Below are 57,671 nucleotides of genomic sequence, written 5' to 3'. Positions count from 1 at the left end.
CCTTTTGCGAGATTGAGCTCTTTTTTCGCGAAGTTGGACTTTTCTTGCGCGGGCCTGGCCCCTTCCCTCGCGAGGTTCAGTTCTCTCTCCGCGGGATTGAACTTCTCTTTCGCGAGATTGGGTTCTCCTTTTACAATATCGGACTCTCTTTTCGCAGGGTCTAGTTCCCTTTTCGCCGGAGCGATTCCCTCAAGTTTCTTTCGGACAAGTCGGATATAATCGGGTGTGGTGCCACAGCACCCGCCGATTATGTTTACACCGAGCCTGGCTAAGCGTAATGCATTTTCTGCGAAATATTCGGGAGCTGACCTGTAGATGCGTCGTCCTCCCACAATTTCAGGGAAACAAGCATTCGGAAAAGCGGAAAGATATCTTCCGCCGGTAGCTGCGAGTTTTTCAGCGATCTTAACTATCCCCAGGGGCCCATGTCCGCAATTTGCGCCAACCACATCCGCCCCGGCGGCGCGGAGCTCATCGACAATATGCTGGACATCCCGGAGCGCCGCAGTCTCATGAAAAACCATCTGGCATATGGTGGCGACATCACTGAGAGACTTAGCGATGCCGAGTGCAAGAACAAGCTCGTCCAATTTCTCAAAGGTTTCGAAGATGAGGATATCTACTCCACCTTCAAGAAGAGCTGATATTTGTTCCCTGAAAGCATCAATCACTATAAGGGCATCTTCATCCCCGGTGTCATCGGGGGCATCGACTGCGCCAGGATCATTTCTAACTGGCCCTACTGAACCTGCCACGATTATCCGAGACGCCGCAGAGCATGAATCAGCGGCAGAGCGAGCCAGCCTGACCCCTTCAATGCATATATCTCTAACCTTGTTCTGTAAGCCGTATTTTCCGAGATTTTGCCGGTTTGCGGCGAAAGTGTTGGTTTCGATGATATCTGCCCCTGATTGGATATATTCCATATGCGCGCGCATCACGATATCTGGGTTTGAGATGTTGGCGTATTCGAATGGCGAGTCTGGCAAGACTCCCTTTGAATAGATATAGGTGCCCATTGCGCCATCGCCGATGAGAAGCCGTTCGTCGAGAATCGCTTTTAGTGTTTGCCCCGTCAAGGTTACCAGCTCCTTCGGGAAGATGAGCCATCGTTTATTCTGAAAATGCGCCCTACGGTTTTTATCCTTTTGACGGTGCCGCCGTAGCATGGGGGTCTACTTTCGCATTTCTGCAGGCCGATATATATTTCATGCAGAATTCGTCCCTGCCAAGCAAGGCCTCAGCCGCGGATGCTGCAGCCATTATCTCCCTATCAAGAGGATCGAGGATGACGCTATCTAGACCAGCTCCCATTAGAATGCAAAGGAAGGTCCGATTCAACAATCTCCGGTTTGGGAGGCCAAATGACACATTGCTGAGTCCGCAAATCGTGTGCGCTCCCGGAACTCTTTGCCGGATTCCTCTTACGGTCTCAAGGGCTGCTATCCCATCGCCAGTTGATACACTTATGGGGCGGATTATGATATCGAGGTAGATGTCATCTCTCGGGATACCATCCCGGGTAAGGAGAGAGACCATGCGCTCGGCAATGGCGACTCTATCCTCAGCATTATCAGGGACACCACTTTCATCCATGCAAAGCGCTATGACAGATGCGCCGTAGGCCTTGATAAGGGGGATCATATTCTCATACCGTTCCTTTTCAGCGGTTATGGAGTTGATCATCGCCTTTTTGCGGCAGGCCTTCAGCGCGACCTCTATGGCCAAAGGATTTGGGCTATCGATGCAAAGAGGGATATCCACAACCTCTTGAATAGTGTTCGCCAGCCAGGCCAGGGCCTGCGGTTCTTCTTCTCCAAGGGTGCCCGCGTTTATGTCGATTAGATCAGCCCCCGCCAGGATCTGTCTTTTGGCTATGTCTTGAATAAAGGCCGCGTTCCGCTCTCTGATTGCAGCTTCTATCCCGGGTCTGCTTGCATTTATAAGCTCTCCAATAATTAGCACGATCTCTCATCGCTCCCCCTTGCCAGGTCATCCTATGGCTTCTTTATCTATCTTATATAATAGTTCCACCAACTCATCTGTCAACGTAGCGACACCGACCTCCGAGCCTTCTTTCTCCGCCCGTTCGATAGCGGCGATGAGCCCCAGGATAGGCTCGGCATCCTCCCGATCGAGGCGTTTGGCCAGCTTTCGTGCCTTTCGCAATACCGCGCGGCGTTTATGAGCCGCTTTATCTCCCAATTTTTCGAGGGCCTCCCTCGCCCGCTCTTTCTCGAAGTCGGTCATTCGTTCCTTCGGGTTAGTTATGGTGATCATCCGTTCCTTTCCTGTAGACCTCTCGGTGGCAGAGACCTTAACGATCCCATTAATATCATAGTCGAAGTTGACCACTATTTGCGGCTTCCCTGCGGGCATAGGAGGTATCCCGCTCAGTGTGAACTCGCCCAGTAGAAGGTTTTTCGAGGCGATGGAACTCTCTCCCTGGTAAACCTGGATCCTGACAGTATCCTGGTTATCCACAATGGTGCTGTAAACCTCCGATTTTGAGGTTGGGATCGCGGTATTCCGTGGAATCACTACGCTCATTACGTCAGGATGCACCAGGCCAAATTGCTCGCCGAATACCCTGACTCCAAGCGAATACGGGGCCACGTCCACCAGCACCATATCCACATCTTTGCCAGCTACAAGTCCCGCCTCTATCGCGGCCCCGAGCGCCACACATTCGTCGGGGTTAACTTCCCCATGGGGCACCTGGCCAAGGTGAGAGCGGAGGAGCTCCACTACAGCGGGAATGCGCGTGGAACCGCCTACGAGGAGGACCCTGTCGATGTCGGCCGCCTTGAGATTGGCATCGCTTAAGGCACGGTCGACCAGATCTATGGTGGACTTCAAAAGATCCTCTATGAGATCTTCAAATTCGTGCCTGGAAAGTTCCTCCTCCAGATTATACGTCCTGCCATTTTTCTCTATGATGAAAGGCTCTGAAATCCGGGCGAAGGGTCGATCTGAGAGGGCGATCTTCGCCTCTTCGGCTGCCCGGGTTAGCCTCGCCAGGGCGCGCCGGTCCTCCCGCAGGTCTACGCCATTTTCCTGCTGAAACTTCTTAGCCACGAAGTCTACGATTCTCGCGTCGAAATCATCTCCACCCAGGTGGTTATTGCCCGCTGTGGCTATGACTTCGATAACCCCCTCATTCACCTCGACTATGGAGACGTCGAAGGTCCCTCCGCCCAAATCATAGACGAGGACCTTTTCAGATCCGCTCCTTCCCAGGCCGTAGGTGAGGGATGCGGCCGTTGGTTCATTGATGATGCGGATCACCTCCAGGCCGGCGATCTCGCCCGCATCTTTCGTCGCCTGCCGCTGAGCATCGGAAAAGTAAGCGGGAACGGTAATCACTGCCCGGTTGATTGGAGCGCCCACATCTTTCTCAGCGACTTCCTTTGCCTTCCTCAGGATCATCGCCGAGATCTCCTGGGGAGAATACTCCTTGCCCGCCATCTGGAGCTTTATATCCTGGCCCATCACCCTCTTCACCGATTTTATGGTATTCTCCGGGTAAAGGATATATTGGTTCTTCGCCGGAGTCCCTATGAGGAGCTCCCCCTCCGGGGATATCCCCACTACTGAGGGAATCAGCCGATCCTTGCCCTCCGAAATCACCCTCGGCCTCCCCTTCTCCAGGGTGGCCACCACTGTATTGGTCGTTCCAAGGTCTATCCCGATAATCCTGTCCACTGGTCACGGATCTCCTTTCTTCAAACTTCCCCACGCCAACCTCGGCGTATCTTATAACGCGCCCGAGGTAAGTGTACCCGGCAACGAATTCACGGATTACCACGTTTTCAAGGCCGGGATCGCCCACGGGCACTACCTCTATTGCATGGTGGTAATATGGGTCGAAAGGTTGTCCAATAGCCCGGATACGTTTGATCCTTAGTCCCTCAAGGGCTCGCTGGCCCTTGGAATATAGACTCTCAAGCCCCTGGATAAAGGAATCCCTAAAGCCTTCCAGAGACTCCGCAGGAGGCACGGCTGCCGCGAGGCGTATGGCCTCTTCGAGACCGTCGAGAATGGGGAGGAACTCTTTCAAGAGCGCCCCCATGGCCGCATCTTCGGCCTGCGATTTCGCCATCTCTTGTGAACGCAACTCCAGGTCCTCATACTGGAGTCGCAGGCGCTTCATCTCATCAATGGCCTCTTGTATAGTCTCGTTTTGGTCTTCGATGAGCGCCGCAAGCTCAAAATGCGACTTCGCCAGGCGAGCCACTTCGGCCTCCTGGCGACTCACGTTCTCTTCCAGCCCGATGTGGAATTCTCTGATCTGGTCACGAAGACCTTCGAGGTCAGCGTGTATTGCCTGTAATTCGCCAGAAAGACATTGATCGCCTTCGCGCGACTGCCTGAACCGGTTTCGGAAATTCCTCCATATCATGGGTAAGAAGCCTGCGAAGCGTCTCTTCAATTAGTCGACCCCCTCTGCCATTCTTTATGAAACCTGGCGCGAAACTTGGCACCAAACCTGGCGCGGGAAGCCCTCAATCGGCGCGCTTTTCCCATGGCATTCGGGTGAAATCCCGTTCAAAGTCGATTCGGTCGAGGTCGCTAACCCAGGCAATCACGTGCCCTGCTTCCTCAAGTGGGTCCAGCTTGGGGACCGTTCTAGAATAGTCGAAAAATCTGATAAGAGCCTTCTCATCCAGGTTTAGACGGAATACATCTACCTCAGCGCGGGCTCGTTGATCCTTCAGTTGTTCATAGGCTGCGCGGATTCGCTTGAATTCATCCGGGTGGCGCTCTGGGGCAAATTTCCGTATAAGCTTGAGATAAGCCCGTTTAATCTCCTCTATTGAGGCGTCCCCCTCTATCCCAAGCACTTCATATGGATTTTCCATAAGACCTTCTTTTAATTTCGATTCCGACCTCACTGGTACACACTTCCTTCGATCTCTCGCTCAACCTCTCTCGCCAGGCTTCGCCATCGCCTTATATCTTCCTTATTATTTGATTTCTCTACCACCTCTCGCCCCTCAGCGACTACATCTGCTGCTTCAGAAAATCTATCCTGTTCCACAAGGCAGGAAAGGCAAGATAGTCGAGGGCCGGGCATATCAGGGAAGGCCTCAATTGTCTTTTTCAGGTACTCAATGGCCAGGTCACAAGCACGATGTTCACAGCATATTTCGAAAATTTCCCTATGAACCCATAGTTCGTGGCCTGCCTTTGCGAGAGCCTCGTTGAACAATCCTGTGGCTTTAGCTTCCATCCTCATCTTCAGATACATCTTTCCCGCATCCAGCAGGACCTCCGGATTATAGGGAGCCACATCCAGAGCCTGACGGATATAACGTTCCGTCAGAGACATCCGGCCAATCATGAGATAGGCTTCGGCAATGGCGAGGAATTCATGGGGATTATCTCCTGCCGATTTCACAGCTCGAGCGAACCATCGTCTACTCTCAGCTTTTTCGCCCAGGCGATAAAAGGTAATTCCTACTGCTACCAGTTCATGGACATACTCAGGCCCGAGACTGATAGCCGACTTCAGCCATTCCTCTGCCTTGGGAAAATCACCGTTATCTATACACTCTGCAGCCTGGACGAGGGATTTTGACACAAGAAGGCGGCGAATGGCGGGATTTTCAGGCTCTATGTCGAGAGCGCGCATCCATGTCTTCACCGCCTCTTCCCTTCGCTCAAGCTCTTCATAGATTCTCCCGAGCAAGAGGAGGGCCTTGACATTCGTGGCATCTTGCCTCAAAAGCGCCTCCAACTCTGACATCGCTTTGTATTGCGAATCCGCCGCAAAAAGCGCGCCAGCCAATTCTAACCGCAAATTCGGGTCGTGGGGGTTGTATTTCACCGCCAGTTCGAGCCCCATCAGGGATTCCTCTACCCTGCCTTCATCGGAAAGCAGGTTTGCCAGGTGCCTGTATGCCACTGAAAGGCATTCCCTGATCTCCTCGCTTCGGCTGGCTACTTTCCCAGACTCTCCTTGAAGCAAGCTCGTCCATAAATCAATGGTCCTGCGCCAATAACGAATGGCATCTTCAGTATCTTCGATCTCCTCATGCGCCAGGGCGAGATTATGAAAAACATCGGGCTCGTCGGGGGTGAGCTTCGCCGCGCGTTCCCAGTCACGGATGGCCCGTTCCCACTCCTTGGACCTGGCATTGCGATTGCCGCGTACGAAATATGCTAGGGCGAGTCCTCGCTTTCTGTCTGGGCTTTCCGGAAAGGTATTGACTCCCGGTTCTTTTTCAAGGAGATCGATGAGAGCGTCAACATTCCCCTCTTCTGCCAACTTCGCTAATTTCCCCTGGAACGCCGCCGCAAGTCCCTGCCCCATGTCCGGATGCCGAAGGTTGAGTCTCTTTGCTTTCTCGCACTCAGCCTCTGCTGCCGTAAAGTCACCCTGGTTTAGATGAACAAATCCAGCGTAAAAGTGCGCATAAGGATTAAAGGGGTCAATCTTTCCGGCCTGTAAAAAGGAAAAGAGGGCACCATCTAGATCACCCTCTCCATAGGCCTTCAGACCTTTTAGAAGGCAGATCGCCGCTTCGTATGGGTAGTTCGCGGCGACTTTGTCTCCCCCTGCGCCGTCTCCCTCTTCCATCGGGGCGAGAGTAACCGTCGAGGAGGGGGCCGTAACCGTGGATGAGGCGGCCGTAACATTCGATGGAGGAGCCGTAACCACTGGCGGAGGAGCGGCAAGGCGCGCTACCTCCCGGGGCAACCCGCGCGCCGACTCCGGAGAGGCGCCGGAGATCTCCTGTGTCTTGCGTAGCCCAGTTGCTACTTCAAGCAAGTATCTTTGAGCGCAAGACAGTATGCCACCCTCGGGGCCTTTCATCCATTGACGGAGGCGACGTGCATCTTCCCTGGCGTATATCAGTCCTTTTTGAAAGAGAAATCTCACGTTGTCGGGTTCGAGAGCGAGCGCCCGCTCGAAACACTCTTCAGCGCGTTTCATGTTAGCCATTCTGTGGAAGGCGAGCCCCAGGTGATAATGATAGACGGCCTTCTCGGGAACGGCTGCAGCCGCCTGGTGTAGGTATGTTAGGGCAGCGTCTGTGTTGCCAAGGGAGTGTTCCTGTAAACCGAGACGGAAACAGGCCTCAGCAAGTGCAAGGCGAATCTCGGCCTTTGTATCCTCATCGGCCACTTCCATGACCCGCCGCCATTCAGCGATCGCCTGCTTATATCGACCCGCGCAGAATAGTTCCTGGCCCGCCCGGATATGGTGAGAAATCTGCTCCAAATCGATTCGCTCGTCCCTTCTATCCGGGGGGATCATCTCCTGTGTTTGTGACCCTTGCGATTTCCTTTCTGCCTTTCGCAGCTTCTCAAGGAGTCTCTTTCTTTTCACCATAAGATTATGAAGGCTTTCCTCCTGCCCCTCTTGACTACCTGCCTTTTCCACCCATATATAGTATGGCCCCGGCATTATTTTCCTGATTCAGCCAGGGGAACGTAGCGTCCGGCCGAAGCCGCATAACCACACAATCTGTGGGATCACGGGTGGAACCCGCCTCAAGCCTATTTAACCGTTATTATAGCAGAATCCGGAAGCATTAGACAAGTAAGGGCGCCGGAACGCTGGAATGCTGGACCACCGGCAAGGATATTTGCAGTGCCGTCATTTATATGATTTATATGAAGGTAAAGGCAGGGGCTGAGCAGAATATATTTGTTGGATTTCAATGATAAAAGGAGAGAGTGGCGTCACATCCTTCCGTCTAAGGGCCAGGGGGCTTCCGCCCGAGGGCCGGGGTCTTCGACGCTGCGAAATTCGATGATAGATTATCATATACATCTGGAAAGAGGACCTTTGACACGCGAATGGCTGGGCAAATTCATTGAGGCCGCCCGTCAAAAAGGGATCGCTGAGGTGGGGATAAGCGAACATTGCACTCGATTCATTGAGTTCGCCCCTGTGATGGATCGGCTTGGCCTTGCGAGGAGCCCATTCCCTCATGTTCGCAGAGCGTTCCTGGGTGAGGTTAAAAGCTCAATGAATGATTACGTGAAGCTGATAGATGACGCTAAAGCCGAAGGTCTGCCGGTAAAATTGGCCCTTGAGGTCGATTATGTTCCAGGCGCAGAGGAAGAGACGAGAAAGATTCTATCCCAGTTTCCCTTTGATTATATCATTGGCTCGGTTCACTTTCTTGGGGAATGGCCCATTGATTTTCGTCCCGAAGACTGGCAGGGCCAGGATCCGGAAGAAATATACATTCGATATTTTGAAATCCTTGCTCGAGCGGCGAAGAGCCATCTTTTCGACGTCATGGCACATCCCGACCTGGTGAAACTCTTTGGCATTAGGCCGGTTGGGGATCCTTCCAATGTTGAGAAGACGATTTCGTTATGCATTCAGCAACTAGCGGAATCAGACGTTGCCGTTGAGGTTAGCTCAGCAGGGTTGAGGAGGCCAATTGGAGAAATATATCCAGGTGAGAGATTTTTAAGGAGGTGCGCCGAACTGGATATTCCAATAACCCTGGCATCTGACGCCCATAGGCCTGAGGAAGTAGGGTTTCGGATCGATGAGGCGGCTCAATATGCTAGAGAATGCGGATGCAGCAAATTGGCGATATTCCGGCGAAGACAAAGATATTTCATAGATCTGGCCTGATTCCGGGGGCTATCCCTTCATGTATCATGCAGAAATGTGGGGGCTTGATATGAGCGATCCCGGAGCTGATAAGCCTCACCCAGGGCGGAAGCTACCGGGCCACGCCATTCAGGTAAATAATCTAAATTATGAAAGGAGTGAAAGGCCTGGTTATGGGGAGGCTGGCTTGCGCGATCCATTATTAGCCAGGCGGGAAGATGTCAAAATCGGTGATAGCGGCCCAATTGTATACGGTGAGAGATTTCACCAAGACCCCCAGGGATATAGCGGATACGATGAAGAAGATACGTGCATTGGGCTATGAAGCTGTTCAGCTTTCAGCCCTTGGCCCCATTGATCCAAAGGAATTGAAAGATATTGTAGACGGCGAGGGGCTCACTATCTGTGCTACGCATATATCCTTCGAGCGGATGCGCGATGAAACTCAAGCGGTCATTGATGAGCATCATCTCTGGGGCTGCAAGTATGTAGGTGTCGGGAGCATGCCAGCGGAATACCGCAATGCTGAGGGATTCTCGCGATTCGCCCGGGACGCATCAGCTGTGGCAAGGAAACTGGCTGAGGCTGGCCTCGAGTTCGTATACCACAACCATGCATTTGAACTGGAGAAATTCAATGGCCGCACCGGGCTCGAGATTCTCTACGGGGAAAGCGACCCTGCGGTCTTCAAGGCGGAGATTGACACTTATTGGATCCAGTATGGAGGTGGAGATCCTTCCGCCTGGATCAAGAAGGTGAAAGGTCGCATGCCAGTTGTTCATTTCAAGGATATGACCATGCGAAACAACAAGCAGATCATGGCTGAGGTTGGAGAAGGCAATCTCAACTGGCCTGCGATCCTGGAGGCCTGCAAAGAAGCCGGAGTCCTGTGGTATATTGTTGAGCAAGACATATGCGAGCGCGATCCTTTTGAAAGCCTGGGAATCAGCCTGAGGAATCTTAAGGCTATGGGGCTCGATTAGTGATCTGATAGCATGTTGTTGCGCCCCCCGCTTCTATGTGCTATGAAGTCGGGGGGTTCCGATCCCAGCAGGCCAACATTAATAGCCCCTGGCACAGGGAATTCTACCACTTTGAAAATGGCCCACCTCCTTATGGCGACAATAGATGGTATTCATTGATGTTCGGATACTTTGTGTGTTTTGGATATTCCGCGCGATCGAGAAACACCTCGGATTTATCTGATCATTGCATACCTCCTCAATGCGACCATAGCCAACGCGGCTCGCTTCGGGATAGGGTAGGTCAGGATGCCTATATCCCGTATAATTCTTTACAGATTCTTGATTACCCCGCAAGCTCTTTTGATACCCTTTTGACCTTAAAACGTGATATCGTTCTTTTGGTGTCTTCAAGGCAGTATCGGCGCCTGTCATGGATGGGAATACTCTCTATGGCAGCAAAATCCGCTTGCCGGGATGACATCTGGCTTTCCGGCGTTACACAGGGCTAAATGGCCGGGTATTAGCAAGAGCTCTGCATCCCCACCCGGGAAGCTAGGATTACTCAAATGGTGTCAAGGAGAGGACGCGGAAATGGACCTTGAGCTCATAATCGGAGGCTTAATTGCATTTTTCCTGCTCATATATCTCGTCTATGCATTATTGCGAGCGGAGGAGTTGTAGCTATGTCTGTGGCCTGGGACATCCTTCAAATGATTCTCTTCCTCGCGGTGCTCATCGGCATTACAGCGCCGCTTGGATCATATATAGAGCGGGTTTTTGCCGGAAGGCGCACATCTTTGGATAGAATCATGCGCCCGGTGGAAAAGCTTATCTATCGCGCCACGGGGGTTGATGAGAAGGAGGAAATGAATTGGAAGGGCTACGCTCTTGCGGTCCTGTTCTTCAATTTCGCAGGGATGCTCGTTCTCTACCTGTTGCAAAGGCTCCAAGGGCATTTGCCCCTTAACCCGCAGCGCTTCGGGCCTGTGGCGCCTGATCTCGCATTTAACACGGCCGCGAGCTTCATGACTAACACCAACTGGCAGGCATACAGCGGCGAAAAGACTATGAGTTATCTTACTCAGATGGCGGGGCTGACAGTGCAAAATTTCGTCTCTGCTGCTACCGGGATCGCCGTGGCCATCGCCCTGATACGTGGCATCGTGGGGCGCACAGCAAAATCTATTGGCAACTTTTGGGTAGACCTTACGCGTTCGGTGCTTTGGGTACTTATTCCTATTTCATTTGTCCTCGCGCTTGTCCTGGTTTCCCAGGGGGCTATTCAGAACCTTCATCCCTATATTACTATGCAGACTGTCGAAGGTGGGAGCCAGACAATTGCGATGGGGCCCGTGGCCTCCCAGGAGGCAATCAAGGTGCTGGGGACGAACGGAGGCGGCTTTTTCAATGCTAATTCAAGCCATCCATTTGAAAATCCGACACCACTTTCTAACTTTTTGGAGATGCTGGCCATCTTTGCTATCCCAGCGGCCTTGACTTACACTTTCGGCAAGATGGCAGGCGATACGCGCCAAGGGTGGGTCGTCCTGGGGGCTATGCTTCTAATTTTTGTCACAGGCCTGGGTGTGGTCTACTGGGCGGAGTCTATGGGTAATCCGGCCATCCGGGCGCTTGGAATAACCGGGCCGTCAGCTATGGAAGGTAAGGAGACACGCTTTGGCATAGCAAATTCAGCACTGTTTGCCACTGTGACGACGGCCGCATCATGTGGCGCCGTCAATACCATGCATGATAGCCTCACCCCATTGGGCGGGCTCATCCCGCTCCTGCAGATGATGCTGGGAGAAGTGGTCTTTGGCGGAGTAGGATCCGGACTCTACGGGATGCTGATGTTTGCGCTCCTAACAGTCTTCATTGTGGGTCTTATGGTCGGCCGCACGCCTGAATATCTCGGCAAAAAGATAGAATCACGCGAGATGAAGATGGCCGTCCTGGCGGTGCTTATCCCGGCAGCGACGATTCTCATAGGGAGCGCGCTGGCGGCCGGGACTCGCGCCGGGACATCTTCCATATTGAATCCCGGGCCTCATGGCCTCAGCGAGATGCTCTACGCATTCTCATCAGGGGCAGGTAATAATGGGAGCGCCCTTGCCGGGCTCAATGCCAATACGCCATTTTATAACATATTCATTGGCCTTGCTATGCTGATAGGGCGCTTTGGGGTGATCCTGCCGGTTCTGGCCATTGCCGGAAGTCTGGCAGAGAAAAGGGCCGTCCCGCCGGGGCCGGGGACCTTTCCCACAACCGGCATCCTCTTCGTGGTGCTGCTGGCCGGAGTGGTGATGATCGTGGGCGCGCTTACATTCTTCCCAGCCCTTGCACTGGGGCCGATAGTGGAGCATCTCCTGATGTTGTCTGGCAGGCTATTCTGAGATCTCCGAGATATGGAATCGACATCAGTCTTAAGGGTGCCGGAGCGACTTCTGTGGCCGTGGCCGGCCGGGGCGGCTTATTCTAAGATAAGGAATCGACACTAATTGGAGGATCATGACATGATTGGGGATATAGCATCAAAAGCTAAGACACGAAAGGTGGCCGGTATTACTCGGGCCATTCTGATCCAGGCCATCGTGGATTCATTTAGGAAACTGGATCCGCGTGTTGAGATCCGCAACCCAGTGATGTTTGTTGTGGAGATAGGGGCTCTGCTCACCACGATCCTGGCTATCCGGGATGCTATGACCGTCCAGACTGCTCCCATATCTTTTGATATACAAATCGCGGCCTGGCTCTGGTTTACCGTGTTGTTCGCCAATTTCGCCGAGGCCCTTGCGGAAGGTCGTGGAAAGGCGCAGGCCGAGTCTCTTCGCAAGACTCGAACGGATACTATGGCCAAGAAGATCACAGGGGCAGGAAATGGCGTCAAAGAGACCGTCCCTGCATCATCGCTGAGAAAAGGGGACATTGTCTTGGTGGAAGCAGGGGACATTATCCCAGGCGATGGCGAAGTTATCGAGGGGATTGCTTCTGTGGACGAAAGTGCGATAACTGGTGAATCCGCGCCAGTCATTCGCGAATCTGGCGGAGACCGCAGCGCAGTCACAGGAGGTACGCGGGTGCTTTCTGACTGGATAAAGGTGAGGATAACGTCTAACCCCGGCGAGACTTTCTTGGATCATATGATTAGCCTTGTCGAAGGCGCAAAACGCCAGAAGACACCCAATGAGATCGCTCTTACCATTCTCCTGGTAGGACTTACAATAATCTTTCTACTTGCGGTTGTGACTCTTGAGCCATTTGCGATTTACTCCGGCGTATATGTTTCAATACCGGTCCTGATCGCGCTTCTTGTATGCCTGATACCAACTACGATAGGAGGGCTCTTAAGCGCCATCGGTATTGCAGGAATGGACCGCCTGGTAGCGCACAATGTGCTGGCCATGTCCGGACGCGCCGTTGAGGCAGCTGGCGATGTGGATGTCCTGCTCCTCGACAAAACAGGTACCATCACCCTGGGTAACCGCATGGCTACAGAATTTATCCCGGCACCTGGCGTGAAGGCAAGCGACCTTGCAGACGCGGCACAACTGGCTTCTCTTTCGGACGAAACCCCTGAGGGGCGCAGCATCGTTGTGCTGGCAAAGAGGGATTACGGTCTTCGCGGGCGAGATCTCGCAGGGGCTGGTGCGAGATTTGTCCCGTTTACGGCAAAGACCCGTATGAGTGGGGTGAATATAGGAAACCGGGAGATTCGTAAAGGCGCCCTTGATGCTATAGAGGCTTTTATAAGTTCCCGCGGCGGCAGGTTGCCTTATGAGGTGCGTTCAGCTGCCGAGAAAGTGGCGCGAAGTGGCGGCACCCCGCTGATAGTGGCTGATGGGGCGAAGGCCCTGGGTGTGATCCACCTAAAAGATATCGTGAAGGGTGGCATCAGGGAGCGCTTTTCCGCCTTGCGGCGCATGGGGATCAAGACCGTCATGATAACAGGCGATAATCCCATCACCGCTGCTGCAATCGCCGCGGAAGCGGGAGTCGATGATTTCTTAGCGGAAGCCACGCCGGAGGGGAAACTCAAGCTTATACGCGAATATCAGGCAAATGGACACATGGTAGCTATGACAGGAGACGGCACGAACGACGCGCCCGCACTGGCTCAGGCAGATGTAGGCGTGGCGATGAATACCGGCACTCAGGCAGCTAAGGAAGCAGGGAATATGGTAGATCTAGATAGCAATCCTACGAAGCTCATTGAGATAGTGGAGATTGGCAAGCAACTTCTGATGACCCGCGGATCGCTTACAACTTTCAGCATAGCGAACGATGTGGCCAAGTACTTTGCCATAATACCTGCCCTTTTTGCGGATACTTACCCAGTCCTGGAGAAGCTAAACATCATGCGCCTGGCTACGCCACAAAGCGCTATCCTTTCCGCTATCATATTCAACGCCCTTATCATAATTGCGCTCATCCCACTCGCTCTGAGGGGTATTGGATACCGGGCGCTCGGCGCCTCCGCGATATTGAGGCGCAACATGCTGATCTATGGCTTGGGCGGATTAGTTGCGCCGTTTGTTGGTATCAAGATCATCGACCTGGTCATTGTGGCTCTGGGGCTAGTATAGGTGACCGTTCTATAGAGCTATCGGGGATTAGTCTATGGGGGATGAGCAGATGAAGGAGAATCTGATAAATTGTTACAATATCATCGGGAAGTGAAATACACATGATGAGATATGTCGCGCGTGCGGGGCTCATGATACTGATGATGACTTTTTTGACAGGCATCATATATCCCTTGGTCGTTACCGGAGTCAGTGCGCTGATTTTTCCCGGGCAGGCCAATGGCAGTCTGATTACGAGAAATGGCCGGATTGTCGGTTCGGCGCTCATCGGGCAACGGTTTATGGGCTCCAAATATTTCCATGGCCGTCCATCCTCTGCAGGCAGTGAAGGCTACGATGCCGCGGCATCTTCGGGTTCAAATCTCGGGCCGACCAACAGGGCGCTGATCGAAAAGGTTGCCAGCCTTGCCGTGAAGGTACGGCGCGAAAATGGCCTCTCAAAAGATACGCCTGTGCCGAGTGATCTGGTCACCTCATCAGCGAGCGGCCTGGATCCCCATATCAGCGTAGACGCGGCTTATATTCAGGCGCCACGGGTGGCACAGGCGCGCGGATTGTCCGAGGAGGAGGTAAGGGCCCTTATCAAGAAGCATATAGAAGGAAGACAGTTTGGGATTCTAGGCGAACCGAGGGTGAATGTCCTGAAGTTGAATCTGGCTCTCGACGAAATCAAATAAAGGGGGTTCTTGAAGGCATCTGTTGACGTGACAGACTCTACTAAAATAGTGAATTACCTTGAAGATGGGGTAGGCCTTCGTGGCACGTCCAAGCGCCCGGATAGCTTATCGGGAAAGGCCTTGATTTGAGGGAGATTGAGGAAATGCCCACAGAAGAGGAGAAACGTCCAGATCCAGATCAGTTGCTGGAACGAATAAAAGACGAAAACAGGGGAAAACTGGTCGTTTTCCTGGGCCCAGCCGCAGGGGTGGGGAAAACCTATGCCATGCTGGAAGCTGCCCATGAGCGGCTCGAAGCTGACGGGGTAGACGTGGTGGTCGGTTGGGTCGAAACGCACAAGCGGCAGGAGACGGAGGCCCTGCTCAAGGGGCTTGAGATCATTCCGCCCAGGGAGGTTTCTTATAAAGGGAAGGTCATCCAGGAGATGGACCTCGATGCCATTCTGCGTCGCCGCCCCCAGCTGGCGTTGGTGGATGAACTGGCGCACACCAATGCCCCTGGTTCCCGGCATGCAAAGCGTTACCAGGATGTGGAGGAACTCCTGGATGCAGGTATAGATGTATTCACCACTCTGAACATCCAGCATCTCGAGAGCCTCAACGATGTAATCGCGCAGATCACCGGCATCACTGTGAAGGAGACAATCCCGGACGGTGTCCTCGAACGAGCCGACGAAATCAGGCTCATCGACCTTTCTCCTGAGGATCTGATCCAGAGGCTCAAAGAAGGCAAGGTATATGTGCCTGAGCAGGCGGAACGGGCGCTCAGACACTTTTTCCGCCCGGGGAATATCAATGCGCTGCGGGAACTGGCGCTCCGGCATACGGCTGAACGGGTAGACCGGCAATTGGAGCGATACATGAAGGCTCACGAAATCAAGGGGCCTTGGCCGGTAGACGAAAGGGTGCTGGTATGCGTTAGCCCCAGCCCATTTTCAGCCAATCTGATCCGTGTGGCGTACCGGATGGCTGTCCGGCTGCGGGCAGATTGGATCGCCGTGCATGTGGAGCAGACTGGCCGTGGAGATTTGAGTGAGCGTGAACGCGATCGCCTTGCTCGTAATCTGCGGTTAGCGGAGCAGCTTGGCGCGGAGGTCGTTACCCTCACAGGCAACGATGTGGCGCAGGTGTTGGCCCAATTTGCCCGCTCCAGAAATGTCACGCAGATGATAATTGGAAAACCCCTCAAGCCCATGCTGGTGGACCTGGTGCGAGGTTCGCTCGTGGACAGGATAATGAGGCTGAGCCGGGGAATCAGCATACACGTGATACCAGGGGAGCCGGAAAAGGATGATACTAGATGGCGGCGAGTCCCTCGAACAGCGTGGCCTGGACTTCCTCTACTGTTATATGTGCAGGCATTTCTCGCAGTGGCGGTTGTCACGGCATTTACGCTGTTATTCCGGCCAGCCCTGACTACCGTGGATCTTAATTTGATCTACCTCTTGCCCGTTCTTGTAGCCGCTTCTCGCCTTGGGCTTGGATCGGCCATTTTTGCCGCGGTGCTTGGCCTCCTTGCCCTCGATTTCTTTTTCACTCAACCGATTTTCACGTTTACGGTGGCGAACGTGCGCCATGTCTTTACATTATTGATATTCCTCATTGTTGCTATTATCATAAGCTCTTTTGCATCCCGGCTTCACTACGAAGCCCGGGCTGCCCGGCTTCGTGAGGCCAAGACAGCTGCCCTATACCGCCTGAGCCGCGAAATTGCAGCGACGTCTGACGCAGACCAGCTTGTGAATCTTGTTGCAAAGGAAGCTTGCGACATCTTTACTGGTGATGCCATGGTCATACTTCCAGATGATAATGGCGAACTTGCCATTCGCTCACTTGTATCTTGCCCTCAACCTCCATCTCAGGCGACTGAAGCCAAGACAGAGCCTGAGCCCCACAAGTTCGATGAAAAAGAACGAGCTACTGCCACATGGGTTTTTCATCATGGTGAGATTGCGGGACGTGGTACTGAGACGCTGGCCGAGGCTTCGGCCATCTATGTCCCCCTCCATACCGCCCGGGGAGTCGTGGGGGTTCTCGGACTACGGCGTAATGATGACAGGAGGTATTTGTCACCGGATGAGCGGCGCATGCTGGAGGCCTTCGCAGGGCTTGCAGCTGTTGCTATAGAGCGTATAAGGTTGACAGAAGAAGCGAAAAAGGCCGAAATCCTCACCGCAACAGAACAGCTTCGCATGGCGCTCCTTGATTCTGTGTCTCATGATCTCAGGACGCCGCTTGCCTCAATCATCGGCGCTGTAACCAGCCTCCTGGAGGATGGTGATCTATACGCAAAGGAAGTCCGCCGGAGCTTCCTTGAAACCATCCGGGATGAGGCAGAACATATGAATCGCCTGGTAGGAAACTTGCTGGATATGGCCAGGCTCGAAACAGGTGTGCTCCATCTTGCTCGTGACTGGTGCGATGTGGAAGACGTCATTGGGGCAGCGCTGGCTCGCCTGGGGAATCGTTTAGAGGGTCGCTCTGTCAATCTCGATATTCCACATGATCTTCCGCTAATCTATATAGACTTTGTTCTCATAGAGCAGGCGCTGGTGAATCTTTTGGATAATGCCGTGAGGTATTCGCCGCCCGGTTCAGACATAGATATTGTGGTCAGAAAAGAAGACAAGGCTATAGAAATGGCTATTTTGGACCGCGGGGTCGGGATTCCGAAGGAGGATTTGGAGAGGATATTCGACAAATTCTACCGGGTGAAGCGTCCGGGGCACGGGGGCGGCACAGGGCTCGGACTCTCTATCTGCAAGGGGATCGTGCATGCTCATGGTGGTAGGATATGGGCCGAGAATCGAGAAGGAGGCGGCACAAAGGTCACATTTACTCTGCCGCTTGGAGATAAGACACCGGAACCGGTGCAGGTGGAGAATAAGACCACGCAGTCGGTCCGATGAAACCGACTCAGGTCGAAGGTGAGACTCCGGGGGCGATCCTGGGAGAAATCAAGGGAATGAGATAAGAAGGTCAGCGAACATGGAATCTAAAGGTAAAGGTGCAAAAATTCTCGTGGTAGACGATGAGGCCCAGATCCGTCGGCTCTTGAACGTGGCCTTGACCGCCCATGGCTACCAAGTCGAAGAAGCAAATTGTGGGCAGGATGCAATAGCGCGAGCGGCTACGGCTCATCCGGACCTGGTGGTTTTGGACCTCGGCCTTCCTGACATGGAAGGTCTTGAGGTTATCAAACGGGTGCGAGAATGGTCACAGATCCCTATTTTGATCCTTTCCGTACGCGGGCGTGAAGAGGATAAAATCAACGCCCTCGATGCTGGCGCAGATGATTACATCACTAAGCCTTTCGGCATGGGGGAGCTTCTAGCGCGAATCCGAGTGGCAATGCGTCATGTGGCAAAACCCGAGGATGAGCCCATAATATCGGTTGGAGATTTGACTATTGATCTTTCTAAGCGTTTGGTGACGATGAAAGGTCAGGAAGTGAAGCTTACCCCCATCGAATATGATATCCTCAAGACGCTTGCCAGTTATGCCGGGCGCGTCATCACCCACAGGCAACTCCTTCGCCTCGTGTGGGGTCCAGAATACGAAATGGAGACCCACTACCTTCGCGTATACATCGGCCAACTGCGCCGCAAGATCGAGCCCGATCCAGCGCGACCAAAGTATATAGTTACAGAGCCGGGTGTAGGGTACCGGTTGAACTCACCTTCCTGAGCAACCGCCCATGGTAGACGTGGGAATAATGGGAGATTTACAACGAATTGGCTGATGACGATGTGCCGGGCGACTTGCATCGATAGATAGGGTTTAGAGAAGGCTGCCAAGGCTCTGGGCAGGCAACCATGGGTCCATTCCAGGTGGAGCTTCATATGGTTTGATCAGTCAGGCTATAGTATCAGACAGTGCTGCGAAGAAACCTTGATGGGGCCACGTAGCTTTCTGATTTGAGTCTTGACAATAAGCATGACACTATGTTACACTATGTACAGATATGACAAGAAATCTAAGAAGGGGGTCATTTTCCCTACGGCGAGGAGAGGAATATTCATGGAGCGCGAATGGCTTACTATACAGGAAGCGGCAGATTATTTGGGCGTGGCGCGGCCTACTATCTACAGGTGGGCCAAACAGGGACGGCTACCTATTTACAAGCTGGCAGAGGGGGTTTCTCGGATAAAGGCTCATGATCTCCAAGGCTTTATTGAAGAGGCAAGGCCTCTATATGGGACGAAGCAGACTTGCGTGGCGAAACCCGCCGGGAAAAAAGGAAGCATACCACATCAAGAGGACCCCTTGTTGGAAGTCATAGGATGTCTCTCTGGGGAATCTGTTACAGCTGAGAAGATTGAGGAAGAGATTTATGAAGGGGATACCACATGACTCCCAAATCCATATTTATAGACACCTGGGGTTGGATTGTTTTAGGGCATCGAAAGGATCCACATCACCAATTGGTGAGCAGTCTTTACAAGTCTCTCCGGACGGCGGGCGCTTTAGTCTATACCAGCGATTACGTTATTGACGAATTGATCACACTCCTTTTCCGGCGCGAGATTCCGGACGAGGCGTTCCGCTTCGTTGAGAGAATATTATCCGCTGCGGCTCAAGGCTTCCTCGTCATTGAGAGGATTTCTCCGGAGCAGTTTGCGAAAGCCTGGGAATTACGCCTGCGGTTCAAGGACAAGCCCCAGATCTCGTTTACTGATTTTACCACCATGATTGTGATGCAGGAACGGCAGATAGAACAAGTCCTCACAGATGACAAGCGTTTTACGTGGGTGGGGATGGGGTTCAAAATATTGCCATAAGCCGGTTTATTCACTTATGCGCCCATATCTCCCCCTGCTTCACGGCATCAGCTGAGCGTATGGGTCAAGTCTTCGATATTGGTTTTTCTTGCAAAATGTGGTATCATTTCATTGGGATTTTGTCGTTTTACGTTGGGGTCCGCAGGGACGCTATGTTCGGCACGGGATCAAAATGAGCTGTAAATTTTTCAATCTAAGGGGGACTGGTTCTATGTTGGAACGCCGCCGGTTGATGTTGATGGATCCCATTTTCATTCTGATCCTGATTGCCATCGCGTTCCCGCTATTTTCGACTGGGGCGCCCGCTCTGGCCGCCGGAACTACGGGGGCGATCTCCGGAACGGAAGGATCCAATTCTTCTCAAGATCAGCCCGCTGCGACAGCCGTCGATCTAGAAAAGCTACATAACAGTCTACAAGACTACCTGCAAAATGGGGATCCTACCTTCGCCTGGCAGAAGATAGACGAAATCCCTGTAGACACTCAAGGCAAGTTTTATCTACTTTCCCTTACGTCCCAGTCCTGGCACGACATAGTCTGGACGCATCAGGTGGGATTTTACGTTCCAAAAACCTTACTCAATCCTCACCTGGCCATGGTTTATATAACCGGCAGTGACGACCTTTCTACAGGCCAGAATGAAATCATCCCGCTGGCATTGACTGTGTCTGATGTCATTCAGGCCCCGGTGGCTATCCTGAATAATGTTCCGAATCAACCTCTTTTCGGGGGACTGACAGAGGATGCCCTGATCGCCCATACTTTTGTTCAATTTCTGGAGACAGGGGATTCTACATGGCCGGCATTGTTGCCGATGGTCAAATCCGCAGTGCGGGCGATGGATGCCATCCAGGCGTTTGCAAAGCAGGATCTGGGCTTGGAGATTGATTCGTTTATTGTGACCGGCGCATCGAAACGCGGGTGGACCTCATGGCTGACGGGCGCGGTAGATCCGCGTGTCAAAGGGATCATCCCCATGTCTTACAACAATCTCAACCTTGCGGAACAGATGAAATTGCAGCTGGAGCAGTTTGGGACCTACAGTGCCTCGATCAATGATTATACAAGATTGGGTTTGACTGACCTGGCCGGGGGCGAGGAAGGACAGTTGCTGATGGCCATCGTGGATCCTTATTCTTTCCGCGACCAGCTGGACATTCCCAAACTGATTGTTGTGGGGACCAACGATTCTTACTGGCCGGTGGATGCCCTCAATGTATACCTGAAGGACTTGCCAGGGCCTACTTATCAGTTGTTCCTGCCGAATGCCGGTCATGGGCTCGGTGATTATGATGATCTTCTTACCACCATGGGGGCCTTCTATTTACATGTAAGCGGCCTCATTCGCCTCCCCAACATCAACTGGCAATTTTCGTCCAGGCCGGATGGCGCCGCGGAACTGCATGTAGATGTTTCTCCCGGGACGGCTGTAGATGAGGTGCAGTTCTGGGCGGCTTTTTCCGACACTAGAGATTTCCGGCAGGCCGTCTGGACCCAAGTTGGAGCGTATGAGAAGGCTCCATGCGCGCATCAAGTTGCGCCTTCCCCGGGTGATGAGGGGGCGAAGAATGTTGCAATATTGGCGCAGGTCATTTTGAATTTCTTCGGCCGTAAAGTGACTTTCTCTACGCCTGTGTTTGTCGCGCATCCGGTTGATGGGGGAGACTAGATTTCAATGATTGACGCCAATATCGCCTCACAACTTGAAAAGATTTTCAGGCAATTCCCAGAGATAATTGGGGCGTATTTATTTGGTTCTTTCCTGGAAAAGAAGGAGCAGGCCCGTGATGTAGACCTGGCGCTTCTCGTAAGACCTGGGGAAAACCATGTCGATCTATATATGGATCTTTACCCCAGGCTTGCAGAATTGTTCGCCCCCCTTGAAGTTGACATCGTGTTTCTTGATTCCGCATCTTTACCGGTGCGTTTTGAGGTGATTTCCACCGGAGAGACTATTTACTGTTCGGACTACCAACAGCTAACGGACTTTGAATGTATCACCTCTAGAGATTACATGGATTTTAGATATCACCTGGAGATGGCCAGGCAAGAATTATATGATAGGCTTAGAAAGGGGGCCTCCTTTGTATAACTTAGCCCTCATTGATCAAAGACTGGGCATTATCAGCAATTGCGTAAAGAGATTAGAACTCCTGGCCGGACTCGGTCGCGATGAGTTCTGCAGAAACGAGGATGCTGTTGATATTGCTGAGAATCGTCTACGCAGAGCTCTGGAGGCTCTATTCGATCTTGGCCGCCATCTGGTGGTTAAATCCGGGGCTGGCGTACCATCAGATTATCGTTCAATTATCGATATGATGAGGGATGCGCGTATATTGCCGGACGAGTTCGCTAGGAGGATAGCTGGAATGGCTGGTTACAGAAACCGCCTGATTCATGACTATAGTAGAGTTACTCCAGAAGAACTCTATGAGATCCTTCAGACTCGGTTATCTGATTTTACAATGTTTTCTAAGTACGTAATTGAGTATCTGGGGAAGCGAACAGATTCAGATGGCAATGGCCCCATTTAATTCTGGAGCGATAGAGAGTTCGGAGGGGCTGATTGGGGGAATCATCCTGAAAGTTGAGTCATTTCTCGGCAGGGTTAAGGCCTGGCCGGATTACCAGGACCAAATCATACATGTAGAAAGTATTCCTGCAAGGGCACCGATTTATGGGACTCTCAGTGAGCCCTTGTCCCCGCGCCTCTCGAAGATCCTGAGCGAAATGGGAATAGAGAACCTATATTCTCATCAGGTTTCTGCTATCGACGCTATAAGGGCGGGGAAGGATGTTACCATTGTTACCTCTACTGCAAGCGGTAAGACTCTCTGCTATAATATTCCTGTCATTGAAAGGCTCTGCCAGGCGAGTGATGCCAGTGGGGCGACCCCTTCTTCAGGCCCCCGCGCCTTATATGTTTTCCCTACTAAGGCCCTTGCCCAGGATCAGTTGCGTGGCATCTTAAGGTTCAAAGACATAGACCCCGATCTTCCCATCGTGGCAGGCGCCTATGACGGCGATACACCCGCGGCTACGAGGAAAAAGCTCCGCGAGCGGGGTAATGTGATCCTGACGAACCCCGATATGCTCCATCAAGGCATTTTGCCTCACCACCCATCATGGAGCAGTTTTTTCGCGAATCTAGAATTCGTTGTAATAGATGAGATCCATTCGTACCGCGGGGTGTTCGGTTCGAATGTAGCCAATGTGCTGCGGCGATTATCGAGGATCCTGAGACACTACCGGGCAAATCCAAGGTTTATATGCTGCTCCGCCACGATCGCCAATCCTGGAGAGTTTTCCGAAAAGCTCACCGGCAGGAAGATGACAGTCATTGACAATGACGGTTCGCCAAAAGGACCAAAGAAATTCGTCTTTTGGAATCCGCCCTTTGTCGGGAAAGGGCAGGCTGAACGCAAGAGTTCCAATGCAGAGGCTGAGAGGCTCCTGGCTGAGCTTATCAGCCAGCGAACTCCTGCCATTGGCTTTGTAAAAGCAAGAGTTGTGGCGGAATTGATCTACCGGTATGTCCAGGACAGGCTCCAGCGCATCGCTCCTTCGCTGGTGAATTGTATAAAGCCCTATCGAGGCGGGTATTTGCCTGAGGAACGGAGGGCTATCGAGCAGGCTTTGTTTTCCGGTGAACTCCTGGGCGTGGTATCGACCAACGCCCTGGAGCTAGGAGTCGATATAGGAGGACTGGATGCCGCGCTGATTGTAGGATATCCAGGCACTATCGCCAGCACATGGCAGCAGGCAGGCCGCGCAGGCCGGAGCGGCGAGGAGGCCCTGGCTATTCTCATCGCCAATGACTCGGCCATTGATCAGTATCTCATGCATCATCCTGACTATTTCTTTGGAAAGCCCGTGGAAAGCGCCATTATCGATCCGCACAATCCATATGTGGTCGCGCGTCATCTCCGGTGCGCCGCCTTTGAGCTTCCCATCGGGCCCGAGGATGTCGAGTTGTTTGGCGATTATACCCAGCCAATTCTTGAGATTCTGCAGGATCGCCGGGAAGTAATCCGCGTGGGTGATAGATGGTACTGGAAGAAGACGGGCTACCCTGCAGACCAGGTTCGCCTCAGGAATATGTCGGACAATACCTATAACATCGTTGACTCCAGCGCTGGGGTAGATGGTGGCAAGGTCATCGGGACGATGGACGAGCTGAGCGCCTTTGAGCAGATTCACCCTCAGGCCATTTATATGCATGACGGCGAGACGTATTTTGTGCGGGACCTGGACATAAATCAAAGGGTTGCTTATGTTGAGCCCATTAACGCCGACTATTTCACCCAATCTGTGGCAGAGCGCAGGGTCCAGGTTGATTCAGAAGAGGAAAGCAAGGTATGGCGCAAGGTGCGCCTCTCTTTCGGAGAGCTCACTGTCATGTCGATGGTATATATGTTCAAGAAGATCAAGTTTTATAGCAGGGATAGCCTGGGTTTCGGCAAGATCGCGCTGCCGCCGCAGACTATGGAGACCACAGGATTCTGGCTGCCGCTTCCGCCCGAGCTGGCAAAGCATGTCAGCGAATGGGGCCGTGATCCTATGGAGGGGCTCCTAGGGGTTGGGAATGTCATTAATGAAGTGATTCCTCTCTTTGTGATGTGCGACCCAAGAGATATCGGAACCGCCGTAGATGCCTCGAACCTGGGATTCCCGACTCTATTTGTGTATGATCGTTACCCTGGTGGTGTCGGATTTTCAGAGAGATCTTTTTCGATGATCGAAGAGATAATATCAAGCTGTCTTGATGTAATAACCGAATGCACGTGTGAAAATGGCTGCCCTTCATGTGTGGGCGCGCCTGAGGTTCCATTCAGCCAGTATGATCCTGATACAAGCCCTCGCGGGAGGATACCTGATAAGGATGCTGCCCTCATCATCTTGCACGATCTCCTGGAAAGGGAGCCATACATACCGAGGACGCGACCGAGGTGGGCATATCTCAAGGTCCCAGGTGAAGCAAATCAGAGCCTGAGCGGCGCAGTCGCGGAAAACCAATCTTCCGGGATGTTTCAGGACGGTTGGAAGACGGCGCGGAGAAAGGACCTCCCACCTGGCGTAGAAGCCAGGATCCGCAGGTTGCTCTAGATTATCCGGTTCATGTTCGCCCTGGCTCATGCAACGCAGGATGCTGCTGAATGCGACAAAGGGTTCATCGTTCTTGATCGTCCCAATCCCATAAATGGCATCAAGGTGGAGGGGAATGTATCGGATCCGAGATCTGCCTCGTTTGTCGGCCTTCACCCCATCGCCACGAGGCATGGCTTCACGATAGGCGAGCTTGCCGGGATGTTCAATGAGGAGTTTGGAATTGGATGCGATTTGAAGATAGCTCGGATGAAGAATTGGCAATGCCGCATGTGGTACGATCAGAATGAGAGGGAAGTATCTGCTTTATGAGTAGGAGATATATAGCCGGATTTGACTGCGGCGGCTCCAAGACCCGCTGTGTCATTTGCGACATTGATGGCAAGATCATAGGCGAGGGATACGGTGGCCGAGGTAATGTCTCTCAGGTGGGGATTGCTGAGGTTACAAAGCCAATCAAAGAGGCTCTGAAGATGGCGGCAGATGCCGCCCAAATCGATTCCCTTGATCTTGAGCGGATAGTCGTAGGCATGGCGGGGATCTCAGGTGTCACAGAAAAGGAGCTGCTTGTCGATGAAATCAGCAGGGTTGCGCAAGGAGGCAAGGTTATCCTCGTGGGAGATGCTGCTATTGCCCTTGCCGGGGCGATTCCTGAAATGGTGGGTATAATTGTGATAGCGGGAACCGGATCCAACATATACGGGCAGAATCAAGAGGGGAGATCCGCCCAGGCCGGTGGTTGGGGTCCTCTGATGGGGGATGAAGGTAGCGGCTACGACCTCGGACGGCGGGCTCTCCAGGCTGTAACCCTTGCCGCGGACGGCAGAGGGCCTTCGACTTTGCTTACAAAACTCATTACTGCCCATTTCAAAGTAAATTCACCTTCTGAGCTGGTCCGAGCCGTCTATCATCCACCGCTCACTCCAAAGGATGTGGCTGCTATCGCCAGGTATGTTTTTGAGGCCGCCTCGTCAGGCGACGTTGTCGCCAGCGATATAATGAAGGAATGTTCTAGGGCGCTGGTGCTTGGAATCAAGGCGGTGGCAAATTCCCTCGACATGAAAGGCGGCATAAAGGTAAGCTACGCAGGCGGGGTCTTCCATTACAATCCTTCCTATGTAGCTGCTCTGTCAGATGGGTTGAAAACAGAGTTACCATCCGCGTGCCTTGTGCCACCTACTTATGAGCCAGTCATTGGAGCCATCCTGATTGGTCTAAAGGATCTTGGTATTTGCAGCATCGCTATAGAAAATTGAGGAAGGCAGATAAGAAATCATGGATTGTATCATAAAGGGCGGGATCATCGTAGATGGGACCGGAAGACCCCCTTACCGGGCCGATATTGTGATAGAAGACGGATTTATCGTAAATATCGGCCAACTAAGGCCCGAAGATATGTCTCCAGGGGCGAAGCATGTAATTGAAGTTGACTCGCTATGCGTGGCCCCGGGTTTCATCGATATCCATACCCATTCTGATCTGGCGAGGATCAGAGAGCCACTTGCCGCTGAGAAGATAACCCAGGGGGTCACCACGGAGATCGTTGGTAATTGCGGTTTTTCTGTGATATGGTCAAGGCATTTTGACGGGCTTCCGGTGAACAATCAGCGCCTCGTTAGGGAGATAAGCGCGCCGATCCTCGGTGATTGTGGATTTGACTGGGAAACCTGGAGTATTACAGATTATTTCAGGATCCTTGAAGAACAGGGGATTTCGCTAAACATCGGAACGCTGGTAGGTCACAATTGCCTCCGGGCAGCTGCTATGGGCATGACAAACCGGGATCCTTCACCCCTTGAACTTCAGGCGATGAAGGACGCGCTCAATGAGATGCTCGACCAGGGAGCGCTGGGTTTGTCCACCGGGCTTCTTTATTCTCCGGGAAGCTACGCTCCTTTCTCAGAATTGGTGGAATTAGCGCGAGAGGTCGGCAAACAGGGCAGGGTGTATGCTACTCACATAAGGAGCGAATCAGATAAGGTCATAGAATCGGTGCAAGAGGCTATCGATGTGGCCCGGGAAGCCGGGGCGTATTTGCATATATCCCATCATAAAGCATCTGGAAGGAAGAATTGGGGAAAAAGCAAGACTACCTTGGCGATGATGAACGATGCGAGGGAATCGGGCCTTCGCGTTACCTGCGATGCATATCCATACGTGGCAGGCAATACGGCGCTCGTTTCCTTTTTGCCACAATGGGCAGCAGAAGGAGGTTTTGAGGCGCTCCGCAAGAGATTGCAGGATCCGGCTGATCGCGAGAGAATAAAGGAGAATATACGGAATGGCCTCCCTGGTTGGGATAATGTCTTTGGCGCTGTGGGGCTGGAGAATTTAGTGATCAACTTCGTGGAGTCTCCAAGATCAAAATGGATGGAAGGACGCGACCTAGCAAGTCTGGCCGCGGAATGCGGGAAGCCTGCTCTGGATTATCTCATGGATATAATAGTTGAGGAAGGGAGCGCAACTACCGTAATCGTTTATCAGGCTTGCGAGGATGACCTGTCTGCTATCATCGCGAGCCCCTATACTGCTATCGGCAGCGATAGCCTCTATACCTCCGGAAAGCCACATCCCAGGGTTTATGGGACTTTCCCGAGGGTTATATCTCAATTTGTCAGGGAGAAAAAGATCTTATCATTGGAGGAAGCTGTAAGGAGGATGACATCGCTTCCGGCATCGATAATGGGTCTGGATGGGATCGGCGAAGTGGCGGTCGGAAAGCGGGCAGACCTTGTTATCTTTGACCCTGATGAGATAAGGGATACTGCAGGCTATGCTGAGCCGCGCCAATTCGCCAAGGGAATCAGCCATGTCCTTGTCTCCGGGGTTTTGACCTATAGCCATGGTGAGCATACCGGAGCTAGGGCAGGAAGGATCCTCAGAAGGAGGCGCGAAGGTCCTCAGAAAGCGACGCAGCGCCAATGTCTAAGGTCACGTTTGATTCCGAGGGGATGAGGATCCACGGTCGTGCCTGACTTTGAAAGGGATTAGCATCCATGATCGTGCCGAGATTTGGGAGGGGCCTGGGTTTGAGATGGGTCTTGGGCAGAAAAGGCGGAAAGGGCAGGGCTTATGAAGAAATATGATCTTGATACGCCTAGTGTTTTGATTGATATAGACCAGATGGAACGAAACATCAAGGGTATGGCCGACTTTGCGCGGGCTAATGGAATAAAATTGCGGCCTCATACAAAGACCCATAAATCTACCTTCGTAGCGCATGAACAACTGAAGGCGGGGGCTGGCGGAATTACGGTAGCCAAGCTTTCGGAAGCTGAAGTGATGATCTCTTCAGGCATTGACGACATTTTTGTGGCCTATACTGTTGTAGGACGGGAGAAGCTTGAAAGGCTGATGCGCCTCATGCGTTTTGCTACGATTGCGGTGGGTGTTGATTCCATTGAGGGCGCAAAGGCTATCTCTGAGGTGGCCATTGATCATGGGCGCGTGGTTGATGTCTTGATTGAGGTTGACACCGGACTCGGGAGGTGTGGAGTGACTCCAGGGGATGCAGCGGTTCGACTTGCCGAAAGGATTTCAGATCTTAGAGGAATAAGACTGAGAGGGCTTTTCACCCACGCAGGCCACGGCTCAAAGGCTCTGACTCCTGACGATTTGCAGCAGATAGGGACTCTTGAGGGCGGACTCCTTGTTGATACCGCCAGACTCATGAAGGCGCATGGGATTTTCGTTAATGAGATCAGTGTGGGATCGACCCCGACATGCAAAATATCAGGGAGGGTGAAAGGGGTCACCGAGATCCGGCCTGGCACGTACGTATTCAATGATGGTTCTCTTGTTGGCCTCGGGCTCGTAAGGCTCGAGGAATGCGCCTTGTCGATTCTCACAACAGTAATCAGCAGACCCGCTGATGATAGGGCCGTGCTGGACGCGGGAAGCAAGGCGCTGTCTTCTGACAAAGAGCCCATTCCGAGAATCGGCGGCCACGGTATCATTAAGGAATCTCCTCACTCACAGATCGAGCGGCTTTATGAGGAGCACGGCGTAGTCAAGATTCAGGGGGATGGGGATGTCTTCAAGATAGGGCGAAAAGTCGAGGTTGTTCCTATGCACGTATGCCCGGTGGTGAATCTCGCTGACTATGCCTATCTGGTGAGTGGTGAGGATGTGGTCGGCAAGATAGCTATAGATGCCAGAGGCAGGGCTCAATAGTACATGCGTAGAAGGGAGGCAGAGGCCCGGTCTGGCTTTGTTGGGATTTCGGGCCGGGGATTGTTATGCAGAAATTCCTTCCTGTCGCAGCGTGGAGGAATTGGCCTGGCGGGCAGAGGTCGTGCGGCGAGCTGACCCGAATCACATTCTGACCAGTCATTCCGCCATACCCTCGATTTTTACGCTTCCCGGGGGCTCAGGGCAGCCAGACGATTGGAAAATGGCCAGAACAGTGGATGCATATGGAACATCTTTTTATCCCAAGCATTCCGCCAATTTTGAGGCAAGAGACCCTTCTTTTCGCTCGGCGCACCTTGGTGCCGCAAGATCCGCGTGTGATGCTGCGGGTAAACCTTGCTGGATAGGGGAACTCCAGGGTGGGCACGGTTATGTCTCGACTCGCGCTATGGCTATCAGGCCCAAGGATGTCGAACTTTGGGGCTGGGGAGCGCTAAGCCATGGGGCAAAGGCTCTCTGCTATTATGCCTGGTATCCCATGACTTCCGGCGTAGAATCAGGCGGGTTTGGCCTCACTGAACCAAATGGCGTTCCTACCGAGCGAGCTTGGGCAGCCGGGGCTGTGTCCAAGATTGTTGACGCAAACCAGAACGTTTTCGTAAATGGACGGGTTCCGAAATCCGATGTAGGTATCCTATATAGCGTGCCCTCGAATATTCTCTGGACATGTATGGGGGATTTTTCTAGGCCGGTCTCCAGCAGGTCTCTTCTCGGTGCGAACCGCGCTATGTTTGAAAAGAAGATAACCATTGATTTTCTGCATGTTGACCAGATCGTGGATGGGGCGCTGGCGGATTATAGGGTGCTGTATATGCCGTTCATCATCATGATTTCCCGCCCATTTGCAGAGAGAGTCGCAGAATTCGTGAGGTCCGGCGGGATTGTCGTGGCTGAAGCGCGGTGCGGGTGGAATGATGAAACAGGCATGGTGCCGGAGGCAATTCCCGGGATGGGCCTGGATAGAGTCTTCGGCTGCAAAGAGCGGTCCATAGAGAGGATGGATACCCCAGAAATGACAATTGTTTCAGCGAGTGATACCCTGCCTTCTTTCCAGCCAGGGGATAAGATTAAAGGGGCTTTCTATCAGGAGGAGCTGGAGGTTATTTCTGATACAGCCCAGGTTATCGCTGAATTCCCTGGCGGGGCGCCGGCGATTGTGATGAACCGCTATGGCAAGGGGAAAGCCATATTCATTGGCACAATGTTGAGCTATGGGTATGAAATGGCCAGAGATGTTGATCGGGGAAGGCTTCTTTCTGATATTGCGATATCCGCCGGGGTACAACCTTTGGTTTGCGTAGAAGGCGAGCCCGAAGGATGCATAATTGAACCAAGGATCCTTGAAGGCATAGATGCGGAGGGAAGAGCATTCAAACTGCTATTCGGCTTCAATCACGGCCAGGACCTGGCAAATGTGATTTTCAAAATTAAAGCTGATGGAGCGGAATATCTGGCGAGTGACCTGAAAAATCAATGTCCAGTACCGGTGGAAACCCGAGATGGAAGAATTATCTTGCGCCAGTTGTTGGAACCTGAGAGTGTTTGTGTGATCAAGCTTGTAAATCGGAAAGGGATGGCGTAATATGACGAAATCAATTAAGCTATGCATCATCGGTGGAGGCAGTTCCTATACCCCTGAGTTGATCCAGGGAGTGATCGATTTTCGCGATGAGCTCCATATAGATGAATTAGCCCTCATGGATATTGACGAGGGGAAACTTGCTGTTGTGGGCGGGCTGGCTTCTCGTATGATGGAAGCTGCTGGACTTAAGACTCAAGTCAAGCTTTATGACGGTCGTTTGGAAGCAATCAAAGGGGCTCAGTTTGTTATAAGCCAGATTCGGGTCGGAGGGCTCGATGCACGCATTCGCGACGAGAAGATTCCCATGGAGTTTGGCCTTCTTGGCCAGGAGACCACCGGCCCCGGCGGCTTTGCAAATGCGCTCAGGACCATCCCTGTTGCCCTTCTCATTGCCGAGGACATGAGAAAGGTCGCGCCGGACGCATTTCTGATCAATTTCACCAACCCTTCCGGGATTATTACCGAGGCCCTGGTGAAATATGGCCGGGTGAAGACCATTGGTCTCTGCAATGTGCCTTTCAACATGAAAGAAATGATAGCCGGGTGGCTTGGCGTGACTGCAGAGGAAGTCACCATGGACTATGTAGGGCTAAATCACCTAAGTTGGGTGAGAAGGGTCTTTGTGGCCGGGAAAGATGTGACTCAGGATGCTATCGGCAAGGCCGTTGAAGCATGGAAACGCTCGGAAGGGCATGGTTTTGATCCATCTTTGTTGAAGCTTCTTGGGATGATTCCATCTAGCTACTTGAGGTATTACTATGACACGCCCGGAGCCATTGCTGAGGTGAAGGCCGCCGGAGAAACAAGGGGAGAGGCCGTAAAGAAACTGGAACCCTGGCTCATGAAGCTGTATAGCGATCCTGATCTAAAGCAGGCTCCCGCCGAGCTATCCAAGCGGGGTGGCAGAAACTATTCCAAGGTTGCCATTTCACTCATATCCTCAATAGCGAATTGCAAGGATGAGGTTCATATTGTTAATACCGTGAACCTTGGCGCCATACCGGACCTGCCGGTAGAGGCCGTAGTAGAAGTGCCATCGGTGATCTCGGGCGACGGAGCGCATCCACTGGTCACAAGACCGCTGGAGCCCGAGATACGCGGCCTGACTCAGGCAGTAAAGGCATACGAAGAATTGACGGTAGAGGCTGGAGTAACCGGCGACAGGAATCTGGCTCTCAAAGCCCTCCTTTCACATCCATTGGTTCCTTCTTATAGAGTTGCAAAGGAACTTCTGGAGCGGCTGCTGGAGGCCAATAGGGCATTCTTGCCTAAATTCTTTGCGGATTGATGAATCTCCCGGTTTGAGGCTGAAAATCCTGCGATTTGGAGTTGAAGAATCCTCAGCTCTCTCGGTCCTCTTTACTTCGAAGAGTCTCACATTTCTTTGAGCCCCCGTACCGGCTGGGTGCATCACAGCATGGCTGGTGGCCGGGGCTTCTTTTTCCTCGGATGATCAGACTGTTTTTATTGATGGGCAACCGGAAAGAATATTCTGTAAGGGTGGGTGATAGCATGCCTAAAAGAAAGCTGGATGAGAAAGGCCCTCGAGATCTTACCCTTATGAGGGTAGACATAATGGACGGCATCGAAATCCCGATGATTCATGCGTGGTCGGTCACGGATCCGACAGAAATGGCGAGGGTCAGGCAACTCGAGGAAATGGCTGAGGAAGTAGGCATAACACCAGAAGGCACATGGGATGAGGCACGGAGAAAAGGGGAGAAGATACTCGCAAAGGAGCGGAGGAGAAGTCAAAAAGCTAGTCCACGGTCTTGAGATTTCTGAGACATGGAGCGGCTACATTAAACATGGGACGCGTAGTACATTTTGGCTCATCATACAAAATTGTGCGGTCAAGGCTTTTATATATTTATTAAAGGCGGGAAGTTGCAGAGCCTGACCGCACTAGTAGTCCTAACCCATCACTTACCGAAGGTTATATTGCCTTGCCCAATGGTGGTCTTACTGGGTCATCCCAGGAGAAACCTGTCCAGGAGGATTTACTCCCGGCTGGGTTGTACCTGCGACGCCGGAAGGCGATATATAACCCGGCTGGCCGGCCTGGCCGAGCGTAGCCCTGAATGCGGTTCTCACGCCGGACGCGACTTGCTCAGCCAGAGTCCTTTCAGCTGCTTCTATCATCCTTCGCACCATGTGTCCGCCGACGGCTCCACACTGGGCTGAAGAAATGTTCCCCCAGTAGTCACCTTGTATGAGGTTCGTGGGGAAATTTATTTCATTAGCAATCTCATACTTGAGGTTGTCAAGAGCGCCTCGTGCCTGTGGCACTACGGTCGACCGGTTTCTACGCGGCATTTAGCTCACCCCCTTATTACGTTCTGATACTATTGTTGCACGAGACGGGACGGCTATGTTAGCGAAAAGGTGGGAGAGAGCTTTCAAGTTTCCAGATGAACAACAAACTCCGATCTCTTCTCATTTACCCTAAACTTGCATCTAATCTCCAGCGTGCGCTGAATTTGAATATGAAACGAAGGGGGGATGAGACGAAGAGAGACATGAAATCATCTATATATCAAAATCCCCGCGACAGCGGCTATCACCAGCGCGAGTATTGGATCCAGTTTGAAACGCCGGATGAAAAGGAAGGTGAGAATGGCTATTGCTACTCCGCTTATGTCAGATATGGATGAAGGGACGATCATGACTGTCGCTGCCAGTATCAATGACACTACCGCCGGACGGATGCCGCGGAACATCGCCTTAACTGGTTCCAGGTTTTTATATTTAAGGAAGAAATAAGTTAATATCAGCATCACAATCACCGCGGGCAGGACCACGCCAAAAGTAGCCAAAACTGATCCCAATATGCCGCCGACCTTGTATCCAACAAATGTCGCTGAATTGATGGCGATAGGCCCGGGAGTGATTTGCGAGATGGCGAGAATGTCGAGAAATTGCTCCATGTTGAGCCATTTGTGCAATGTCACGATCTCTCTCTGTATCAGGGGGATCATTGCATAGCCGCCGCCAAAGCTAAAGAGGCCAATTTTGAAGAAGCTCAAAAAAAGCTGAAATAATACCATCGAGGTCAATCACCCTATTCTATGTCGTCTTTTTCCGGAGTTTTCCCCTCATCACGTGCAGGCTTCATGAAAAAGCCCGCTGCTGCCGCAAGTATTATAACCACGATTGGATGCATATGGAGGAGGGTCAAACCTGCAAAGGCGATAGCGGCAAGACCAACTCCTGCTGCCGTCGCGATGGCAGCCTTCCCCACATCAAACACCGCGGCTGCCATGAGAGCGACTATAGCAGGTCGCATTCCCTTCATGGCCGCCCTCACGAAGGGGTTGTGCTGGATTCCTAAAAAGACGGCGGCTATGATCAAGATGGAAATAAAAGAAGGCAGAGCTGCTGCGATCACTGACGCAATCGCCCCGGGGATGCCTGCGAGCCTCCGGCCTGTAAGCGCTGCCATGTTTATCGCAATTGGTCCAGGAGCGCTCTGGGCTATAGCAATAGAGTCGATGAAATCTCTTTCCCCCATCCAATGATACCTATCAACAATAGATTTCTTGATGAGGGGGATCATGGCATATCCGCCGCCGAAAGTAAAGGCTCCTATCGGCAGAAATGCCGTGAATAACATCAAAGGGGTTACATTTTCACTCTTTTGCTGGTATGACGAATCCTGCATAAATTGATCCTCTTTCCCAGATTACTCATAGTAGCATAGCATATCTGGCTGGAGTTGACAAGAAGGAGAAGGAGGGCATATATTTAACCTTGGCAGTTCGCTGAGAGAGGAGAAAGACATAGTGCCGGAAATTCAGAATTCATCCGACTATCCAATTCCACTTTGTGATTATCACGTCCATACATTGCACTCGCCTGACTGCCGGGTGTCCATGGATGAACGTTGTAAGGCTGCTATAGCTTCTGGGATAGAAGAGATCTGTTTCACAGACCATATAGAATTCGACCCGCGAGATCCAGCTTACAAGCATTTCAATTTTGAAGATTATAAAAGGGATTTCGAAGAATGTCAGAAAAAGTGGGGCGATAGACTGAGCCTGCGAATGGGGGTGGAGGTAAACTATTTTGTCGGCGGCGAGGAGGAGATACTAGAATTCCTGGCCGGAAAAGGCTTTGATTTTGTTCTGGGCTCCTACCACTGGCTTGGCGATATTCCGATTTCCCCAGAACTCTTCGACCAGATAGGTCCAAATAAGACATGTGAGATCTACTTTCATGGCTTGCTCAAGGCCGCAGAGAGTGGGCTCTTTGATTCGCTGGCGCACTTCGATCTGCCCAAACGTTATGCTTTCCGCGCTCATGCCCCATTCCCGGTCGATGATTTCCGCGATATCATTGTCGAGATCCTCAGGAGGATGGTAGAAAAGGGTACCGCGCTCGAGATTAATACCTCCGGGCTCAGGACAGACTTGAACGAGACTCTCCCGGGCCGAGAGATAATCGAGCTCTATCATCAATTGGGTGGTAGAACGATAACAATTGGCTCTGATTCTCATCGTCTCCATGATCTAGGTTTTGGCATGGATCGCGCGCTTGACCTCGCCCGGAGAGCCGGATTCTCCGAAGTCGCGACTTTTAAGGATCGAAAGATGCGACTCATTCCGATTGAAGAGCCGCGGAAGGAGATGACTGGATCGAGATCCGAATAGCATCCGCGTCCTGGGGAGAAGAAGAGCCTCCCCGGGCCGGCGGCTGATCCCCGGTGACCTCGAAGACTACTTTGTTTAGTCCGGGGCGCAGATAGGCGCTGACATCTATCGTGAGCGGCGTTTCATTTAGCGAAGTGAGATCGACCTTTAGACTCTCTTTATTATTGAACGATATTGTCAAGGATTTGATCTTGAAGGGGTCACCTGATGTCAGCTTAAGGAGGAAGTCCACGACAGAACGAAATATGCCCTTAGAGGGATGGGGGACTCTGCTGATTACAAGCCTCGCGTCTCCCCCGGGCCAGCTGAAGATCTGAGAACTTGAAGCGCCGGACGGTGAGGATAGGGTCAATACAATGGGCATTGTGCCAATGGCGGTGCCTTGATAATAATGACCCAGGATCGACCTGAAGCTTTCGCCATATGCGGCCATCCCGCGGGCTCCCCATTGGGACATTCCCACCCCATGACCAAATCCTGCGCCAAGCGCAGTGACGCGGATAAGCTCTCCATTGCTGTCTCTCTTCAAGTCAAAGATGACATTGGCGCTTTTGAGCATCGAAGATGACCCTAAGGCCGGTTTGAATACAGACCGGATTTTTAGTTCGCCTTCCACGACCCAAGTCCCGCGCGATCCCTTGATCTCGCAAGAAATTATCTTTCCTGATATGCCACGCTTCAATACGCGTATGTCCAGGAGCTGACCTAGAGGATCACCGGCTGGAAGGTCTTGTCGCGCCGCCGGTGCCTGTTGTGCCATGGGGGCTGCTTGTGGTTGAACCTGTGACTGGTTCCCCAGTTGTGACTCTGATTCTGGCTGTGGTTGAGGTTCAGGTTGCGATGGCATATCGGGCTGCCCGGGATTTGTGAAGGACCATGAAGGCAAAGGCAGCAGAGAGCTAGATTTCCGTGTGGCATATTTGGGCAATGTAGAGGCGAAAATGGATTCAAGCTCTGTTCTTGACCATTCTTCTTTCCAGCGGAAATACGGAGATGCTGAATCATACCGTCCTGCCCGTGATAGCAGGAACTCTCGAAATGTCTCTTCCTTATCGAGGTATTTTATTGTACTATCGTCAGGCACTCCCCTTAGATATGGTATAGGATTTCCCGGGAAATTCCCATTAGATGGATCTGGCCAAACATTTTCGTTATTCTCAGTAAATCCTCCAGCTGTAGAGGAATAGTAAGCCCTGGCGACCTCTTGCCGGTAGAGGACAAATAACCCGCGAGTCGCTGCGATGGCTTCATCAGTGCGTCGATTTTCGCTCGCAGCGCCATAATATACATGGCAGTGTGTCCCATCGCAAAGATCGGCGCCGATGCTGCTATGCTTCTTAAGCTCTACCACGGTATAACTTCTGGAGGCTATCGCCTGCGCTTTCAGGGCTTCAATCGGGAAATCGGTGGGCATCTCATTCGGCACAACCCCCCGAAGATAGTCTTCCAGCCTTATCAGATTTATGACGAGCAATTTCCCCGGCCTGGTGGAAGGCTTCACCTCTAACTTGCCTCTATAAATAGGGAAAGGACTAGATTTTGGCCTTCTGATGCTAGCGATGCCGAGCGTCGCATGTTCATCGATAGGAGAGATCACGACACCAGACGGGAAGGTGCCTAGGGTTCTTTCCAGTGCCTCGCCATTTGGTTTTGAAGACTGTTCCATGACTTCAACCCCGCCGATCCCGCTTGAGATCAGGAGCTTTGCACCTGTAGGGATTTTGAATTGCATAGGGCCTGAATATTGGTGATTGGTATCTGGTTGAACAGATTCAGGTAGGGGGCTGTCGGACTTATACTCGGCCGTCTGAGCCGTACCCAAGGAGTCAAGCATCGTATCGCTGCCGCAGACTACTGTTACCCTGTCATGTTCAAAGGATGGTTCATGGTTGGGATTTTGGCTTATGGCCACCCGTATCCAGATATCATCCTTTTCTGTCCCTACGAGGGCGGCACTCTCCTGGTCTCCATACATAGCAGCGTCCATTTTTATATTTGTGGGGCCAATGGTAGCCAGTGTAAGGATGAGAATAAGGAAGGTACGGCGCATGCGAATGATAGATTCTAGCATCATCACGAACCCCTCATTATGAAAATATCAGCAAAACGATTCGCCATGCCAGTCTGCGGCTGCGGCCCTGCCCTGAGGGATGCAGGGGTACCCTCTCTCAGACAGATACCGCCGCGCCGAGGGCATCGGGCCATCAACCATTAATTATATCGCGCCTGAGGGTGATTTGAAATCAGCGATTCGTAGAAAGTTGGTAGTCTTTCCAGCCTTACTTACAAGAGTTACATGCACCAGGCCGCAAGTGAGTGACTGGACGAACGAACCTGCAGCCCAAGAATCCGATTGACATCATGACCCTTCACTGGTACAATCCTCTACTATAGGGGGTTCGAGCTGATGGAGGAAAAAGAGACGAAGCAACGTGTCCTTGCTGCGGATGTTCCGAAATACATAGATCAGGTGGTAAGTCTATCTGGCTGGGTGCATGCTATAAGAGATCTCGGAGGTTTGACTTTTCTGATCATCAGAGACAGGTCAGGCATGATTCAGTGTGTCTTTGAAAGAGGAAAAGTTGTCATGTCATCAGAGTCAAATAGGCCGGATAGCTTAGATGAAGAGGATAATCTGATCAATCTTGAAAGCGCCGTCTCAGTGACCGGGACGGTCAGAGCGGAGGAGCGGGCTCCGCAAAGTGTCGAGGTTTATCTGAACAGCATTCGCGTGATAAACAGGGCTCTGGACGCTCCGCCATTTGAAATAAATAAGACCAACCTGCGGGCCGGGTTGGATGTCCAGCTTCAGAACCGGGTGATGTCGCTCCGCCATGCTACATATCATGCCATCTTTAGAGTATCGGCAGAGATTGTGAGGGTCTTTCGCGAATTCTTGAGATCTCAGGGTTTCATCGAGATCTTTTCGCCTAAAATCGTGGCTGCGGGGGCTGAAGGTGGCTCCCAACTGTTTCCTGTTGATTACTTTGGAAAAAGGGCATATCTTGCTCAGAGCCCTCAATTCTACAAGCAGATGGGGGTCGCGGCAGGTTTTGAAAGAGTGTTTGAAACAGGCCATGCTTACAGGGCAGAAGAGCATAATACTTCCCGGCATCTCAATGAATATGTGAGCCTTGATCTGGAGATGGGCTTCATTCGCGACGAAAATGACATAATGGATCTTGAAGAAGAGTTTCTCAAAGCCCTCGTGCGAGAATTCAATGATAACTGTAAGAGAGATTTCGAGCTGCTGGGATCTTCTATTCCAGTGGTCTCGAAGATCCCGAGGATTCCACTTGCGGATGCGATTAGGATCATTGAAAAGGAATATGGATATAAGCAGGGTGCTTCATCTGATTTGGATCCTGAAGGGGAAAGGCTAATTTGCCAATATTCAGAGAAGCATTTTGGATCGGAGTTCATCTTTATCACTCATTTTCCAAGATCTGTGCGTCCAATGTACGCGATGCCTGACGACAAGAACCCTTCCCTCACCAAAAGCTTTGACCTCCTTTTCAGAGGACTTGAGGTCACCACAGGGGGCCAGCGTATCCACGACTATGCCATGCTGGTGAACAGTATGAAGGAGCGTGGGCTTGACCCCGACAACTTTTCAGACTATCTTAAGATTTTTAGATATGGCATGCCTCCTCACGGAGGCCTTGCCATAGGTCTCGAGCGGCTCACAGCCCGGCTGCTGGGGCTCTCAAATGTCAGGGAAGCCTCTCTATTCCCCAGGGACAGGGACCGGGTGACACCATAGCTATGGTCCTGTATGGTGGATAAACCAGTCTTTATTGAAAACAAACCCTAGTCTTATGTATGGGCCCCCACTGCTCCACCCTGTGATGCTTCCGGTGTGGGGGTAGCTTGTATGCCCGTGATGGCGCCCGTCACCGGCAGCCTTTCCCGCGGCCATGGAGGCCCAGCCGACGGAAAGCTGAAACCCGTTAGCCAGTGGGAAGATGGCCTCCAACCGATAGCCAGGTGAGTTGACGCCAGTCTCCTCTTGAGTCGCTATTGAATAGTCTGACATAAGGTGAAATCGTGGGTTGATCTTGAATAGTGCGCGCCCTGTCAGAAGATTGCTGCTTACCTTTGCCTGCATTCCTGAAGACCTGTATTCCCCCACAATCTTTCGTGAAAAACGGATGGATGCCGAAAGATCCTCGGTGATCTTCCTGGCGAGGAGGAGAGACCCCTCCATCAGTGCATTTTCAGATACGTCGTTCGTGGTTTTTATCGACGAATTCGAGAATGAGACGTAGCCAATGGACACTAGCCCAGGATCGGATGATGGCCTATAATCGAAGGCGAGTTTCATTCCCTGATGGATGCCATTTCCGCCATCCGACAGCTGCAGTCTGCCTTCGATGTTAACATCTCCAGTTCTCAAGGTCTCAAATCCCAAACTGAGGGAAGATCTATTGCCTCCCGCAAGATCTCTTTGGTAGGTTCCATTCATATGGAATGGCGCTTCATCGGTTGTTTCTACGCCCAATATAAGGGATGAAGCCAATTCATCTTCCGAGCCGGGAGAGTGCCAGGCAAGATCCAGATGGGGTTCAAATCTCAAGTATCTCCCTGCGCCGACTGCAGTTCCTATCTCAAGTGATGTTGTATATCTCGGAGTCGCGTATTCTGTATCCCCACTTGTATCTTTCCTGCCGGGGCCTTTTCTGAGTTTTCCCTTTAGGGTTAGAGGGAAGCGAGAGATATCTTGCTTGGAGGTAAAGGCATAGGTCTCAGCTCCTTCGCCAGTTCGCCCCATCTCAAAACCGATCCGCGAAGAACCTGAATCACAGGCCGCCGACAGGAGATGAAGGCCGCCGGAAGTATCGGCGTCCTGTTCACCGCGATAACTTAAAGAGATGGATCTTTGCTCATCTAGTTTGTAGAGAATCTCACACTGTTGATACTCACGTGTCTCACGACAATTTTCTATGTGATCCAGGGCCCATGGCGAAGCTACAGAATCCGGCGTTGGAGTCGGGATCTCCTGGATACCTGATTTCAGGCGTATCTCCAGGGCCTTTGAAGGATTTGCCAGGAGCCCTACAGACCAAAGCCTATCCAGCGACCGCGTGAATTCGCCATTCAATGAAAGATTGCCGAAAGGCTTAAACTTGACTGATGCGTCAAATATGCTCGGCATATCAAAGGTTGTATCCGCAAGATAGCATTGGGATAAAGGAAGAGATAGTCCTAATCCCGCTGAAAAGCCCGTTGAATCCCCCGGGTTTTCCCGACTCAACTCAAACTTTGCCCCGCCTATCATAAAAGCGGGATTCCCTCGCTCCACCATGCTCTCATAGGAAGCTACGATGATCATCAAATTCCCTGCGCTATCCATCTTTCCGATGGAACGATCAAAGGTTACGCTTCCTGTGGCATAATCGATGGTATAACGTGGAGTCAGTGTATAGGCGAGAGACATGCTATTAGGGTCGCGCGCCTCAACATGAATTTTTTCGGAGCCGGCGGTTATGGGAATATTCCTCAACCTGTATGGACCGGGACCTCCGGTTCCCGGAAGTCTATCTGTGATGTTCACCGTGCGCGGAGTTCCCAGAAAGGAGCCGAACCTCGCGCTCATATTGCCCTGGGCTTCTTTTGACCTGAACTCCATGCCAATGCCGTCTATTGAGGCAGGTAGTCGCGAACAGGATGGCAAAGGCGTTGTTCCCTGCGAAGGAAGCCATGCACTGGATGGATCGTGGGCCCCATTCCGTGTAGCCTGGTCGAGTGTAATGTGCCCTGCCTTGAAAATCAGGTCGCCCTGATCCGTGTTCGCATTTGCCTTCACATTCAGCGCCCAATACATAGGGTCAGCATATCTCAGGCTATATGAATCTTCGTCGAATAGATCTAGAGGGGAACCTATGAGGTTGGCGTCGGCGTCGTCTTGTGCGCTGGCAGGGATAAGCCCCCGGGAATCCAGAGTCAATCTCAGGTCGTACTCTGAGCGCAGCCAATCTGGGGCCGACCCCTTAATGGTCAAGGTCCCGGAGAGCCTTCCTTTCAGCGGAGAAGGCGACGGGCCCCCTGGCGCATCAAGAGCTGCCCCTATCATTAAATCTCCAGCCGCTAGGATATCGAGATTGAGTTCGCCATTCCGGCCATGTATCAAGGTGTTGACTTGATCTGGCTCCTGGCCAGTCTTACGGATAGGGATTTCGGCCATTACTATTCCACCGCTTTGTGGCACATCGACAACGATGGCATCGAAGGCCTGCAGATCATTGCAGGGAACTGGCCTAATGGCGTACATGCCAGGGGTTAGGCCCTTAATGGTGAATTCACCTGTTGACCCTGTTTTAACTCGATGTCCAAGCTGGGTCGTGATCGACATTCCGGCTGCAGGCGATTCTCCATCATCGAGTGTCCCATCTCCGTCAAAATCAAGGAAGGCCCTGCCCATCACAATGCCTGATCTATCAAAGACCCCGGGCCTTATCTTCACTTTCGCCCGGGCTGATTGTTCGATCATTTTGAGCCCATGTCCTCCCGGTTTGACTGCCGCGGCTTTGACAGTCAAATGACAGAAATATATGCCTGGCTCAGCATTGGGATGCACCGTCATCTTGAATTCTACTGCCTTTTTCTCTCCAACTTCCAGCCGACCTATGCGCTGAATTAGGGTTGGGTGCTCTTCGACATGGGTCAGGGGTTCAAATGGCCAGCCAGACAGATCTTCCAGAACGACTTCCTTCAGGGGCCTGGTTCCAACATTCTCAACAATTCCCTTGCACGTGATCATGTCCCCTGGAGTCACATCTTGAGGATGAACCTCCGCGGTTAAGAAAAGGGCCGAGTTTGATGAAAGGGTAATGTTGAACTGTTTATCTTCCCCTGCCCCTAGACTGATGAGGGGGCTTGTATACGGGACATATCCGGGTAGAGTGGCCTCGATATAATATTGACCCTGCGGGATAGAACCGAAGATAAATGTGCCATCCATTTGGGTTCTGGTCGCTGCCACTTCCTTATGGCTGGACGTATATAGCTTCATGATGACTCCAGGGAGTCCATCCCCGCTTATGGAATCTGATACCCGTCCCCGGATTTTCGATGTACCCCCGGTAGGCGCACTATTCTGGAGGATTATCGTCCCCGCCGCATGAATTAGGTTATTCTGGTCACTCACGCTAAAGCTATATGTCCCATCAGGGACAGGTTTCCCGACCATATTCTGGCCTGGCCAGACAAAGTCCTGCCAGGCATCGTTGTAGACGGTTTCTCCTTTTTGGAAGACCAGTCGCCCCTCGGAATTGCGAATCGTAAATTTAGCATATGTGGGGTTGGGCACGCTGCCTGTATGGAAATACCTTATAGTGACATAGTGATCCAGGGCTGGGGAGAAGGGGTTCGGAAAAACGAAATTGGATTTGAGTTCCCCGGCGCTGACCGTGAATAGCAATTCTCCGCGATATTTCTCCCCTGGTGCTGGAACTGGATCGTCCCATGCAGCATCAAGCCTGAGGTCGAGCCAGACTTCTGTCCTGTTAGGCGAACCGGTAGAACTCCCCCTTGCTACTTCCTGCGCAGATGTTGTCACTGGCGACCAATTGGGTGGAACCCCTTCAACCGCGCGCGCCCATTTTAAACGGGAAACCGGCATGGTCTGGGATCTGCCTGGTATAGCGAAATCGCCTCTAGATTGCACATAGAGCGTCCAGGGCTCGCCAGATCCCAGGACCTCCAGGTGAATTGCTCGGGTCCATATCGCCGGGGAGGTGAGGGGGCTGATCTGGCCAAAATCAAGGGTAGGCACATTACCATCCAGAATTAGTTCTCCCCTTGAGGCAATCCTGTCTCCCCCCACGGATTTGCCTTCCGCTGCAGCCAGCGCCGGAATTGGAGAAGCCAGCATATGGTGTAATAGGCAGAGAAAGAGCATTACCCAGATCGTTCTCACGGTTCTGCGGCGCAGATTCCTTCCCACGGTCATCGCTGGGAAGAAAGCGCCATTCCTCCCCCTTCTGGTTGCATAGCTAATCGCTTTCTAATGGTAAATGATCTCGAGATGCACGAGAGACCCTGTTCTCGCAGAGTGCTTGACCCAAGGGTTCCGCTATTGGGCCCATTCCACTGATCCTGGTTGGCGATGCTTGCCTTGACCAGATATTCACCCGGAATGAGGGTCGCAGGTTTCCATATGCCTTTGAGCGCCCTTGAACGGCCCGGCAGCACAAGGGTCGGGTCGAGGGGCAAGCTGCCAGCCACTTCCCCCGAAGGGCCGATTATCTCGGCAAATGCCAGCGCATATGAGTGGGTGTTGCCGATATTTTCGACGATGAGCTCGATCCCTACGGAATCTGAAGAATCAAGCTGTGTGATCCTCAACTCTTTGGCCAAGATCTTTGCATACGCTCTTCCAGGAAGAGTAAGAATGGTCAGGATCGCTATGCGTGACGTGGCAGCTACCTCCGCTTTCTTCCTTGTTCCTCGCGGGGAACATTCGAGATAAATGATGGGGTAGATTCCGCCGCACATATCATCCGGCACATCCACTCTAGCCAGTATCTCAGCCGAATCTCCAGGTGAGAGGAGGAATTCATCTTGCAGCAACTCAATACCAGATTTGGACTCATAGTGGCCGGACGATTCATTCCGCGCTCCCGTTTCACCAGCCTCCCTGTCTTTCTCTATATCGCGGCTGCCCAGGAAAAGCGGAGCACCATGTACATCATGTCCTCCCGGTCCAACGTATGCATGGATAAAGAGAGGCTCCTCCCCCGTATTTGTGACAGTTATTGGCGCCAGCAAATCTCCATTTCTCACCGATTGCTCGATCCTCGTCGGACTTACTGCCACTGATGCAGCATCCACCAATTCTCCTGATATGATGAAAGATATCACTATTGGAATTAGGTACAGGAATTTCCTCAAACTCAACTCCTCCTTCATATCCCAATAAACTCGAGGTATCCATCACCTTCCTACATAACCAACCCGAAGATAGGTCAGTCAGGAATTTGGGAACCCCTCCCGGCGACATCGATCCCAGGAGGAGCCCCGATTCCTTTGGCCCCTGGAGCAGTGTCTCATCCAATAGAGGAGTGGCATCAAATCCCTGATATGTCCTAATAAAGCTGCGTCGCCGTAAACGATATGAGTATCCTATAACTGCTTCCTGCTGAAGCCAGCCGCAGGTCATCATAGGATGCCTTCTGGCCAAGGTCAATCGAAATAATTCGGCCTGCCGTTCCTGTTGCTCCCGCCTCCGGGAGCACGATAGCCTCTTCATTAGATAGAGCTTTGTACGCGCTTTCAGGCTGATCTGCCAATTTCCAGCACAATGGTTGCGACAGGTTGCGTCCATCCGTCACATATGAGGATCCATCCCATTCGCGCATTTTGCCGCCTGCCTGGTCGCACTTTATCGTGATTTTCCATGATGCATTGCTCCTTACGGTTGCCCTGACCTGTGTGGTATGATATCCGTCCGTGGCGGGCGTCAGATCGCCAAAAGTTACCTGCGTCGGGAAAACGGTCTCGATAGCATTGGCAATATTGCAGATGACTGATGTGGTGGCCGTTGAATTCCCCGCCTTGACAGCCGCAGGCATCAAAAGAAAGTACAGGGGGATTATGGTCAAAACGATGAAGAAGACAAGCCTGATCTTGCCATGCCGATACCTTAGAAACTCCATCCTTTCTCACCTCCTTTTACCATGGAATTCGATGCTATCCGAATTCCTGCCTTCATCCTTTGGGATTAATTCGGGTATTATTTGATCAGGAGGCCGAGCACATAGACATTCATGTCATTAGGGCAGCATTGTCATGAGAATGGACATGGTGGCACTTTGTGCGGCATTCACCGCCACCTCGTAAAATGGGGTAGAGGAGGGGGTTTTCCGGGAAGAATAGAGTCAAAAACGAGACATTCACAGGATCTATACGGAATATCATTACATCGAGGCACATGCGGGGGATTTTGTATGGCGGAGGGTGCCTCGGTGAGAGGATGTTCATTAGTTGCCGGCGAATAGCAATAACGGGCGCCATTATTTGCATGATGGCGATTGCCATGATAGTTCTTCTCGTTCATACCCAGGGATTTCAGTCAGTATCCAGCCGGTACCGGTATGCCGATGACTACCAGGAGGTGGTATATGTCCCTGATTATGCGTCAGGACCGTATATTACGGCAGGCGCAGCTATCTTGGTGGAGCGGAATACCGGTACAGTTCTTTATGCGAGGAATGAACATGTAAGGCGACCTCCGGCCAGCACAACCAAGATCATGACCGCGCTGCTGGCCATCGAAAGAGGAGATCTCGATTCCATCGTAACTGTAAGTAAAAGGGCTGCCGGCATCGAGGGATCATCGCTCTGGCTGCGGCCGGGGGAGAAGATCCGGCTTTATGACCTTCTTAAGGGCGTGATGTTGAGGTCCGGAAATGATGGATGCGTTGCTATAGCCGAGCACATCGCCGGATCTCAGGAAGCTTTCGTGGAAATGATGAATCAGAAGGCACGCCAGCTGGGTGCGCGAAATACGCATTTTATGAATCCGCATGGCCTTCATCATCCAAATCATTATTCGAGTGCCTTTGATCTGGCTCTTATGGCGTGCTATGGCCTGAGGTACCCGGAATTTGCCGAGATAGTGCGGACTCGCGAGGCGATGATCGAATCTGAAGGGAAAGAGGGGGCGATCAAGCGACAGCTGGCAAATACCAACGCCCTTTTGTGGAGCTTTGAGGGGGCGGATGGGGTAAAAACGGGAACTACTTCGGCTGCTGGTTACTGTTTGGTGGCGTCAGCAACCAGAGATGGCTGCCAGTATGTCTCGGTAGTACTGCATAGCGATGCTAGATGGAGTGATTCTGCCCGGCTTCTTGATTATGCTTTCAAGGAGTTTCATCTTGCAACCTTAGCCAAGAAGGGACAACCGCTCACCAGGATACCTGTAAGGGGCGGCCTAGAGGGTGAGGTTCCCGTAGTTCCGTTGAGGGACCTACAGATGGTGGTAAGAAAAAGGGATCTTGGCGCTATAAAGCTCAAGATTATGGCAGAAGAACCGGTAAAGGCGCCTGTCAAGGCCGGTGAAAGGCTGGGAAGTCTGGTTGTCTACTTTGACGATCAGTCCATTGCTTCGGTAGATCTTATAGCAGAGAGGTCGGTTGGGCGTCGCCGGATATGGAACCTCTGGCTGGAAAGATTATCTTGGCGCAATCGATGAAAGAATCAACCTGAAGGGAGGAACGCCGCGAATTGTGGAGTCTGATGGCAGATTGAATGTGCTGGCCACGATACGCGGCAGGGCGATATGTCTACACAGGATATTTACGATCTAGTAGTGGTGGGAGGAGGCCCGGCGGGCCTAGCTGCAGCTATTTATGGTGGACGAGCTAATTTGAAAACGGTGCTTCTCGAACGGGGCGCTACCGGAGGGCAGGCCGCCACGACTTTTAGGGTTGAAAACTATCCCGGCTTTCCAGATGGGGTGGGAGGCCCGGAATTGATGCAAATGATGGAGGAGCAGGCGAAGGCTTTCGGGGCAGAGGTGACTTTTGGTGAAGTTCAGGGCATAAGGATGGAACGGTCGGCTTCTCATGGCGCTGAATCTTGTGGACAGGCCGGGGATGGGCCAGGCGGCGCCCATGTGAGCAGTGGGGCTTCTATAGGGATCGATTCTTCTGAATCTGCCATTGAATGGATGGGACCTTTCGTGGTGGCTTCCACTTCAGGCGAGATTCGTGGTAAAACGGTGATAATCGCCACAGGCACAGAACCTGCTCGTCTCGGTGTCCCAGGTGAGACAGAGCTACGGGGCCGCGGGGTGTCCTATTGCGCCACATGTGATGGGGCGTTCTTTCGAGATAAATCGGTGGTTGTAGTAGGAGGCGGAGATTCTGCCATTGAGGAAGCCATTTTCCTTACACGTTTTGCCAAAACGGTAATGGTAGTTCACAGGAGAGATGTCCTGAGGGCGACGAAGATCCTCCAGCAGCGGGCGTTCGATAATCCGAAAATCCAGTTCGCATGGAACTCAGTGGTAACCACGATAGTGGGGACGAACAAGGTGGAGGGCGTACGACTCCGAAACACCAAGGATGGAAGCGAACGAGACCTTCTGGCAGACGGTGTTTTCATCTATGTGGGTTCCAGGCCTAACACGGAATTTCTGAAGGGGTTCTTGTCACTCAGCGCGCAGGGATACATTGTCACAGACGAACGAATGCGCACTCAGATCGGAGGAATATTTGCCGCAGGCGATGTTCGCCAGAAGACACTGAGGCAGATAGTCACGGCAGTTAGCGACGGAGCCATTGCGGCAGTGGAAGCCGAAAAGCTCATAGCGCACTGATCATCGATCCCCGGCCCTCATGAGTATGGCCGGGGATCAATTGATACTCTATTCTCAGGCGGCCTTCTTTGCGAATGGCCATGAAAGGGCAGCATCTTTCAGCAATATGAGTAAAGCCCCCAGGGCCAGGAATATCCCGATGGCTCCAATAACGAAGCCCAGATACGGGACCAGGGTGACCAGGTATATGGCAATCCCGCCAATTATGGCTGAATGCACGAGGGGCACATCCTCTTTATGAAATATCGCCCTGGCCAGCGGTTCGCCCACCAGAAAAGCTATAAAGACTTTGAAGAAGGAAATTGCAAACATGAACACGGCGGAATAGCCCGCAGCCAGCACCCATGCGGCTGAAGTGCCTATGATGATGGCACTGAGAACGATGAGGGCCAGGGGAATCACGATGGTCGACGCTACCCCAGCGGCAAAACTCACAAGTCCCCGCTGGCGCACGGTGGATATCAAGGCCTTTATGCCTTTCGAAGCAAATAGAGCGACCAGGAGCCCAAGAACCACGAACTTTATAAGGTCAAGAAGGTGTCTGAAGAATCTTGCTGCCGGAGTTGGCGCCTTTCTCCCCGGCGGGACCGTATGTTTGACTTCCCCGCCTATGGTAGCGCCACTTTCGACTGTAGGGGGTTTGGGGCCCCTGTAGTTCACATTGCCCCCGATATGAGCCCTGCTGCCAATTATGAGCTCGTCCGCATCGACAAACAAGTCCTTCCCGATAGAGCCCATTATAGTTACTTTACTCGCGCCAATTCTCGCATTCCCAGCGATATTCCCGAGCACATCCACGGTATTTCCAGCAAGATGCGCGTTCCTGCCTACGCTGGTATTGCCAGAGATGGTGACTGCTTGCCCTGCGACTGACATATTGCCCCTGGAGCTTCCATCTACTGTTACATACTGAGCGCAGGCCCGGATATCGCCATCAGCACTTCCGCTAACTCGTATAGTCCGGCCCATTAGGATAGCATCGCCTCCTACCTTGCCGGAAGTCTCGATGGTGTCTCCTATTCCAAACAGGTCTCCAGTCACATTGCCGCGTACATGAACTACCCGTCCAGCAAGAAAGGCATCATCGTCGACGGTCCTATCGGGGTCCAGGGTGACGATATCTCCATATGGCGATTGCGCGGTGGTTTCCTCCGCTGCGGCCATGAAGAAAGGAGTAAAACTTATCAACATCAGGGCACCTGCAAGAACCATCGTCACTAAAGCGCTTGAGCGATAGATCCTTCTCCAGGCAAGCCAGGGTCCGAATCGTTTCTCCCTTTCCATTCTTTTTACCTCCTCGTTTTGCCTTGAAATTCATTGATTCAACTTGCTAGATAAATTATACTCTACAATGGTAAAAAATACATTAAAGTATTGTTTCAGAAAAATGGCCTGTGATCTCTTTGATCTACAAGCAACAAATCTTAACATGGCAAGAACCTGGATCAATTCGCGGGCGTGCTGCGGATATGGAGGGAAAGGGGGTTGACAGCGAAGTAGGGTAGCGGCATAATGGTAATAGAAGCGATCGTAAAGTATGGAAAGGTAGGGATCTGCCCTGGTCGAAAGGCTTTTAACCCCTGAGGAAGTGGCCAAGAAGCTGGTTGTAAGCCCGAAGACAGTCCGGGATTGGCTGAGGGAAGGAAGGTTGAGGGGAGTAAAGACAGGTAAGCTATGGCGGGTAAGAGAGGATGACCTTAGGAGCTTCATTACAGCGGGCACGGGAAGAGAATATGGTAGCGCCAGCTCCGATACCTCGCTGCTGCCGGGTATAGCTACTGTGAACGAGACGGCCTGGCAGGATTATCGGCCTATGACAGGTCATAACGAGCCCCCAGGGGGTGCGAGGCCTGGGGTTCCGATAAGCTGGGAAGACCGGCGATGGCTTGAAGGAGATTCAGATGAATCACTCCCGCCATTTGATTGGGGGCTAGGAGGGCCGCCTAGGGGAAAACCGGTGCGGTATGTTCCAGGCAAAGGGCTGGTAATTGAGGGGGAAGATCAGCATGGCAAATAGCCCGGCAGTCGTTCCCGGTTCCGTTCTTCTGGTAACCTTGCCCACCCATGCACCCAAGGGACATGAACAGGAAGGGAAAAGGCCGGTCGTGCTGGTCGGGGCTCCATCAGGAACCTTGCGGTATCCCGTTGTAATCGTGGTTCCGCTCACAACGCAGGGCGGGCCCTGGGTCCAGGAAAATCCCGCAATATATCCGTGTCTGGCCGCTGGGGACGGTGGTCTTCCATGTTCTTCAGTTGCGCTTCTCGACCAAATACGAGGGATTGATGTCAAACGGGTCAAAGAATACCTAGGGGTTCTTGGGCCAGATGGCCTGTCTAAAATCCGGGCCGGTCTCAAGGAGTTATTATCGATCTGAGCGATGCCGGGTTCCGCAAATCTGCAAGCCAAATATATGATCGCGTCGCTTTCCATTGCATGCCAGGGGGCTCTATGCGCTTGGCATGGAGAGCCCATTGCTCTGTGCGCGTGGAATTGAGACCCCTTTGAGGGACGAGCCTCCATAGCATACTCTTATATCTGCCGCTCTTGTACTCTCTACAGTAAAGCATTATACGCCGAATAGAAGGCTGGGGTTATTTCGCGCCAGATGATGGGGGTTTCTCGGGGCTGCTGGTGGCGTTTCCTTAGCGATGATTTGTGATGTTTTTCCCGGGCCGCATAATAGCGGCCACCTCAAGCTGGTTTGCAGTATTCAATCTTTGCTTACCAAGATTTGCGCATCCTTTGGAAGCGCCAGCCCTACCGCTACCTCAACAGCCTTCAGGATGCCCGATGGCACCGGGCACCCGGGATGTGGGCAATGCTTGGAGGCAAGTTGGTATGCGGTTGTATTGACGGCCCGACTGAAGATTTCCTTAAATGCATCTATGCTCTTGAGTTCTCCAGCCATCTTTTGTATATTCGGGCAATCGCTTTCAATAGAGATGTCCACATTCTGCATATCGTGAGTCTCAACTTTGACTCTCGTCACAAATCCACAAACGCCGCCATGAATTATCGCTGTAGCCAAGTTGGATTCCTCCTCCTTTTAGGACGGTGACCGTTTCGTCAGCTTTGCGCGAAAACATGGCAAGAATCGGACAGTATCTTGCCGCTCCCTCCTTTCCCGCAGGATCCACCCTGACTGTAATTGTTATCAATATGATACCGATTATTGTCGGGAGAAGCAACCTATGCTCTTATCCGTGCCCTCCCATCCATATCCCCATTGTGCTTTCATCCGCATCGCGTGAGGATGTATATATGGTATAATTTTAATAATATTCATACTCATAGTCGTCTGATCTCAAATTCGTATTCATACCCTGGCGCATAAAGAGGGGCATGTAGCGTATATGTATTGATGAGGTGACAGGAGTATGATCGTGATGCGCCAAAGACGGCTATTCATAAACCTCGCAGTCTTTATCCTCATCCTCTTGATCGGGGCTACGGCTCTAGCTGGTCTTAAATCAGAAAACTGGCCTGTCCCAAAAGGACTTCGTGAATACCCGGTTCTCCGTGTCATCGATGGGGATACGATTGAGGTAGAAAAACTCGGCAAGGTTCGCTATATAGGCGTGAACACTCCTGAGACCAAGCACCCATCGAAACCTGTGGAATGGATGGGCGAGGAGGCATTCAAGGCCAATAGGAAGCTAGTCGAGGGTAAGAAGGTCAAATTGGAATTTGACATAGAGCGGTACGACAAATATGGCCGGATCCTTGCTTATGTGTATGTGGGAACTACATTCGTCAATGCATGGCTTGTGGAGGCGGGCTATGCCCAGGTGATGACCATCCCACCGAATGTCAAATATGCCCAGACGTTTCTGCAGCTCGAACGCGCGGCCAGGGATGCCGGAAGGGGACTTTGGGGCGAAAAAGATGACAAAGATGGCGGCGACTCCCAAGAAATGTATTATGCTTCATCCAAGTCTGATAAATTCCACTATCCATGGTGTGTATGGGCAAAGAAGATCTCACCGAAGAATCTGATAATCTTCAAGAGCAGGAAGGAAGCATTGAAGGCTGGTTATGTCCCCTGCAAGGTTTGCAAACCTTAGTTCGGCGCAATCTATTGCGACATACTATTACGACATAGCGCAGGAGAATTCGATCGGCTGTCGAAAGATTGAAATTCGAGTATTTCGCTGCGGATCCGTTGCTCAAGGAAATCATGCGGACGTTAGACTCACCGATTGTCCAGTTAGCCGTTGTATTTCAGATACTGCGAGGTGCACTGCTCGGCCTTGCCTTTTACCATTTTCGAGCAATCATCCCCAAGGGACCCTATGGCTGGCTCAAGTTATTCCTGGCCCTATGGATCCTCACGGGGATTGGGGCTGTCATAACCGGGCCCGGGTCGATTGAAGGATACATTTACACGAAATTCAGCTTCAATATAGCGGTGGGGTTCCCGGAAATCACGATCCAAATGTTCGCCTTCTCCTATCTGTTTGTTCGATGAAAAGCTGCTCAGCTTTTCCGATTGACTGCTTGTCCCCTAGGGTGGCCTTGCCATGATAGACGATGGCCAGTTCCATACGGAGTTTTGTGTTCTGCGGGTCCTCCTTCTCATGCTGGTATGTTTCGGTCATTTGCGATGACCGATGCTTTCCGTAACACGGGGTTTGCAGAGGCTTTCAAAAAGCTGGCTGACGTCGAGGAAAACATAAGGCCCTTTTTCGCAGGCTTTACGACCAGGTCCTGGAATCAGAGAAGTCCTAATATCTGGCGAATCACGGCTTCCTTATATGCGGCCTCAGCTTATCGATAGGATAGATGGGAATCCGGTCAAGTCGGTGTTATTGGAAAGACTATTGATGCCGGACTTGTCCTTGTTTCCGCTGGCACCAAAACCAGTCAAGAATCGCGGCCATGGATATGGCGGGAGTCAATGACGCACATTATGCCGGAACTACCCCGATAACATCTTTCAAAGTGACGGGGATCAATCTAGTTTCTATAGGTATCATAAATTTCGAGTGAGATGGAGATGCAAGTAGGAGGGAAATGACGGTGAACGTTGACATTTTCCAGAGTTTCCATCCAGCCATACAGGCGCTCCTGGCGACATGTTTCACCTGGGCCATGACTGCGCTGGGCGCAGCCGGTGTATTTGCGACCAGGAACATGAGCCGGAAGGTGCTCGACGCCATGCTTGGCTTTGCGGCTGGCGTCATGATTGCCGCTAGCTATTGGTCGCTACTCGCGCCGGCAATTGAGATGTCGGAAGGTATGGACATCCCCGCATGGGCGCCTGCGGTTATAGGGTTTTTGCTTGGAGGGATCTTCCTGCGGGGCATTGATAAAGTCCTGCCCCACCTTCATAAAGGCCTACCGATAGAAGAGGCAGAAGGAATAAAGACCGGCTGGCATCGAGTCACGTTGCTTATTCTAGCCATAACGCTACATAACATTCCGGAAGGCCTTGCTGTTGGGGTGGCCTTCGGAAGTCTTGCCGCCAACCTGTCGGGAGCTTCTTTGGGAACGGCTGTCGCCCTCGCTATAGGTATCGGTATTCAGAACTTTCCGGAGGGGCTCGCGGTTTCCCTGCCTTTACGTCGAGAAGGCATGTCTCGTTGGAAGAGTTTCTGGTATGGTCAGCTTTCGGCAGTTGTTGAACCTATTGCTGGGGTAACTGGAGCTGCGGCAGTCCTTGTTTTCCAGCCCATCTTGCCCTACGCTCTAGCTTTTGCCGCCGGGGCTATGATATTCGTTGTGATTGAAGAGCTGGTCCCCGAAGCTCAGCGCGCGGGCAACACTGATCTGGCAACCATGGGCAGTATGATTGGATTTGCAGTGATGATGCTGCTCGATGTTGCATTTGGCTAAAGCGGTGTTGGTGGTTATCCCCGCAATGGTTTTTGGCTCATTGGCTCATTTGGCTCATTTCGTCATCTTGACGCAAGCGTCCATTCCTGATAAACTAATATTGATCTTCGGCGCTGACTAGCGCCAGGTAACATATCGAATCGATGACTATTGTGGTGGATGTAGCTCAATGGCGGAGCACCAGACTGTGGCTCTGGGGGCTGTGGGTTCGAGTCCCATCATCCACCCCAATGTTATGAATCTCCTTGCGCCACAAGGGGATAAGGTGCTGGAAACGGCGAATAGCTAACGGATAGCTAACATACATAATATGGGAGTATGGTTGCAGTCCGGGCGCAGTTGGCATTGCTCTCCCGGTTTGGTAACCTTGGCAGGGGCGTCATGCTTTGACGACCTTCTCCTCATATATGCAGTATCGCCGATAGCTTCTTTGCCGCGTCAGCTTGCATCCCTGGCAACACATGCGCGTATATGTTCATGGTTATCTCGATCCGCTTATGTCCTAACTTACATTTCGCACCCTTTCGGAGTATGAAGGAGCATTTTCTGAGGTCATAGATAAGGGAGAGATATTTTAGTGATAATGTTACATTTATAGGATTATAAGGCAAATATTTACTTGTACTTTCCCCTGCTTCCGTGTATACTGGGGGCGGGGGTGTTTCCAATGGTTTCATCCTTAAAGATATTCCATGCAGGACCTGCTCCTCTTATCTCAGCATTATTCGACACCCTTGGGATCGGCAAGATCCTTGATTCTGTCCTCCACTGGGACGACACCCAATGCAAGCTGCCCCCTTCTATACGAATCAAGGCTCTTGTGATAAACATCCTTGCTGGCAGAACGCCACTCTACAACGTTGAACGATTCTTTAAGTTCCAGGATACTGAGAATCTCCTGGGGAAAGGGGTTACTCATGAAGATTTAAATGATGACTGTCTTGCCCGGGCTTTGGATATGCTTGCTGAAGCTAACCCCAAGAAGGTTACCTCAACCATCATGTTAAACGCTCTTGCAATAGAGGACATTATGCTGACCCGGATTCACGCCGACACAACCTCCATTTCCGTCTATGGCGAATACCGCCATGATGAGGAAGAGGAGGATTCTAGCCCCTTTATCCGCCTTCTCAGGGGCCATAGCAAAGATCACCGTCCAGATCTCCTCCAGTTCAAAGTGGGGCTTGGAGTAACCCAGGATGGCATCCCGGTAATCGGAGAGCCCCTAAGCGGGAACGTAGACGATAAGACATGGAACAATAACTTCATCAAGACGATGGCTGCCCACCTAGATAAGGTCGATCTCCATAAGGTGGTCTACGTAGCCGATTCCAGTGTGGTGACGAAGGATAACCTGGATCAGATCGCCGAACAGAGGCTTCTAATGATATCGAGACTTCCTGCTACCTTTTCTCTTGAAGGTGAACTCAAGGAACTGGCATGGGAGAAGAACGAATGGATTGAGGTTGGGAACTGAGTAGCGCAAGGGAAGGAGCGGCTTACAGGAAGGCGGCATCATACAAGGTTCAAGCTTTCACAAGGGAATTGTATGGGCGCCTTTACAACTTTGTGGTAGTCCACTCAACAGCGTTGGACAAGAGAAAGGTCAAAGCTCTGGATAGACGCATTGAGAATCTCCATAAGGATCTGACCACAGCAGCCAAAGAGATGCAGGCAAAGGAGTTTGCGTGTAAACCGGATGCCAATGCGGCTGCAAAAGAGTTTCTGGCCAAGCATGCTAATGAATTCTACCCGATGTCAGCTGAAGTCATAGAGGAGACCCGTGCGAAGAAGCGTGACAGAAAGGGACGGCCAAGGAAAGACGAGGTTGTGGAACTGGAAACGGTCTATAGGATTCGGCCGATCATCGGGGCGCTCAGTGAATTAGCGGTAAAGCGGGCAAGGGAACGCAATAACTGCTTTGTGCTGATAACGAACGCCTCACTAATGGAGCCTCCGGATGTGTTACGGGAGTATAAGGAACAGATAGGTGTAGAGACGTCGTTTAAGTTCCTGAAGGACCCGACATATCTTGATGCGATCTATCTAAAGAAGGAGAGTAGGATCGAGGCACTGGCATATGTTCTCCTCTTGGCGCTTTTGCTACACCGGATATTGCAGCGGAGGGTGCGGAAGGCATTGGAAGCTGAGGGTAGTCACATAGTGGTAGCTGGGGGAGTGAAGACCACGGCCCCACCGGGAACCGGATATTGGAGCTTCTGGCAAGGAGATTCCTTGGTATATCCTGAATTCATGGACCCCATCTAGCAGTCTAACGGAAGTATAATGCCAGAGTTTAGGAATCGCCTAGTAACCTATAGGACGATGTATTTTTGACGGCTTCGAGAAGCCAATATGTGGGGGTATTACAAATGAAAATCGGTATTATGGGAGAATTGCTGGGGGTTCCCTGGGATACCATTTATGAAAAGGCTGCAGAATTAGGTTTTGACGGGATAGAACTTGGTATCCGAGCGCAGGAATGGCATGAGCGTCCGCTGTCTAATATAGCCAGCCGGCAGGCCATATTTGAGAAGTCCAGACAAAACAAGATGGAGACCTGTTCCCTTTGCTTGCATGGATGGGGAGGAGCGGCTTCCTCTTATATGGTTACATTTATGGTTACATTGTCCTGGAGACATCACCCCTGAAAGATCCCATTGGCTCTGCTCTTAGAAACCTTCGCACAATACGTCGCTATATTTCATAGGCTGGGAGGCATTATCATGTCTATACGCATAGGATTCATAGGCTCCGGAGGTATCGCAGCTTATCATTTGAGCCATCTTGTTCGTATCCCAGAGGCAGAGATAGTCGGGCTCTGTGATGTTAATCCTGCACAGATTGAAAAGACTCGAGAAACCGTGCGAAAGAGCGTCGAGGAATACTTTAAAGCTGGTAGTGCTAAGGAACTCAATGCAAAGGCATATACGGATTATAGAGCCATGTTGCAAAATGAGGATTTAGATGCAGTTTATATCTGCCTCCCACCCTACGCCCATGGGGAGATAGAGCGGGAGGTGATCGAGAGAGGACTCCCATTCTACATAGAAAAGCCGGTGGCAAAAGACATGGCAATAGCGCTCCGTATTCGAGATGCAGTAAAGGAACGTGGGCTTCTGACATCCGTTGGTTATCAAATGCGATACTGGAGTGCCATGAAGAAGGCTAAGGAATTGCTTCAAAACAAGACAATCGGCATGGCCCTTGTTATGCGCTGGGCGACCCTGCCACCTGTTCCATGGTATCCGTATCAATCTAGGTCAGGCGGTATGCTGGTAGAAATGGTGACACATCATGTAGACCAGCTCCGTTATCTTCTCGGTGAAGTTGATATGGTATATGGGGCGGGAGCGCGTCGTGTGCTGCATAAGGTGAACCCGGAATATGATGTGTTTGATGTAAGCTGTGCTACCCTTACCTTTGAAAGCGGAATCGTGGCCAGCATCGCCAACAACCTCTTCTCAGGAAAGGTCGCACCTAAGACCGCGACCGGGGTACATATTTTGGCGGAGGACTTGACGCTTAGTTTCCAATTAGGCCAGGGGCTCACCATCATCACTCCTGATAAAACTGAAACATACCCTTATGAAGACTATGGTTTTGCTGCTGACCAGATGTTTGTTACGGCCGTACGCAATGGTGACCCTTCGTATATTCAGAGCGATTACGCTGACGCATGCCAAACGCTCGCCATCACCCTGGCAATAGAGGAATCTGTGCGTAGTGGTAGCCCGGTGAAAGTGGATGAATTCGTACGCTTGAGAGCCCTATAAGAGGTGAGTTCTGTGTCCAATATATATGTCCTATTCTGGTTCGATGTGGAGGATTTTATCACGCCAGAGAACGATGATGCACTCAAGGGCATCATCGAAGCCCTCGATTCTCACAAGGTACGAGGAACATTCAAGTTAGTGGGCGAGAAGCTGAGGGCTCTAAAGAGGCGGGGACGCCGGGACATTCTCGCTGGTCTGCGCAATCATGAAATCGGCTATCATACCAATTTACATAGTGTCCACCCCACGGTAGCTGAATACCTGAAGGACCTTGGCTGGGAAGAAGGGATCGAGGAGTTTGATATGAGTTTTGGTATGCTGTCAACTTCAGCAGGGGCAAAAACCCGGACCGGGCTAGCTGGTCTCTTCCAAGAGTGAAATCCCGCCAAGAGATGGAAACTGAGCTTGGCTACTTTTCCGAGTATGTGGCGCATATAGCCTCCCATCCGGATGTTAGGACTGTGACAGCCAGCGAGGCGTATGAGCTTTACTTTGATGAGGCCAGAGATAGAGCATTTGCTGTTCATGAGATTATCGCCTTTGCGCGGAACCTGGGCTCAATGATCACTTATCAGCGGGTCGGCAGCGCAGCAATATCACCGGCTGAGGCTTTCTATCT

Annotated in this window: 51 protein-coding genes and 1 tRNA gene (1 of these 52 running past the window's edge); 37 read left to right on the top strand and 15 right to left on the bottom strand. The window is 51.9% G+C overall.

Annotated elements, in window-relative coordinates; translation table 11 throughout:
* From HPY52_06940 to HPY52_06915, 6 genes are all read right to left on the bottom strand, one after another.
* Positions 1–1,169, bottom strand: partial view of a bifunctional homocysteine S-methyltransferase/methylenetetrahydrofolate reductase gene (locus HPY52_06940; GenBank protein NPV80000.1) — the 5' portion only. 967 nt of this gene lie to the left of the window's left edge; only the first 1,169 of its 2,136 coding nucleotides appear in the window; its start codon is at positions 1,167–1,169; its stop codon lies beyond the left edge, outside the window.
* A complete protein-coding gene (locus HPY52_06935) occupies positions 1,141–1,965 on the bottom strand; it encodes a methyltetrahydrofolate cobalamin methyltransferase (protein NPV79999.1) in 825 nt (274 codons plus the stop codon). The genes HPY52_06940 and HPY52_06935 overlap by 29 nt, the downstream gene beginning before the upstream one ends.
* A 27-nt stretch (positions 1,966–1,992) precedes the next feature.
* Positions 1,993–3,492: an Hsp70 family protein gene (locus HPY52_06930; protein ID NPV79998.1), complete on the bottom strand. Its 1,500-nt coding sequence runs from the start codon at positions 3,490–3,492 to the stop codon at positions 1,993–1,995.
* Entirely contained in the window at positions 3,398–4,432 is a 1,035-nt protein-coding gene (grpE, locus tag HPY52_06925) for a nucleotide exchange factor GrpE (GenBank protein ID NPV79997.1), read from the bottom strand. Before grpE ends, HPY52_06930 begins: the two co-directional genes overlap by 95 nt.
* Positions 4,433–4,505: 73 nt before the next feature.
* Positions 4,506–4,895 carry a DnaJ domain-containing protein gene (locus tag HPY52_06920; GenBank protein NPV79996.1) on the bottom strand — a complete coding sequence of 130 codons (390 nt, stop codon included), beginning with the start codon at positions 4,893–4,895 and terminating at the stop codon, positions 4,506–4,508.
* Positions 4,892–7,336 (bottom strand): tetratricopeptide repeat protein, encoded by a 2,445-nt coding sequence (locus tag HPY52_06915; GenBank protein ID NPV79995.1) that lies wholly within the window; start codon positions 7,334–7,336, stop codon positions 4,892–4,894. Before HPY52_06915 ends, HPY52_06920 begins: the two co-directional genes overlap by 4 nt.
* A 426-nt stretch (positions 7,337–7,762) precedes the next feature.
* Between HPY52_06915 and HPY52_06910 the strand changes: the two genes are divergently transcribed.
* The 21 genes from HPY52_06910 (at position 7,763) to HPY52_06810 (ending at position 32,245) form a co-directional block, all read left to right on the top strand.
* Positions 7,763–8,605: a histidinol-phosphatase gene (locus HPY52_06910; GenBank protein ID NPV79994.1), complete on the top strand. Its 843-nt coding sequence runs from the start codon at positions 7,763–7,765 to the stop codon at positions 8,603–8,605.
* Between the two features lie 197 nt (positions 8,606–8,802).
* Positions 8,803–9,567 (top strand): sugar phosphate isomerase/epimerase, encoded by a 765-nt coding sequence (locus tag HPY52_06905; protein ID NPV79993.1) that lies wholly within the window; start codon positions 8,803–8,805, stop codon positions 9,565–9,567.
* Between the two features lie 573 nt (positions 9,568–10,140).
* Positions 10,141–10,230, top strand: a complete 90-nt coding sequence (kdpF, locus tag HPY52_06900; protein NPV79992.1) for a K(+)-transporting ATPase subunit F — start codon at positions 10,141–10,143, stop codon at positions 10,228–10,230.
* Between the two features lie 2 nt (positions 10,231–10,232).
* Positions 10,233–11,942: a potassium-transporting ATPase subunit KdpA gene (kdpA, locus tag HPY52_06895; protein NPV79991.1), complete on the top strand. Its 1,710-nt coding sequence runs from the start codon at positions 10,233–10,235 to the stop codon at positions 11,940–11,942.
* Positions 11,943–12,062: 120 nt separating this feature from the next.
* Complete coding sequence (gene kdpB / locus HPY52_06890; protein NPV79990.1) at positions 12,063–14,132, top strand: potassium-transporting ATPase subunit KdpB; 2,070 nt, start codon at positions 12,063–12,065, stop codon at positions 14,130–14,132.
* Between the two features lie 101 nt (positions 14,133–14,233).
* Positions 14,234–14,809, top strand: a complete 576-nt coding sequence (gene kdpC, locus HPY52_06885; GenBank protein NPV79989.1) for a potassium-transporting ATPase subunit KdpC — start codon at positions 14,234–14,236, stop codon at positions 14,807–14,809.
* Positions 14,810–14,952: 143 nt separating this feature from the next.
* The gene (locus HPY52_06880) at positions 14,953–17,718 is read left to right on the top strand and encodes a sensor histidine kinase KdpD (protein ID NPV79988.1); all 2,766 of its coding nucleotides are present in this window, start codon (positions 14,953–14,955) and stop codon (positions 17,716–17,718) included.
* Between the two features lie 79 nt (positions 17,719–17,797).
* Positions 17,798–18,496, top strand: coding sequence for a response regulator (locus HPY52_06875; GenBank protein NPV79987.1), 699 nt, complete (start codon positions 17,798–17,800; stop codon positions 18,494–18,496).
* Positions 18,497–18,829: 333 nt separating this feature from the next.
* Positions 18,830–19,162 (top strand): helix-turn-helix domain-containing protein, encoded by a 333-nt coding sequence (locus tag HPY52_06870; GenBank protein ID NPV79986.1) that lies wholly within the window; start codon positions 18,830–18,832, stop codon positions 19,160–19,162.
* Complete coding sequence (locus HPY52_06865) at positions 19,159–19,590, top strand: PIN domain-containing protein (GenBank protein NPV79985.1); 432 nt, start codon at positions 19,159–19,161, stop codon at positions 19,588–19,590. The genes HPY52_06870 and HPY52_06865 overlap by 4 nt, the downstream gene beginning before the upstream one ends.
* Positions 19,591–19,801: 211 nt before the next feature.
* Positions 19,802–21,259, top strand: a complete 1,458-nt coding sequence (locus HPY52_06860; GenBank protein NPV79984.1) for a hypothetical protein — start codon at positions 19,802–19,804, stop codon at positions 21,257–21,259.
* A gap of 6 nt (positions 21,260–21,265) precedes the next feature.
* Positions 21,266–21,682: a nucleotidyltransferase domain-containing protein gene (locus HPY52_06855; protein NPV79983.1), complete on the top strand. Its 417-nt coding sequence runs from the start codon at positions 21,266–21,268 to the stop codon at positions 21,680–21,682.
* Positions 21,675–22,124, top strand: coding sequence for a DUF86 domain-containing protein (locus HPY52_06850; protein ID NPV79982.1), 450 nt, complete (start codon positions 21,675–21,677; stop codon positions 22,122–22,124). The genes HPY52_06855 and HPY52_06850 overlap by 8 nt, the downstream gene beginning before the upstream one ends.
* Positions 22,111–24,696 (top strand): DEAD/DEAH box helicase, encoded by a 2,586-nt coding sequence (locus HPY52_06845; GenBank protein NPV79981.1) that lies wholly within the window; start codon positions 22,111–22,113, stop codon positions 24,694–24,696. The genes HPY52_06850 and HPY52_06845 overlap by 14 nt, the downstream gene beginning before the upstream one ends.
* Before the next feature lie 12 nt (positions 24,697–24,708).
* Entirely contained in the window at positions 24,709–25,008 is a 300-nt protein-coding gene (locus HPY52_06840) for a DUF1343 domain-containing protein (GenBank protein NPV79980.1), read from the top strand.
* A complete protein-coding gene (locus HPY52_06835; GenBank protein NPV79979.1) occupies positions 25,005–25,952 on the top strand; it encodes a hypothetical protein in 948 nt (315 codons plus the stop codon). The genes HPY52_06840 and HPY52_06835 overlap by 4 nt, the downstream gene beginning before the upstream one ends.
* 19 nt (positions 25,953–25,971) lie before the next feature.
* Positions 25,972–27,651 (top strand): D-aminoacylase, encoded by a 1,680-nt coding sequence (locus HPY52_06830; protein NPV79978.1) that lies wholly within the window; start codon positions 25,972–25,974, stop codon positions 27,649–27,651.
* Positions 27,652–27,768: 117 nt separating this feature from the next.
* Positions 27,769–28,869 carry an alanine racemase gene (locus HPY52_06825; GenBank protein ID NPV79977.1) on the top strand — a complete coding sequence of 367 codons (1,101 nt, stop codon included), beginning with the start codon at positions 27,769–27,771 and terminating at the stop codon, positions 28,867–28,869.
* On the top strand, positions 28,847–30,469 hold the full coding sequence (locus HPY52_06820) for a hypothetical protein (GenBank protein ID NPV79976.1): 1,623 nt from the start codon (positions 28,847–28,849) through the stop codon (positions 30,467–30,469). The genes HPY52_06825 and HPY52_06820 overlap by 23 nt, the downstream gene beginning before the upstream one ends.
* A 1-nt stretch (position 30,470) precedes the next feature.
* A complete protein-coding gene (locus tag HPY52_06815) occupies positions 30,471–31,757 on the top strand; it encodes a 6-phospho-beta-glucosidase (protein NPV79975.1) in 1,287 nt (428 codons plus the stop codon).
* Positions 31,758–31,981: 224 nt separating this feature from the next.
* Positions 31,982–32,245, top strand: a complete 264-nt coding sequence (locus tag HPY52_06810; protein ID NPV79974.1) for a hypothetical protein — start codon at positions 31,982–31,984, stop codon at positions 32,243–32,245.
* A 186-nt stretch (positions 32,246–32,431) separates the two neighbouring features.
* On the opposite strand, the gene HPY52_06805 is transcribed toward HPY52_06810, so the two are convergent.
* The 3 genes from HPY52_06805 to HPY52_06795 all read right to left on the bottom strand — a co-directional run bounded on the left by HPY52_06805 (position 32,432) and on the right by HPY52_06795 (position 34,130).
* Positions 32,432–32,785, bottom strand: coding sequence for an alpha/beta-type small acid-soluble spore protein (locus HPY52_06805; protein ID NPV79973.1), 354 nt, complete (start codon positions 32,783–32,785; stop codon positions 32,432–32,434).
* 209 nt (positions 32,786–32,994) lie between these two features.
* Positions 32,995–33,516, bottom strand: coding sequence for a chromate transporter (locus HPY52_06800; GenBank protein ID NPV79972.1), 522 nt, complete (start codon positions 33,514–33,516; stop codon positions 32,995–32,997).
* A gap of 14 nt (positions 33,517–33,530) precedes the next feature.
* Positions 33,531–34,130, bottom strand: coding sequence for a chromate transporter (locus tag HPY52_06795; protein ID NPV79971.1), 600 nt, complete (start codon positions 34,128–34,130; stop codon positions 33,531–33,533).
* Between the two features lie 121 nt (positions 34,131–34,251).
* Here HPY52_06795 and HPY52_06790 point away from each other — a divergent pair, with 121 nt between their 5' ends.
* Complete coding sequence (locus HPY52_06790) at positions 34,252–35,118, top strand: histidinol-phosphatase (GenBank protein NPV79970.1); 867 nt, start codon at positions 34,252–34,254, stop codon at positions 35,116–35,118.
* Here the strand turns inward: HPY52_06790 and HPY52_06785 are convergent.
* The gene (locus HPY52_06785; protein ID NPV79969.1) at positions 35,066–37,189 is read right to left on the bottom strand and encodes a SpoIID/LytB domain-containing protein; all 2,124 of its coding nucleotides are present in this window, start codon (positions 37,187–37,189) and stop codon (positions 35,066–35,068) included. The two genes, HPY52_06790 and HPY52_06785, sit on opposite strands and share 53 nt — an antisense overlap.
* 333 nt (positions 37,190–37,522) lie before the next feature.
* Between HPY52_06785 and aspS the strand changes: the two genes are divergently transcribed.
* Positions 37,523–38,881 carry an aspartate--tRNA(Asn) ligase gene (gene aspS, locus HPY52_06780; GenBank protein NPV79968.1) on the top strand — a complete coding sequence of 453 codons (1,359 nt, stop codon included), beginning with the start codon at positions 37,523–37,525 and terminating at the stop codon, positions 38,879–38,881.
* Here the strand turns inward: aspS and HPY52_06775 are convergent, their stop codons facing one another.
* The 3 genes from HPY52_06775 to HPY52_06765 all read right to left on the bottom strand — a co-directional run bounded on the left by HPY52_06775 (position 38,882) and on the right by HPY52_06765 (position 44,774).
* Complete coding sequence (locus HPY52_06775) at positions 38,882–43,063, bottom strand: hypothetical protein (GenBank protein ID NPV79967.1); 4,182 nt, start codon at positions 43,061–43,063, stop codon at positions 38,882–38,884.
* A gap of 2 nt (positions 43,064–43,065) precedes the next feature.
* On the bottom strand, positions 43,066–44,010 hold the full coding sequence (locus HPY52_06770) for a hypothetical protein (protein NPV79966.1): 945 nt from the start codon (positions 44,008–44,010) through the stop codon (positions 43,066–43,068).
* A 194-nt stretch (positions 44,011–44,204) separates the two neighbouring features.
* A complete protein-coding gene (locus tag HPY52_06765) occupies positions 44,205–44,774 on the bottom strand; it encodes a hypothetical protein (protein NPV79965.1) in 570 nt (189 codons plus the stop codon).
* Positions 44,775–45,049: 275 nt separating this feature from the next.
* Between HPY52_06765 and HPY52_06760 the strand changes: the two genes are divergently transcribed.
* Together HPY52_06760 and HPY52_06755 are read left to right on the top strand one after the other, a co-directional pair.
* The gene (locus tag HPY52_06760; protein NPV79964.1) at positions 45,050–46,312 is read left to right on the top strand and encodes a D-alanyl-D-alanine carboxypeptidase; all 1,263 of its coding nucleotides are present in this window, start codon (positions 45,050–45,052) and stop codon (positions 46,310–46,312) included.
* 87 nt (positions 46,313–46,399) lie between these two features.
* A complete protein-coding gene (locus HPY52_06755; protein ID NPV79963.1) occupies positions 46,400–47,440 on the top strand; it encodes an FAD-dependent oxidoreductase in 1,041 nt (346 codons plus the stop codon).
* Positions 47,441–47,494: 54 nt separating this feature from the next.
* Here HPY52_06755 and HPY52_06750 read toward each other — a convergent pair whose 3' ends face one another.
* Positions 47,495–48,724 carry a hypothetical protein gene (locus HPY52_06750; GenBank protein ID NPV79962.1) on the bottom strand — a complete coding sequence of 410 codons (1,230 nt, stop codon included), beginning with the start codon at positions 48,722–48,724 and terminating at the stop codon, positions 47,495–47,497.
* A gap of 274 nt (positions 48,725–48,998) precedes the next feature.
* On the opposite strand from HPY52_06750, the gene HPY52_06745 reads away from it, so the two are divergent.
* Entirely contained in the window at positions 48,999–49,457 is a 459-nt protein-coding gene (locus tag HPY52_06745) for a helix-turn-helix domain-containing protein (GenBank protein ID NPV79961.1), read from the top strand.
* Positions 49,447–49,815, top strand: coding sequence for a type II toxin-antitoxin system PemK/MazF family toxin (locus tag HPY52_06740; GenBank protein NPV79960.1), 369 nt, complete (start codon positions 49,447–49,449; stop codon positions 49,813–49,815). Before HPY52_06745 ends, HPY52_06740 begins: the two co-directional genes overlap by 11 nt.
* A 336-nt stretch (positions 49,816–50,151) precedes the next feature.
* Here the strand turns inward: HPY52_06740 and HPY52_06735 are convergent, their stop codons facing one another.
* Positions 50,152–50,469 carry a hypothetical protein gene (locus tag HPY52_06735; protein ID NPV79959.1) on the bottom strand — a complete coding sequence of 106 codons (318 nt, stop codon included), beginning with the start codon at positions 50,467–50,469 and terminating at the stop codon, positions 50,152–50,154.
* A gap of 349 nt (positions 50,470–50,818) precedes the next feature.
* Between HPY52_06735 and HPY52_06730 the strand changes: the two genes are divergently transcribed.
* The 10 genes from HPY52_06730 to HPY52_06685 form a co-directional block, all read left to right on the top strand.
* A complete protein-coding gene (locus HPY52_06730) occupies positions 50,819–51,505 on the top strand; it encodes a nuclease (GenBank protein ID NPV79958.1) in 687 nt (228 codons plus the stop codon).
* A 68-nt stretch (positions 51,506–51,573) separates the two neighbouring features.
* Entirely contained in the window at positions 51,574–51,909 is a 336-nt protein-coding gene (locus HPY52_06725; protein ID NPV79957.1) for a hypothetical protein, read from the top strand.
* 545 nt (positions 51,910–52,454) lie between these two features.
* A complete protein-coding gene (locus HPY52_06720) occupies positions 52,455–53,276 on the top strand; it encodes a ZIP family metal transporter (protein ID NPV79956.1) in 822 nt (273 codons plus the stop codon).
* Positions 53,277–53,431: 155 nt separating this feature from the next.
* Positions 53,432–53,506 (top strand) — tRNA-His (locus tag HPY52_06715).
* A 437-nt stretch (positions 53,507–53,943) separates the two neighbouring features.
* Positions 53,944–54,753 (top strand): IS1634 family transposase, encoded by an 810-nt coding sequence (locus HPY52_06710; protein NPV79955.1) that lies wholly within the window; start codon positions 53,944–53,946, stop codon positions 54,751–54,753.
* Positions 54,754–54,821: 68 nt separating this feature from the next.
* Entirely contained in the window at positions 54,822–55,544 is a 723-nt protein-coding gene (locus tag HPY52_06705; protein ID NPV79954.1) for an IS1634 family transposase, read from the top strand.
* 104 nt (positions 55,545–55,648) lie between these two features.
* The gene (locus tag HPY52_06700; protein ID NPV79953.1) at positions 55,649–55,927 is read left to right on the top strand and encodes a hypothetical protein; all 279 of its coding nucleotides are present in this window, start codon (positions 55,649–55,651) and stop codon (positions 55,925–55,927) included.
* Positions 55,928–56,002: 75 nt separating this feature from the next.
* Positions 56,003–57,052: a Gfo/Idh/MocA family oxidoreductase gene (locus HPY52_06695; GenBank protein ID NPV79952.1), complete on the top strand. Its 1,050-nt coding sequence runs from the start codon at positions 56,003–56,005 to the stop codon at positions 57,050–57,052.
* Between the two features lie 12 nt (positions 57,053–57,064).
* Complete coding sequence (locus HPY52_06690) at positions 57,065–57,430, top strand: hypothetical protein (GenBank protein NPV79951.1); 366 nt, start codon at positions 57,065–57,067, stop codon at positions 57,428–57,430.
* On the top strand, positions 57,427–57,671 hold a 245-nt coding region (locus HPY52_06685), incomplete at its 3' end, for a hypothetical protein (GenBank protein NPV79950.1). The genes HPY52_06690 and HPY52_06685, both read left to right, overlap by 4 nt.

Source organism: Bacillota bacterium (assembly GCA_013178415.1).
Classification (GTDB): domain Bacteria; phylum Bacillota; class SHA-98; order Ch115; family Ch115; genus Ch115.
This window is presented reverse-complemented; position numbering and strand designations above follow the sequence as displayed.

Excerpts from the sequence above, each read along its gene's own strand:
- HPY52_06870 (NPV79986.1), top strand. The coding sequence starts at position 18,830 with ATGGAGCGCGAATGGCTTACTATACAGGAAGCGGCAGATTATTTGGGC.
- HPY52_06710 (NPV79955.1), top strand. The coding sequence starts at position 53,944 with ATGGTTTCATCCTTAAAGATATTCCATGCAGGACCTGCTCCTCTTATC.
- HPY52_06875 (NPV79987.1), top strand. The coding sequence starts at position 17,798 with ATGGAATCTAAAGGTAAAGGTGCAAAAATTCTCGTGGTAGACGATGAG.
- HPY52_06810 (NPV79974.1), top strand. The coding sequence starts at position 31,982 with ATGCCTAAAAGAAAGCTGGATGAGAAAGGCCCTCGAGATCTTACCCTT.
- HPY52_06785 (NPV79969.1), bottom strand. The coding sequence starts at position 37,189 with ATGCTAGAATCTATCATTCGCATGCGCCGTACCTTCCTTATTCTCATC.
- kdpB (NPV79990.1), top strand. The coding sequence starts at position 12,063 with ATGATTGGGGATATAGCATCAAAAGCTAAGACACGAAAGGTGGCCGGT.
- HPY52_06795 (NPV79971.1), bottom strand. The coding sequence starts at position 34,130 with ATGCAGGATTCGTCATACCAGCAAAAGAGTGAAAATGTAACCCCTTTG.
- kdpF (NPV79992.1), top strand. The coding sequence starts at position 10,141 with ATGGACCTTGAGCTCATAATCGGAGGCTTAATTGCATTTTTCCTGCTC.
- HPY52_06930 (NPV79998.1), bottom strand. The coding sequence starts at position 3,492 with ATGGGCCAGGATATAAAGCTCCAGATGGCGGGCAAGGAGTATTCTCCC.
- HPY52_06740 (NPV79960.1), top strand. The coding sequence starts at position 49,447 with ATGGCAAATAGCCCGGCAGTCGTTCCCGGTTCCGTTCTTCTGGTAACC.
- HPY52_06700 (NPV79953.1), top strand. The coding sequence starts at position 55,649 with ATGAAAATCGGTATTATGGGAGAATTGCTGGGGGTTCCCTGGGATACC.
- HPY52_06695 (NPV79952.1), top strand. The coding sequence starts at position 56,003 with ATGTCTATACGCATAGGATTCATAGGCTCCGGAGGTATCGCAGCTTAT.
- kdpA (NPV79991.1), top strand. The coding sequence starts at position 10,233 with ATGTCTGTGGCCTGGGACATCCTTCAAATGATTCTCTTCCTCGCGGTG.
- HPY52_06855 (NPV79983.1), top strand. The coding sequence starts at position 21,266 with ATGATTGACGCCAATATCGCCTCACAACTTGAAAAGATTTTCAGGCAA.
- HPY52_06800 (NPV79972.1), bottom strand. The coding sequence starts at position 33,516 with ATGGTATTATTTCAGCTTTTTTTGAGCTTCTTCAAAATTGGCCTCTTT.
- kdpC (NPV79989.1), top strand. The coding sequence starts at position 14,234 with ATGATGAGATATGTCGCGCGTGCGGGGCTCATGATACTGATGATGACT.
- HPY52_06750 (NPV79962.1), bottom strand. The coding sequence starts at position 48,724 with ATGGAAAGGGAGAAACGATTCGGACCCTGGCTTGCCTGGAGAAGGATC.
- HPY52_06860 (NPV79984.1), top strand. The coding sequence starts at position 19,802 with ATGTTGGAACGCCGCCGGTTGATGTTGATGGATCCCATTTTCATTCTG.
- HPY52_06845 (NPV79981.1), top strand. The coding sequence starts at position 22,111 with ATGGCCCCATTTAATTCTGGAGCGATAGAGAGTTCGGAGGGGCTGATT.
- HPY52_06805 (NPV79973.1), bottom strand. The coding sequence starts at position 32,785 with ATGCCGCGTAGAAACCGGTCGACCGTAGTGCCACAGGCACGAGGCGCT.
- HPY52_06840 (NPV79980.1), top strand. The coding sequence starts at position 24,709 with ATGTTCGCCCTGGCTCATGCAACGCAGGATGCTGCTGAATGCGACAAA.
- HPY52_06865 (NPV79985.1), top strand. The coding sequence starts at position 19,159 with ATGACTCCCAAATCCATATTTATAGACACCTGGGGTTGGATTGTTTTA.
- HPY52_06820 (NPV79976.1), top strand. The coding sequence starts at position 28,847 with ATGCCAGAGGCAGGGCTCAATAGTACATGCGTAGAAGGGAGGCAGAGG.
- HPY52_06815 (NPV79975.1), top strand. The coding sequence starts at position 30,471 with ATGACGAAATCAATTAAGCTATGCATCATCGGTGGAGGCAGTTCCTAT.
- HPY52_06720 (NPV79956.1), top strand. The coding sequence starts at position 52,455 with ATGACGGTGAACGTTGACATTTTCCAGAGTTTCCATCCAGCCATACAG.
- HPY52_06730 (NPV79958.1), top strand. The coding sequence starts at position 50,819 with ATGATCGTGATGCGCCAAAGACGGCTATTCATAAACCTCGCAGTCTTT.
- HPY52_06880 (NPV79988.1), top strand. The coding sequence starts at position 14,953 with ATGCCCACAGAAGAGGAGAAACGTCCAGATCCAGATCAGTTGCTGGAA.
- HPY52_06755 (NPV79963.1), top strand. The coding sequence starts at position 46,400 with ATGTCTACACAGGATATTTACGATCTAGTAGTGGTGGGAGGAGGCCCG.
- HPY52_06760 (NPV79964.1), top strand. The coding sequence starts at position 45,050 with ATGCGGGGGATTTTGTATGGCGGAGGGTGCCTCGGTGAGAGGATGTTC.
- HPY52_06835 (NPV79979.1), top strand. The coding sequence starts at position 25,005 with ATGAGTAGGAGATATATAGCCGGATTTGACTGCGGCGGCTCCAAGACC.
- HPY52_06910 (NPV79994.1), top strand. The coding sequence starts at position 7,763 with ATGATAGATTATCATATACATCTGGAAAGAGGACCTTTGACACGCGAA.
- HPY52_06830 (NPV79978.1), top strand. The coding sequence starts at position 25,972 with ATGGATTGTATCATAAAGGGCGGGATCATCGTAGATGGGACCGGAAGA.
- HPY52_06905 (NPV79993.1), top strand. The coding sequence starts at position 8,803 with ATGTCAAAATCGGTGATAGCGGCCCAATTGTATACGGTGAGAGATTTC.
- HPY52_06825 (NPV79977.1), top strand. The coding sequence starts at position 27,769 with ATGAAGAAATATGATCTTGATACGCCTAGTGTTTTGATTGATATAGAC.
- HPY52_06765 (NPV79965.1), bottom strand. The coding sequence starts at position 44,774 with ATGGAGTTTCTAAGGTATCGGCATGGCAAGATCAGGCTTGTCTTCTTC.